General features: G+C 60.1%; 48 protein-coding genes and 3 pseudogenes. 8 read left to right on the top strand and 43 right to left on the bottom strand.

What is annotated here, in order from left to right:
* Window positions 1-68 precede the first annotated feature (68 nt).
* Window positions 69-401, top strand: a pseudogene (locus ACFQEY_RS18135) (RNA polymerase subunit sigma-70); the annotation flags it as partial.
* A gap of 114 nt (window positions 402-515) precedes the next feature.
* Here ACFQEY_RS18135 and ACFQEY_RS18130 read toward each other — a convergent pair.
* Window positions 516-947, bottom strand: a complete 432-nt coding sequence (locus tag ACFQEY_RS18130) for a TRAM domain-containing protein (RefSeq protein ID WP_144928015.1) — start codon at window positions 945-947, stop codon at window positions 516-518.
* Between the two features lie 302 nt (window positions 948-1,249).
* Window positions 1,250-1,642, bottom strand: coding sequence for a winged helix-turn-helix domain-containing protein (locus ACFQEY_RS18125; RefSeq protein WP_144928018.1), 393 nt, complete (start codon window positions 1,640-1,642; stop codon window positions 1,250-1,252).
* Window positions 1,643-1,754: 112 nt separating this feature from the next.
* On the opposite strand from ACFQEY_RS18125, the gene ACFQEY_RS18120 reads away from it, so the two are divergent.
* Window positions 1,755-2,423 carry a DUF7509 family protein gene (locus tag ACFQEY_RS18120; RefSeq protein WP_144928021.1) on the top strand — a complete coding sequence of 223 codons (669 nt, stop codon included), beginning with the start codon at window positions 1,755-1,757 and terminating at the stop codon, window positions 2,421-2,423.
* 427 nt (window positions 2,424-2,850) lie between these two features.
* On the opposite strand, the gene ACFQEY_RS18115 is transcribed toward ACFQEY_RS18120, so the two are convergent.
* Window positions 2,851-4,176 (bottom strand): orc1/cdc6 family replication initiation protein, encoded by a 1,326-nt coding sequence (locus ACFQEY_RS18115; protein ID WP_144928023.1) that lies wholly within the window; start codon window positions 4,174-4,176, stop codon window positions 2,851-2,853.
* Between the two features lie 1,031 nt (window positions 4,177-5,207).
* Here ACFQEY_RS18115 and ACFQEY_RS18110 point away from each other — a divergent pair.
* Window positions 5,208-5,588, top strand: a pseudogene (locus tag ACFQEY_RS18110) (helix-turn-helix domain-containing protein).
* Window positions 5,589-5,691: 103 nt separating this feature from the next.
* On the opposite strand, the gene ACFQEY_RS18105 reads toward ACFQEY_RS18110, so the two are convergent.
* The 6 genes from ACFQEY_RS18105 to ACFQEY_RS18080 all read right to left on the bottom strand — a co-directional run bounded on the left by ACFQEY_RS18105 (window position 5,692) and on the right by ACFQEY_RS18080 (window position 10,206).
* Window positions 5,692-6,015 carry a DUF6788 family protein gene (locus ACFQEY_RS18105; RefSeq protein WP_144928029.1) on the bottom strand — a complete coding sequence of 108 codons (324 nt, stop codon included), beginning with the start codon at window positions 6,013-6,015 and terminating at the stop codon, window positions 5,692-5,694.
* Window positions 6,016-6,184: 169 nt separating this feature from the next.
* Window positions 6,185-7,003 (bottom strand): hypothetical protein, encoded by an 819-nt coding sequence (locus ACFQEY_RS18100; RefSeq protein ID WP_144928033.1) that lies wholly within the window; start codon window positions 7,001-7,003, stop codon window positions 6,185-6,187.
* Between the two features lie 112 nt (window positions 7,004-7,115).
* Window positions 7,116-8,045: a M78 family metallopeptidase domain-containing protein gene (locus tag ACFQEY_RS18095; protein ID WP_144928036.1), complete on the bottom strand. Its 930-nt coding sequence runs from the start codon at window positions 8,043-8,045 to the stop codon at window positions 7,116-7,118.
* A 400-nt stretch (window positions 8,046-8,445) separates the two neighbouring features.
* Window positions 8,446-8,793, bottom strand: coding sequence for a DUF8013 domain-containing protein (locus tag ACFQEY_RS18090; protein ID WP_144928041.1), 348 nt, complete (start codon window positions 8,791-8,793; stop codon window positions 8,446-8,448).
* 75 nt (window positions 8,794-8,868) lie between these two features.
* Entirely contained in the window at window positions 8,869-9,867 is a 999-nt protein-coding gene (locus ACFQEY_RS18085; protein ID WP_144928044.1) for a DUF6610 family protein, read from the bottom strand.
* 123 nt (window positions 9,868-9,990) lie between these two features.
* Window positions 9,991-10,206 (bottom strand): DUF8129 domain-containing protein, encoded by a 216-nt coding sequence (locus ACFQEY_RS18080; RefSeq protein ID WP_144928047.1) that lies wholly within the window; start codon window positions 10,204-10,206, stop codon window positions 9,991-9,993.
* A gap of 132 nt (window positions 10,207-10,338) precedes the next feature.
* On the opposite strand from ACFQEY_RS18080, the gene ACFQEY_RS18075 reads away from it, so the two are divergent.
* The gene (locus ACFQEY_RS18075; protein WP_137783042.1) at window positions 10,339-10,545 is read left to right on the top strand and encodes a heavy-metal-associated domain-containing protein; all 207 of its coding nucleotides are present in this window, start codon (window positions 10,339-10,341) and stop codon (window positions 10,543-10,545) included.
* Here ACFQEY_RS18075 and ACFQEY_RS18070 read toward each other — a convergent pair.
* Window positions 10,542-12,818 (bottom strand): heavy metal translocating P-type ATPase, encoded by a 2,277-nt coding sequence (locus ACFQEY_RS18070; protein ID WP_144928051.1) that lies wholly within the window; start codon window positions 12,816-12,818, stop codon window positions 10,542-10,544. The genes ACFQEY_RS18075 and ACFQEY_RS18070 overlap by 4 nt on opposite strands.
* 131 nt (window positions 12,819-12,949) lie before the next feature.
* Here ACFQEY_RS18070 and ACFQEY_RS18065 point away from each other — a divergent pair, with 131 nt between their 5' ends.
* The gene (locus tag ACFQEY_RS18065; RefSeq protein WP_123115218.1) at window positions 12,950-13,504 is read left to right on the top strand and encodes an ArsR/SmtB family transcription factor; all 555 of its coding nucleotides are present in this window, start codon (window positions 12,950-12,952) and stop codon (window positions 13,502-13,504) included.
* A 3-nt stretch (window positions 13,505-13,507) separates the two neighbouring features.
* Here the strand turns inward: ACFQEY_RS18065 and merA are convergent, their stop codons facing one another.
* Window positions 13,508-14,962: a mercury(II) reductase gene (merA, locus tag ACFQEY_RS18060; RefSeq protein WP_123115065.1), complete on the bottom strand. Its 1,455-nt coding sequence runs from the start codon at window positions 14,960-14,962 to the stop codon at window positions 13,508-13,510.
* A gap of 78 nt (window positions 14,963-15,040) precedes the next feature.
* Here merA and ACFQEY_RS18055 point away from each other — a divergent pair, with 78 nt between their 5' ends.
* Together ACFQEY_RS18055 and ACFQEY_RS18050 are read left to right on the top strand one after the other, a co-directional pair.
* On the top strand, window positions 15,041-15,385 hold the full coding sequence (locus tag ACFQEY_RS18055; RefSeq protein WP_128904656.1) for a winged helix-turn-helix transcriptional regulator: 345 nt from the start codon (window positions 15,041-15,043) through the stop codon (window positions 15,383-15,385).
* Window positions 15,386-15,486: 101 nt separating this feature from the next.
* Window positions 15,487-16,041, top strand: a complete 555-nt coding sequence (locus tag ACFQEY_RS18050) for a peroxiredoxin (protein ID WP_128904655.1) — start codon at window positions 15,487-15,489, stop codon at window positions 16,039-16,041.
* Between the two features lie 42 nt (window positions 16,042-16,083).
* Here ACFQEY_RS18050 and ACFQEY_RS18045 read toward each other — a convergent pair whose 3' ends face one another.
* The 9 genes from ACFQEY_RS18045 to ACFQEY_RS18005 all read right to left on the bottom strand — a co-directional run bounded on the left by ACFQEY_RS18045 (window position 16,084) and on the right by ACFQEY_RS18005 (window position 21,007).
* Entirely contained in the window at window positions 16,084-17,244 is a 1,161-nt protein-coding gene (locus ACFQEY_RS18045; RefSeq protein WP_128904654.1) for a hypothetical protein, read from the bottom strand.
* Window positions 17,245-17,415: 171 nt separating this feature from the next.
* Window positions 17,416-17,952: a hypothetical protein gene (locus tag ACFQEY_RS18040; protein ID WP_128904653.1), complete on the bottom strand. Its 537-nt coding sequence runs from the start codon at window positions 17,950-17,952 to the stop codon at window positions 17,416-17,418.
* Entirely contained in the window at window positions 17,949-18,104 is a 156-nt protein-coding gene (locus tag ACFQEY_RS18035) for a hypothetical protein (protein WP_164932745.1), read from the bottom strand. Before ACFQEY_RS18035 ends, ACFQEY_RS18040 begins: the two co-directional genes overlap by 4 nt.
* The gene (locus ACFQEY_RS18030) at window positions 18,104-18,790 is read right to left on the bottom strand and encodes a DUF6166 domain-containing protein (protein ID WP_128904728.1); all 687 of its coding nucleotides are present in this window, start codon (window positions 18,788-18,790) and stop codon (window positions 18,104-18,106) included. The genes ACFQEY_RS18035 and ACFQEY_RS18030 overlap by 1 nt, the downstream gene beginning before the upstream one ends.
* Window positions 18,791-18,945: 155 nt before the next feature.
* Window positions 18,946-19,245 carry a hypothetical protein gene (locus ACFQEY_RS18025; protein ID WP_128904652.1) on the bottom strand — a complete coding sequence of 100 codons (300 nt, stop codon included), beginning with the start codon at window positions 19,243-19,245 and terminating at the stop codon, window positions 18,946-18,948.
* A 53-nt stretch (window positions 19,246-19,298) separates the two neighbouring features.
* Window positions 19,299-19,520, bottom strand: a complete 222-nt coding sequence (locus tag ACFQEY_RS18020; protein ID WP_128904651.1) for a DUF8129 domain-containing protein — start codon at window positions 19,518-19,520, stop codon at window positions 19,299-19,301.
* A 73-nt stretch (window positions 19,521-19,593) separates the two neighbouring features.
* Complete coding sequence (locus ACFQEY_RS18015) at window positions 19,594-20,265, bottom strand: IclR family transcriptional regulator (protein WP_128904650.1); 672 nt, start codon at window positions 20,263-20,265, stop codon at window positions 19,594-19,596.
* Between the two features lie 39 nt (window positions 20,266-20,304).
* Window positions 20,305-20,583, bottom strand: coding sequence for a DUF7389 domain-containing protein (locus ACFQEY_RS18010; protein WP_128904649.1), 279 nt, complete (start codon window positions 20,581-20,583; stop codon window positions 20,305-20,307).
* A 19-nt stretch (window positions 20,584-20,602) separates the two neighbouring features.
* The gene (locus tag ACFQEY_RS18005; RefSeq protein WP_128904648.1) at window positions 20,603-21,007 is read right to left on the bottom strand and encodes a DUF6166 domain-containing protein; all 405 of its coding nucleotides are present in this window, start codon (window positions 21,005-21,007) and stop codon (window positions 20,603-20,605) included.
* Between the two features lie 122 nt (window positions 21,008-21,129).
* On the opposite strand from ACFQEY_RS18005, the gene ACFQEY_RS18000 reads away from it, so the two are divergent.
* Window positions 21,130-22,494 (top strand): restriction endonuclease, encoded by a 1,365-nt coding sequence (locus ACFQEY_RS18000; protein WP_128904647.1) that lies wholly within the window; start codon window positions 21,130-21,132, stop codon window positions 22,492-22,494.
* Between the two features lie 13 nt (window positions 22,495-22,507).
* On the opposite strand, the gene ACFQEY_RS17995 is transcribed toward ACFQEY_RS18000, so the two are convergent.
* From ACFQEY_RS17995 to ACFQEY_RS18835, 23 genes and pseudogenes are all read right to left on the bottom strand, one after another.
* Window positions 22,508-23,083, bottom strand: a complete 576-nt coding sequence (locus ACFQEY_RS17995; protein WP_128904646.1) for a hypothetical protein — start codon at window positions 23,081-23,083, stop codon at window positions 22,508-22,510.
* Between the two features lie 82 nt (window positions 23,084-23,165).
* Window positions 23,166-23,561 (bottom strand): DUF7567 family protein, encoded by a 396-nt coding sequence (locus ACFQEY_RS17990; protein WP_011222455.1) that lies wholly within the window; start codon window positions 23,559-23,561, stop codon window positions 23,166-23,168.
* A gap of 72 nt (window positions 23,562-23,633) precedes the next feature.
* Window positions 23,634-23,999, bottom strand: coding sequence for a DUF7568 family protein (locus tag ACFQEY_RS17985; RefSeq protein ID WP_011222454.1), 366 nt, complete (start codon window positions 23,997-23,999; stop codon window positions 23,634-23,636).
* Window positions 24,000-24,005: 6 nt separating this feature from the next.
* The gene (locus ACFQEY_RS17980; RefSeq protein ID WP_011222453.1) at window positions 24,006-24,506 is read right to left on the bottom strand and encodes a PX domain-containing protein; all 501 of its coding nucleotides are present in this window, start codon (window positions 24,504-24,506) and stop codon (window positions 24,006-24,008) included.
* A gap of 108 nt (window positions 24,507-24,614) precedes the next feature.
* Window positions 24,615-25,037, bottom strand: coding sequence for a hypothetical protein (locus ACFQEY_RS17975; RefSeq protein WP_011222452.1), 423 nt, complete (start codon window positions 25,035-25,037; stop codon window positions 24,615-24,617).
* A 120-nt stretch (window positions 25,038-25,157) separates the two neighbouring features.
* Window positions 25,158-27,521: a heavy metal translocating P-type ATPase gene (locus tag ACFQEY_RS17970; RefSeq protein ID WP_011222451.1), complete on the bottom strand. Its 2,364-nt coding sequence runs from the start codon at window positions 27,519-27,521 to the stop codon at window positions 25,158-25,160.
* A gap of 59 nt (window positions 27,522-27,580) precedes the next feature.
* Window positions 27,581-28,330 (bottom strand): helix-turn-helix domain-containing protein, encoded by a 750-nt coding sequence (locus ACFQEY_RS17965; RefSeq protein WP_004594502.1) that lies wholly within the window; start codon window positions 28,328-28,330, stop codon window positions 27,581-27,583.
* Between the two features lie 61 nt (window positions 28,331-28,391).
* Window positions 28,392-28,676, bottom strand: coding sequence for a DUF7967 family protein (locus ACFQEY_RS17960; RefSeq protein WP_004594503.1), 285 nt, complete (start codon window positions 28,674-28,676; stop codon window positions 28,392-28,394).
* A 37-nt stretch (window positions 28,677-28,713) separates the two neighbouring features.
* Window positions 28,714-29,376 carry a DUF6735 family protein gene (locus ACFQEY_RS17955; RefSeq protein ID WP_210113832.1) on the bottom strand — a complete coding sequence of 221 codons (663 nt, stop codon included), beginning with the start codon at window positions 29,374-29,376 and terminating at the stop codon, window positions 28,714-28,716.
* Window positions 29,377-29,444: 68 nt separating this feature from the next.
* Window positions 29,445-29,825, bottom strand: a complete 381-nt coding sequence (locus ACFQEY_RS17950) for a hypothetical protein (RefSeq protein ID WP_210113833.1) — start codon at window positions 29,823-29,825, stop codon at window positions 29,445-29,447.
* A 107-nt stretch (window positions 29,826-29,932) separates the two neighbouring features.
* On the bottom strand, window positions 29,933-30,121 hold the full coding sequence (locus tag ACFQEY_RS17945) for a hypothetical protein (RefSeq protein WP_233340876.1): 189 nt from the start codon (window positions 30,119-30,121) through the stop codon (window positions 29,933-29,935).
* 142 nt (window positions 30,122-30,263) lie between these two features.
* Complete coding sequence (locus tag ACFQEY_RS17940) at window positions 30,264-31,151, bottom strand: biosurfactant protein 1 (protein ID WP_210113834.1); 888 nt, start codon at window positions 31,149-31,151, stop codon at window positions 30,264-30,266.
* Window positions 31,152-31,251: 100 nt separating this feature from the next.
* On the bottom strand, window positions 31,252-32,175 hold the full coding sequence (locus ACFQEY_RS17935) for a transcription initiation factor IIB (protein WP_379771283.1): 924 nt from the start codon (window positions 32,173-32,175) through the stop codon (window positions 31,252-31,254).
* Between the two features lie 292 nt (window positions 32,176-32,467).
* On the bottom strand, window positions 32,468-33,745 hold the full coding sequence (locus ACFQEY_RS17930; protein WP_379771281.1) for a hypothetical protein: 1,278 nt from the start codon (window positions 33,743-33,745) through the stop codon (window positions 32,468-32,470).
* Between the two features lie 97 nt (window positions 33,746-33,842).
* Window positions 33,843-35,915 (bottom strand): hypothetical protein, encoded by a 2,073-nt coding sequence (locus ACFQEY_RS17925; RefSeq protein ID WP_379771279.1) that lies wholly within the window; start codon window positions 35,913-35,915, stop codon window positions 33,843-33,845.
* A 257-nt stretch (window positions 35,916-36,172) separates the two neighbouring features.
* Window positions 36,173-37,039: a DNA-binding protein gene (locus ACFQEY_RS17920; RefSeq protein ID WP_379771276.1), complete on the bottom strand. Its 867-nt coding sequence runs from the start codon at window positions 37,037-37,039 to the stop codon at window positions 36,173-36,175.
* A gap of 663 nt (window positions 37,040-37,702) precedes the next feature.
* The gene (locus tag ACFQEY_RS17915) at window positions 37,703-38,032 is read right to left on the bottom strand and encodes a hypothetical protein (RefSeq protein WP_233340858.1); all 330 of its coding nucleotides are present in this window, start codon (window positions 38,030-38,032) and stop codon (window positions 37,703-37,705) included.
* Window positions 38,033-38,063: 31 nt separating this feature from the next.
* Window positions 38,064-38,576, bottom strand: coding sequence for a PIN domain-containing protein (locus ACFQEY_RS17910; protein ID WP_233340857.1), 513 nt, complete (start codon window positions 38,574-38,576; stop codon window positions 38,064-38,066).
* Entirely contained in the window at window positions 38,577-38,879 is a 303-nt protein-coding gene (locus ACFQEY_RS17905) for a hypothetical protein (RefSeq protein WP_092893815.1), read from the bottom strand.
* Between the two features lie 71 nt (window positions 38,880-38,950).
* A complete protein-coding gene (locus tag ACFQEY_RS17900; RefSeq protein WP_379771274.1) occupies window positions 38,951-39,277 on the bottom strand; it encodes a DUF7558 family protein in 327 nt (108 codons plus the stop codon).
* Complete coding sequence (locus ACFQEY_RS17895; RefSeq protein ID WP_122106709.1) at window positions 39,277-39,561, bottom strand: hypothetical protein; 285 nt, start codon at window positions 39,559-39,561, stop codon at window positions 39,277-39,279. Before ACFQEY_RS17895 ends, ACFQEY_RS17900 begins: the two co-directional genes overlap by 1 nt.
* A 231-nt stretch (window positions 39,562-39,792) precedes the next feature.
* On the bottom strand, window positions 39,793-40,137 hold the full coding sequence (locus ACFQEY_RS17890) for a hypothetical protein (RefSeq protein WP_006184783.1): 345 nt from the start codon (window positions 40,135-40,137) through the stop codon (window positions 39,793-39,795).
* A gap of 272 nt (window positions 40,138-40,409) precedes the next feature.
* Window positions 40,410-40,513, bottom strand: a pseudogene (locus tag ACFQEY_RS18835) (hypothetical protein); the annotation flags it as partial.

Below are 40,513 nucleotides of genomic sequence, written 5' to 3'. Positions count from 1 at the left end.
ACCAACTACGAGCGAGGAAACGAACCGGGCTGTGAGATGCTATGAGTTGGATTCTATGACACGCTCTACAGGGCGGCTACCAGGTCAGCCGCGATCCCGACGACTACCCGCATTTCATCGCTGTTCGCGAGCAAGACGTCGACGCCTGGGAGACGTTTTTCGAATCGTTCGGGCTACCAACCACCTTCGAGCGCCAGCCCAGCGACGAGATCGATGGACCACTGCAGATCGTCCTCGATCCACAGACGTCACTCGAAATCGAGGACGTCGAAGGCTACCCGGTTATACCGCGCGAGGACACGATCGAGTACATGCGCGAGCACTACGCGCAGTTCCAGTCGGCGCTCGCGATGCTTGACCGCATGTACGACGACCTCGATCTCGGTGTCACTAGAGGCGAGGATCTCAAGCATGGCTCTCGGAGTGATTTCGGGGCATCGGCTGTCTCTGTTGAGACAGTCACGGCACTCCAGCAGTATCTGTCTGATCAGGTCGAACAGCTGCGGTGAAACAGCTTAGAGAGCCCGCGGATCAATATCAACGACGCTGGCAAAGGCAACGTTCTCCTGAACCTGCTCGATTTCGACGGTCGGCTCATCACCGGGTTGGCCACCAGGAACGATCACAACGTATCCACGGTCAACTTTCGCGATTCCATCACCCTGGTCGCCGGTTGTCTCAATTGTCACGTCCCGAATTTCGCCCTCCTCAACCGGCGGCCCAGAAGATCCACGCTGTCGGTCAGATTGGGCACGATCTGCGGACGCGGGCTCGTGCTCGTCCTGCGCCGTCGTGGGTGAGTCGAAGACAGCGATCCGATACGTTTCGCCGAGGGAGACAGCGTCATGATTGAGCTCCCCGGACGGAACCTCGACAACGTATGTCCCGTCCCGTTCGTGAACAGTCGCGCTGAAAACAGAGCGAAGCGAGTCCGGAATTTTGACCATTCGATGGTCCAATACTCGGCTGGTAGAGAACTTAACTCCATGGAAACGGCACGAGACAGCGACCTCCTGTATTGACGGGTAGTGCGGTGAAGCCACCGTTCTACCGCGATTGAACGTGAGAAGATGTGTTCTTGTTCGTACGGCCACATGGGATCTGCAAACGTCACGTCGAAAGAGGGTTAACCAACATCTCGACTCAACAAACCGTAGTTGTTGGTTAATACTATGAGGTACGGTAATCGCAGCGAAGATATCGAAGGGTAACAGGATCGCTGACAGGGGGCAAAGAACCCTACGACAGCTTACGAATAGGCGTCGTTGAACTCACGTTCACGCCGCATCAACTCCTCGACACCATGCTCGAGGATCCCGCGTCCCATTGCTGTCGGCCGATAGTACGTGTAAAAGCCCTGGCTGTCGGCGGTCCGTCGCTGGCGCTTGTCGACGAGGCCGACATCAACCAGTTCGTCGAGGTGGTAGTGGAAATTGTGCGGCTCGACGTCGACCACAGCCTTGAGGTCAGCGGCACTCAGTTCGTCGTTTGCGACGAGCGTTCGCAGGATGCGAAACCGCGTCGGGTGGCCGATCGCCTGTTGCATCGTGAGATACTCCTCGAGCGTCAGCCCGCTCTCCTCAGGGAGCGGCGGCTCCGGCTGGCGAACGTCCTCTGTTGGCTGGCGATCGGTTTCGGACATTGAGGGATGCCTCGGTTCGAGAGTTGGGACGCCACATACTTAGTCGTTCTCTACTAGAATATTCCTGAGAACACCGATATTTATATACTACTGTTCCGAATCGACGACTCGAATGCGGCAACGGATTATCGACAATCTCTCCCGGGCCACTGAAGATTCGGATGCCCTCACTCCAGCCCGGCGCGAACAGTTTCTCGTCTATCTGATGGGGCCGTACCGGACGTTCGACGTCGACGCGCTGCTACCGGCGGACGCGGATGTCGAAACCGACGTCCCGTCGTTCGCGACGTGGGACGAGGCCAGCGGCGAGTACGCTGAAGATGAGGTCTTGCGCCTCCTCCAAGAGACACGAGACTGTCTTCGCGACCGTGGCTTCAATGCCTTCCTCGCGATTGACGTCGGGATCTCGCTCAATGAGATGGATGCCGCCACACAAAGTATTGCCTTCGCGCAAGCCAGCAATGCGACGATTTTCATCGCCCCACAGGTCGGCGATAATCTCGGCGTCGGGATCGAGATCGGGAGCGTCCTCGAGGATTTACTGTCGACAGACGGGATGCAGGGGCCGGCGACTGACGCGACCCCACCAGAGCGCACGCGACGGGTGATGGTCGCGACCGAACCATCGGTTCGAAGCGCCATGCTCGGGGCAGTCCACGCGCGCTGGGACGCCAGCGTCCGGACGTTCACCGATGCCGCAGATTGCTGCCGACTGTGCGCGCAGTTCTGTACCCACATTCAGAACGAAGAGCTCTATGGCTCGCTTGAGCGTTTGGAATGATTCCGTCCCGTGCAGGCGGAACAGGCATCTATGAACTACACCGGCTAGGGAGCAGCACTTGACAAGAGAGATGAGCGGTCCCCGCTGATCGTCGATTCCTGAATCGAACGGAGGCTGCCGAGCCGATGTTGCCGCTCCTGTGTATATTTCGCGATGTCCTTCCATCAGAAGCCTCGAAAGACATAGACGTGGCAGGAGGGTCTCCACTCAGGAAAAACGGTGTGTAGGGTCCGCAAGATCCGATGGCGGCATCACTGAACCCTCCAGAAAATCGGTGACGCGATCTCCTGGGCGGTCGCCTCTATCGATTTGTTGTGTGAGCAACCACCATGATCTGTAGACCCACCCTTATCGACTTGTTACTGTCACCGATGGATCTGAATCATCGATAACACCCTCACCCCTATCGATTTGTTCGAGGAACAACCTACTGATTGAGCTGTGCGTTCACGACGGTACGGAGTTCGTCATCGTGGACGTCGTCTAGCCGCGAATCTTCTCGGAGCGTTTCGATGATGGTTTCCGGGTTCTCACCAAACGTGAACTCGAGGTAGCTGCCCGAGTGTGGCCCCTGACTCTTCCGTTCTGTCTCAACTAGCGAATACGTCGTTAGTTCCTTCATCTTGTTCACGTACGTTTCCTGGTGGTACTGATCCGAATCCAAGGTGCCCGTCAGGTATTGATATACTCGGTATCCAATCGGGCTTATCGCTGCACCAGTGCCGGTTTCACATGCCACAGCTGCAGTTGCGAAAAGACAGAGCTTCTTCTGCGTACTAATTCCACGAGTTACCTCTAACACGCGGTTTTTCTCGACCTTATCTTGAGCCTCTCGAACGTGCTCCTCACGGACTTTGTCTGCACCTGTTTTTTCTGCGATCGATCCCGCTGTTCGCATCAAGTCTATCGCCTTTCGGGCGTCCCCGTTGGTTTGCGCGGCGAATGCTGCTGCGAGCGGGATGACGTCGTCACTGAGCGCATCCTCATGGAAAGCGTCTTCTCGGGCCCAGAGGATTTCCCGGAGTTGGTTGGCGTCGTAGTCACTGAAGTGAACGTCTTCGGGGGTAAACGAACTGAGAGCGCGACTCCCCACACTCTCCATCATCTTCGTGTCATTAGTAATGGCGGTCACGGAGACCTGGGCGGTGATATCATCGGTGCTTCCAGCACGAGAGAGTTGATAGAGAAGACGGGAGAAGGCTGGCTCATCCTTATCGCGACGACCGACGAGCATGTCGAGTTCATCGAGGATGAACACGACTGTATCGTAGTGTTCGTTGATGAGACGATAGAGTTCACGCCATTTTTTCTTGTTTGGGACGCCGTGTTCTGGGACATCGACAGTCGTTCCAATGTCGCTCGCCACCTTTCGCGCAAGTTCGTAGACCGCTGCACCGAGGGTTCCCACATTCTGGCAGTTCATCTGGATGACGCCGAACCGGATATCACGACTTTCGCAGAGTTCGACGATGTTCTGGCAGACAGCGTTGATGATGAGAGATTTCCCGGTCCCGGAGGGGCCATAGAGGAGAAGGTTCGGCGGCCGCTCGTTACTAATTGCGACGCGAAGGTGCTGAGTGATATCGGTGAGCTGGGTGTCACGACCGACGATGCGTTCTTCATCGACGATTTCGTTCGGTTCAAGGAGATAACGGTTCTTGATGAGACTCGCGGCTTCTTCCTGCTCGAGAATGAGATCTTTGATAGAACCCGTGGACTCGGGGGTTTCCTCGGGACCACGATCCGTTGGCATACCGGACCTCACTCTACCACGATACTAAAAGATTCCCCTGTCGATTTCTTTTCTACCGGTACGACGGTCAGGTCCGGTGTATTAGAGGGGTACACCGGAGTATCCCACGACCTCCGACGATTTGTTAGGAGCTCTTCGCCTCAACCAATCCAAGAGGACTCTCTAACACCCTCTCACCTCTATCGATTTGTTCCAACCACAAAGGAGGGGTGGGGTGAGAGAATTCCCGAACGGACTAATGCTCCATCTACGTCACGATGAGCACGGAATCGAGAGCTGCTTTCATCTTCTCTTTCTCTTCTTTCTAGTTCTAGTTACTAGCTAGCTAGTAGAACGCACCTCTATCGACTTGTTCTCACTACACGCCACCCCCTTCATTTCCCTCCTGGTTTAGTATATGAATATGGATTGAGAAATCAGGAGATAAAGAGCGGATTTGGACATCTTATAGGTACTATGGCGGGACGTCTTGTCATTCCCTCTGTTTCCCGGCAAACTACTCTACACTCTCCCCTATCGATTTGTCTAATACCCATCCCATCTACCGAATACAGTGAGAATCGAGCTAATAAAGACCGATCCCGTCGAAGGACCTCATCCTGATGTGCCATCTTCTCGTGAGTTTCTCGTGATCAACTCTCCCCTCCCCACCCTTACTCGTCAGAACAAATCGATAGGGGTGGGTGTGTGGTCCTGTCGACACGGTCGCGATAGATGAAGCCGATCACGTATAGAGCCGACTTCGTGCTCAATTTTGGAATGTTCTCTCTATTGGTTCGATACTGGTCTTCCGTGGATGACTTCCCGCTGAACAAATCGATAGAGGTGACCCTCCGCATGCAGGTGGTTTCGTTGAACAAGTCGATAGGGGTGCGTCTCCCTAGATACTCAATCGGGTTCAGAGATCTCGATATCTGGTCCCCTGTATTAGCAATGCTACCGTACACAGCCAGTCGATTCAGTCAATTCGCTTCAAACCGATGCGTATTTGAGCCAAACGCTTTTTTATACATTATTCGAATTCTGTGGTAATGAGTACTTCCGACCACACGCCAGGCGACCTGGAGTCAGTGCGGGAGCGGCTCAACGTCGTCGCCCAAGAGACGCGGTTCTCGCTCCTCTAGGATATCCTCGGGCATCCATCGGAACTGCCGACGCTGAAGGAACTCGACTACGTCAACTCGAGTAAGAGCCAGACGACGATTCGCCAGCACCTCCAGCAGCTCGTCGACGCCGGCATCGTTGAGGAAGTGCTTCTGCCCGAGGACCGTCGGCAGAACGACCTGCCGTTCAAGTTCTACGGGATCAGCGAGAGTGGTCGGCAGTTCCTCGCAGAGCACAAGCTCCTCCGGGCACAAGACACGCTCCGAGAGATCTACGACCGAGTGGAGAAGACCGACGACATCAACTGATACGAGACCGCTCCGCGACCCGAGCGCTAACAGCTTCCGTCTTTCACTTCGCAGACGGGGTGTCCTCCGAACAACTGGCCATCCGACTGGGGTACTAGTTCGTCTACTCGTCTGGATTCACTGGGGATTTGTACTTTGATTTGATGCGATCTCCTTCTCTCCACTGCCAGTAGTAGTAGCGGTTGTCGTTGATCTCCTTGATCGTGATCGTCGCTTTCGAGGGGACGTCATCGGGAAGATCGTCGGGGCGCTCGTCGCTCTCGTCTTCCTCGTCCGCTTCGACAAGGCGGGCCTCGCGCTCGCGATACTCGGCGAGGTCCTCGGCATAGCGGGCCACGTCTCGGAGCAGCTTGGGCGAGTAGTCGTTGAGTGTGTCGATGACGTCGGTGGGGAGGTCCGCTGGGGGCGTCGGTGGCTCGTAGGACATGGCCGATCTCTGTTAACCAACACAAACGCAAAGAGCATAGTTTTGTTGGTTAAATCCGTAACCAACCGCTTACAACGGTCCTTCAGCAGCTGTAACACTATTCGAAACTCTCCATCAAGGAGTTTCGTCTGATGTTACAGCCCTCCGGATCCTCGAACGCTGGGTGATCCTACGAGTTCGAGGGGAGTCGACCATCAGGTCGTGGGACCTGCCCCTGTTTGATTTCGTGATCGACTCGCCGGAGGTGTTTACAGCCGCCCTCGGGCGTTCGTTTCCGCCAATCTGGGCAGGTACACGACTCGCTGATCACATCCACTTCGTATCGGTTCCCCGATGCTGATCGGACCTCGTACCGGCCGCCTTTTTCGAGCAGCGAGACGGCCATCTCTTCGTCGACGGCGCGTCTGGTTCGCGGCTCGAGGCCGTCGGTCTGGGTCGACTGCTCCGTGACGACCATCCGATCGCGCACGTCGCCGGTGCGGCCGCCGTCTGGGGCAACCGCAGCCTCGGGACCGTGGAGCCGATTCTGTAGGAGGTCTTCGACCGGATGACCCTCTGGCCACAGGTACTGGATTTCGCGACGTTCGCGATGGTCGTAGGAACCATAGGCGGCAGCACTGCCGGTCCAGACGCGCCACGCGCCGAGTGCGGCCATCACGTCGACGATGATCCGCGGAACGGTCTCGTACTCGTCGGGGTAGAATATTCGAAAGCGGGTACACTCCTCCTGCAGCGGAACGGTCTCCCACCACTCGACGTCGTCGCCCCAGCTGTCGAACATCGCGTTGTCCTCTCCGTATCCGACAGTCACGCCGTCAATCTGTGGCATGTCCACCGACAGCTCGTTAGCCTCACCTTCGAGCAGCCGGAGAACGGCGTACCGGAGATACTCGTGTTCCGGATGGTCGGTAGACTGGGCGACCTGGTCGTGGTGTTCTGCGACTCGTTCCGCCTCCTCGAGAACGGTAGTTAGGTACTGGTCGGTCATGGGTCGATGGAGACGGGACTGCGCCTCCGCCCCTCGGCGGGCGCTGATAAACTTAACCAACGAAGACCCGTATTGGCGTCCGACTGTTGGTTAATCGGCACGGACCACGAGTTCAGCTCTCGGCGACCGTCCCGATAATCTCCTGGGCGGTCGAACTGATTCGACCGAGCCGATCCTGGATCACCTCCGCATCGTCGTTCTCCCATGCGGCGAGGTAGAACGCTGACCCGCTCGTGTCTAGTCCGAGAAACCGACCAACGATGTACGCGACGGCTTCCGCTTCGACTTCGCGTTTCGCTCGCTCGGTGTCGTCGTCGACGTCGAAATGCAGTAGCGCGTGAGCGTACTCGTGAATCAGGGTGACCGCGAGATCGGCCTGATTCTCGCGAGCTTTCGCCTTGACGACCGGCTGGAGGTCATGCAGGCTCCGGGACTCACAGACGCCCATCGCATTGCCATGCTCCCAGTCGTCGGCCTCGACGATACGAACCGTCACGCCGAGGTCCGACGCTGCGTCGGTCAGTGTCGGAACCAAGTCCTCGGCATCCCCGGTTGCCTCCGTCTCCAGTTCGGGAAGCGGCTCGCCGTCGGTCTGCGAGACGTCGAAGACAGCAGTCGGCTTGAACCCGACGAGTCCTTTCGACCACTCGTCGGGTACCGTCTCGTCGTATTCACACTCACTGTCCTCGTGGTAGCTGGGCGAGTTCTCGCACTCCGGGCACTGCTTCGTGATGATCGGTGCCCAGATCCAGATCGCCTGTTCGCCTTCCTGGACGTACCGGTCGAAGTCGTTCCGCCAGGTGTTGTAGCCGGCGACCTTCGTCGCCTCGGGGCACTGCAGCTTGATGAGCAGCGTGTTGCGATGGGAGTAGTCGTGGAAGCGACTCTGGACGTCGAGCCACTCTTGGAACTCTTCGCTGGCCTGCGCGTCGTCGACGCCGGCGACGAGGTCGTCGATCCACTGTTCGATGGTACTGTGCATCTCGTCGTGTCGGGTGTCGGTCTCTTCGAACGAGACCGACGGATCACTGGCTGTAACCATTGTATTCACCGAATCGAGTTCACGGCGAGTGCGTCAGTTCAGACGCGCCGCACCCCTCGGGGGCGCACAACAAACGACGGTGCTCCTGAGAGGGATATCGGGGCCGCTATCGGAGGCTGGGATTAACAATCGGTGCGAGAATACCATCGAGAGCATGGGGCTCGTCGATGTGCTTCGCGGGGTCATCAGACCCAGCACGGCCGACACGGCCACGCTGTATGAGTGCCGCCACTGTGGCACGACCCTCTCGGCAGATACTGAGACGTGTCCGACCTGCGGAGGGGAGGATGTCGCTTGCTACCAGTTCTAAGTGGATTTCGCTCGGGTTGCTGCACTCGGTGTCGGCACTGCTTGTGTGGTCGTGTCCGTTCGCCCCCCTCGGTGTGAATGGGGGATCTGGTTATCGGAGCGCTGCTTTCTCGTCAGCGAAGCCGACCGCAACGAGATACGCGAGGAACGCGTCGAACCGTTCGACGTCGCTGGGTGTGTCCGTCGCGAGGTGTCGCACCCACTCGATGGCCCACTGGAACGCGGGATCGGTTCCGCCTTTGCCGTGGATATACCACCACCGAGCTGCTTTCAGGACGACGAGCGGATTCGTTGGTGGCTGCTCACCGGCGAGGCCACGAGTGATCGACTCGATCTCCTCGGGGACCCCAGCGGGATCGACCTCGCCTGATTGCGTGTTCGTTACATCGACTGGAATTGCATCGACCGAGATGTCGGTCGGACTTTGTTGTTGACTCACGGAAAATCACCAGCAAGGAGGACTCGATAGGGAGCCCTCGCCCTCTCTGGAGGGCGCGACAAACCACTCGTAGCGTCACGCCGTCGGAAAGTAGACGCTCTGCTTGCCGACGATCTCCTCGAGGTTGTTCCGATGGCGATGGGAGAAGTAACACTCGTAGCTGCAGTATCCACAGATTGCGCCGGTATCGTATTCGGCGACGAAGGGACCGCGCCGGGTCGTCCAGACGTTCGCTCCGCAGTCGGTACACGCAGCACTATCGAGATCGGTTGGTGACGGGCCCTCGTACTCGATTTCGAGGATGTCGCTATGTGGCGTTGAGTCGGGCCAGACGCCGTGAGACTGCCAGAACGCCTTGAGGCGGGCGAGACTGTGACGAACCGTCTTGCGAACCGTGACGTGATCGGCGTCGCGACCGCTATCATCCCACCCATCAGCTGTCCAGAATTCCCCGAACTGCGCGCCACGATGCAGCCCGTTCCAGTCGACGCCCACAATGTCGGCTGGTGGCTCGTCGGTGAGTGTCGGCCGGGTCAGCTGTCGGATGGCTTCGAGTTGTTTTGGTGGACTCCCGCCGAGGATATGGACGCGCCGACCGCGCCAGTCGGCCGGATCAGAGAACTCGTGGGCCAACCGGTCGGCGTACCCACGCGAATAGCCAAGAACGAGATCCTTGGGAATTGCGTCGATCACCGCTTGGGACTTTGGGACGATGATGAGCTCGGCCTCGGGGTAGCTGGCCTGAATCTCACGAGCAGCAGCGACGTGGTCATCGACGTCGCCGCGTTCGTAGATGTCGCCGATGACGCCGACCTGTGGTTCGTGCTCGAAGAACCGATCGACGAACCGATCCAGATCGGGGTTCCGAAAGTCGTTGTCAAGCATCCCGACGGGGAGGGTGAGATTCTGATATTGGTTCTCCTGATACCCGCAGTCCTCCCGAAAGCCGGGAAGGAAACCGAGCTTATAGGCATCCAGAGTGAACGGGGCTCGATGGAGGAACGCCACGATGTCGGCTTGTCTGGCGGCAGCGATGTCGCTAGCCGTTCTGGAGTCTGTACTCACGAGGGACATAATTGGAGTCACGAGGCCGCTGTTGGCCGCCCCGCGCCCCTTCAGGGGCCTGAAAAACCGAGGTGCAGTCTGTTAACCAACAATGGGGAAACCCACGCGGAGCTTGTTGGTTAATAACAGAGCTTACTCTTCGTCCTCACGCAGCTCTTCAGCCTTCCACTTGAGCCGGCGCAGAATCTGCGTCCGATTCTGATGGGCGTTCTCGTAGGCAACGCACTCCTGGAGGGTTTCCATATCCGGGATCGTCGCGATACCGGCCTTGATCAGGCGTGTGTTCGGTGCTTCCAGACGCTTCTCTGGAGGGAATTCGTTACTCTCTTCGTCGTCAGTAGTCTCCATCTCGAAGAGCCTCCACCCCTTTGGGGCCGACACAAACAACTCTCCGGACGATAACGCTCTACCTCTAATAGAGATAAAACCGATACAACAGTTACCGTAATGGTCATCCCCCGCGAGTGTTTACAGGCCCGTATGGAGCGAAAGACGATCTCCGTCACCGGGATGTCGTGCAACGGGTGCGAACAGAACGTGGAGACCGCCCTGCGAAACCTCGACGGTGTGAGTCGGGTCGAGGCCGACCACGAAGCTGACACGGTCGACGTGGTTCTCGAGGATGGAGTCGCAGACGACGACGTGAACGCGGCAATCGAACAGGCTGGCTACGACGTCAAGGCCTAATCGGCCGCCGCTCGGCCGTCTTCCCGCTCGCCGTCGGTGCGTTCGTCGAGGGCGAATTCGGTGTTGACACCCTCGCCCGAGAGGAGCTGACCAGCGAAGCTGTTGGCGAGGACGGCCGAGACAGACAACACCATCGCAAGCATCGCGAACACGGGGTGAACGAGCCCCGTGGTCGCGGCGGCGACGCCGACGCCGTTGAACGCGAAGGCCGTCACGAGATTCTGGCGGGTCTTCCGGTAGCTCTCTTTCCCGATCTCGTAGGCGTCCATCACGCCACCAAGCCGGTCGCCCATCAGGACGATGTCCGCCGATTCGATGGCGATGTCGGTCCCGGCGCCGATGGCGATGCCGATGTCCGCCTGTGTGAGTGCCGGCGCGTCGTTGATGCCGTCGCCGACCATCGCCACACGGTGGCCAGCTTCCTGCAGGCGACCGATCTCTTCGCGTTTCTCGTCGGGCAGGACATCAGCCATAACGCGGTCGATACCGACCTCCTCGGCGACCGCCTGCGCGGTGCGCTCGTTGTCGCCAGTGATCATCACGGGCGTAATATCGTATTCCTTCATCCGCTGGACAGTCGCAGCGGCGTCGCTCTTGACCTCGTCGCCGATGCCGATCAGGCCAAAGAGGTCACCGCCACGAACAACTCCAGCAACGGTGAGGCCGCGGCCTTGGAGTCGCTCAATATCGGCGTCTCCCTTCGACAGGTCGATCCCCTCGTCGCTGAGCCATCCCGGTTTCCCGACCAGCACGTCGTCGCTGGCCACGGTTGCCCGAACGCCCTTGCCGGTCACGGAGTCGAAATCATCGGGGTCCACGTATTCGACGTCTTGCTCGTCGGCGAACTCGAGGATCGCATCAGCGAGAGGATGCTCGGAGAACGCCTCTGCACTGGCCGCAGTCGTGAGTACATCCACCTCGTCGGCACCGAACGCGACGACCTCACTGACAGCGGGTTCGCCGACGGTGATGGTGCCGGTCTTGTCCAACACGATGTGGTCGATATCGGGGAAGATCTGGAACGCGTCACCCGACCGCATCAGGATGCCGCGGTTCGCCGCCTTTCCGCCGCCCCGGATGAGGGCGAGCGGTGTCGCCATCCCGAGCGCACACGGATAGCCGAGCACGAGGACCGCCAGCGCTGCGAACGCCCCGCGCTGGACGTCGGGGGCTGCCCCCCACGCGAGCGGTGCAACCACCCAGAAGAGGAACGAGAAAGCAGCAATCGTCAAGACGCCTGGGACGAAGTACTTGAGGACGCGGTCGGCGAGCTGGATGATGCCGGGCTTCATCGCCCGCGCTTCCTCAATTTCGCGTGCCACCTGGTTCAGGAACGCGTCCTCGCCGGTTGCAGTTACCTCGATGAGCAGCGTCCCGGTCTCGTTGACGCTGCCGCCGATCACCGCGTCGCCTTCGGACTTCTCCTCGGGGATGGACTCGCCGGTAGCGACCGACTCGTCGACCGTCGATTCGCCCTCGACGACGGTGCCGTCGACGGGGATGTTCTCGCCGGGCTTGACGCGGACGCGATGGCCAACGTTGAGGTCCTCGACCGGGACTTCCTCGACATCGTCGTCGTCGGTGACTCGGCGTGCTGTGTCGGGTTGGAGATCGAGGAGGCTCTGGACGGCCTGCGAGGCCCGAGTGCGGACGATGAGGCTGGTGTACTCCGAGAGGATGTGGTAGGTGGTGATGAACACGGAGACGGCGAAGAAGTGGACGGTCGGGAAGCTCGGGAAGACGAACAGACCGAGCAACCCACCGAGGAGCCCTGCGAACGCGCCTGCCTCCAGGAGGACGTGCTGGTTGAGGATACCCCGACGGAGGCTCTGGAACGCCTTCTGTTTGATGTAGCGGCCAGGCCCGAACATCGTCCCGAGCGCCAGCCCCAGCGTCACCAGATCCACTACGAGAGATGCCGACTCGAAGCGTCCCATCACTAGGATCATCCAGCCCATCAGCACAGCAACGACGATGGATGCGCCGCCGGCGAGCAGGAGGCGGCGCTTGCCGTCGGCGAGCTCGGCCTGCTGTTGCTCGTATCGCTTCGCCTTGTCCGGGTCGCGGATGGTGTACCCGAGATCCCGGAGCGTGTCCTTCACCTCGACCTCGCTCAGGCACTCATCGTCGTATTCGACGAGAACTTCCTCGTGAGCGAGACTCACGTCGACGTCCTCGACGCCGTCGGTCCGGCTGTAGGCCTTCTTGATGCTCTCGGCACAGAACGAGCAGGACATCCCCCCGACGTTGAATTGTTCGTGTGTCGTTCCCATCTTGCCTGTTGGTTATCGTGCGACGCGGATAACCATTACGACAAACGTTATAGCGGTTTCGAGATACTAATACTGCTGTCGGGAGAGTGGCGTTACTCTTACTATTGTCGTCCGCTTATGTCGTCACAAGAATGGCGCTCCTCGAATCCGACGTGCCGATCCGTGAAGTCGTGACGACGGATCCGGAGAAAGCGAAGGCACTGGAGAACGACGTTCGGGCGAAGATCCTCGATATGCTCGCGACCGATGAAATGACGATCGAGGAGATCCACGACGAGTTGCACCGTCGCGGCGAGGAGAAGGCCGAGACGACAGTGCGTCACCATGTGAACGTCCTGAAGGATGCGGGGATGGTGGAAATCGCTCGTCTGGAAGAGGCTGGTGGAGGGACACGGAAGTACTACAAGTCGAACACGCGAGTCTTCTCCTACGATCTTCCGGAAGGCGCCGACAATAACCTCGCGCAGGCGCAGTCTACCGCGTCCGAAGAATTGACTGCCCTCATCGAGACGTTGTATGCGGACCACGGTACCGAGATTGAGGCGGTTGCCCGCGAAATGAAGCCTTGCGAGTACTGCGACACCCAGCATTACGAGGAGTTCATGGTTCGCGAACTCCTGAACCGTGCCCTCATCGAATTAGGCGAGAGCGGCACGCTCGACGATGTGTTCTCGACCGAGGACTGACGCTCACTCGATACAGCAGCTCATTTTGGACGTATTCCGACGGAACGCCTGACAGGCGTGTTTGAACGCCTCGGAGAACGTTGGGAACGGGTGGACAGTATTGATGATGTCGTCAACGGTGAGACCGAAATTCACCGCCAGCGTGGCTTCCATGATCATGTCGGCGGCGCGGGGGCCGACCATGTGGACGCCAACAATCCCGTCGGTCTCGTGGTGCTTCACCACCTGGACGAGTCCATCCGTGTTCTTGACGGCCTTTGCCCGAGGGACATCTTCCATCTGAACCGTCCGGCAGGAACAGGTACCGTGTTCGTCCATATATTCACGTTCAGTTGTCCCAACGACTGCTACCTCGGGACTGGTGAACACGACTGCGGGGACTGCATCGTAGTCGATGCTGACGCCCTCGTTGCCGAAGGCGTTCTTGACGGCGTGATTGCCCTCCTTGGCGGCGACCGTCTCCAGTTCGGGCTCGCCGATCACGTCCCCCGCCGCGTAGATGTCGGAATTGGTCGTCTGGAAATGCTCGTCGACGCGAATCGCGCCATCGGATTCGGTCTCGACGCCGACTGCTTCCAAGCCGATGTTCTCACTGTTGGGCTGGACGCCGGTTGCGACGAATAACGTCTCTGCGGTGAACGCTTGCTCCTCGCCCTCGATGACAGTCTCCACAGCGACGCCCTTCTGACCAGGGTCAGCACCACTGTCGGTAGCCACATCCTGAACCTGCTGGAAGTCGTTACTGGTCACGACATCGATTCCCTCCTCATTGAAGGCTCGTTGCATCTCCCGGCCGAGCTGACCTTCCATATCTGAGAGCACGTGACCGGAGCGCTGGAGGATGGTTACGTCGACGCCGACACGGTGGAGGATCTGGCCCCACTCCAGCGCGATGTATCCGCCACCAAGGATCACGATGTTCTCGGGGAGGTCGCGCTCCTCGAGGATGGTCTCGCTCGTGTAGTAGTCGACGTCGTCGAGGCCGTCGATGGGCGGCGCCCACGGTGAACTGCCCGTCGCGACGAGCACCTTCTTCCCAGTAATGTGCGCGCCCTCGTCGGCGCCGTCGACGACCTCAATGGTCGTGTCGTCCACCAGCTGGCCGTAGCCCTCGTAGATGTCGGTCTCGAAGTGCTCGGCGACGTCGACGTAGTTCTCCTGCCGGAACCGCTCGACGAGTTCGTTGGTGCCGTCGAGTGCGTCGGCCCAGTCGACAGTCGGCTCTTCGGGATATGTGACGGCGTCGAAGGGATTCTCCGACGCTGCAGCGCCGCTCTCGGCGACGGCAAGCAGATGCTTACTCGGGACACAGCCGACGTTCACGCAGGTTCCGCCGATGGGCAAGCCGGTGTTCACCATCGCCGTCGAGAGGTCCCGTCGGCTCGCTTCAGTGATCGCGGCGAAAGCTGCGGCGCCACCGCCGAGAATCACGAGATCATAGTCGGATGTGTGAGTCATCTATACCGAAACTTTACGACGGGAAGTTCTTATACTCCAGAGTCCGAAGCTATAGAGTAGGTTGGAGGCCACGAAGCTATGGCAGATACTACTTCACCGGCGCCAACGTGCGATGTTGAGGGGACGTGCTATTGTCCGCTCACAGGAGTTATCGACACGTTGAGCCGAAAATACGCGATGCAACTCGTCAGTATCATCGGCGCACACGATTCGCTGCGGTTCGCGGAGATCGAGGCGCACCTCCCTACAGCGAGCACGTCGACAATCTCGAAACGCCTCGACGAATTCGAGGAGGCAGGGATCGTCTCACGGACGCAGTACAACGAAATTCCGCCACGCGTCGAATACGCGCTAACTGACGAAGGGGATGAGATTCGTTCGAGATTAGAACCCCTTCTTGAGTGGGCGACGGCGAACTCCTGACGTACGGATTCCAGTGAATTTCATCCCACATTTGAGGCTACTCCATTCAGGTGGGGGTGTTAGCCCCAAGACTATCCTTTCTTCGTGTGCTACTGTGACGCATGATAAACGAGGGAGCGTCTGCACCGTCATTCACTCTTCCAGGTCTCCGTGACGGAGAACAAACCGAGTACAGCTTGGATGAGACAACTGCGGATGATCGGGCTGCGTTGCTAGTTTTTTACCCATTTGATTTCAGTCCTGTTTGTACAAACGAACTGTGTGCGATCCGCGATGCAGAGTGGTTTCAGCTGACGCCGGCGCTCGATGTCTGGGCAATTTCTGGGGACAGCGTCTACGCCCACCGAGCATTCGCCGAGGAATACGGCATCAATTTCCCGTTACTTAGTGATAGTTCCGGGCGGGTTGCCGAGTCATATGATGTCTGTTATGACGAATGGGAGAACCACGAGCGCGTTCCACAGCGTGCCGTGTTCCTCATCGATTCGGAGCAAACGATTCGATACGCTTGGGCCACAGAAGATGCACTCGAGAAGCCGGATTTCTTCCCGGTTAAAGACGCTCTTGATACGCTGGAAGCGGAACGCGATGAATTCGGTCCTGATGATGTCGAATTAGTCGTCGAATATAACGAGGAACCGGAACCGCTCACGTAAACGGCTGTTTGAGGACAGTTTCAGTGAACGCCGCTCCGACAATCAGCCCATCGCCTCTTGGAACCGCTCACGCAGCGCATCTTCACGCTCCTCGAACTGGTCGACCTTCTCCTGTAGATCATCGCTGACGCGCTCGATGCTCGCGAGCGCACGCTCGCCGGCGAGCGACGCCTGCGACCCGTCGTCGCCGTCCGCCTCGAGCTGCTCCTCGTAGGCTCGCTCGACGCGCTCGATGGTACCCTCGGGGTTGAACAGGATGTCGTTGGCCGTGCGGACGTAGCCGTCCAGCGACGCACCCTCCTTGCCCTGGAAGAAGTGAGTGAGCGCGTACGTCGCGCCGGAGTGCAGCGTCCACATATCGATCTCGAACGGCGACGCAGCGTTCGCCTCGGCATCCTCGGCAGCACGCTCTGCGAGATAGTCCGGGAATCCCAGCAGGCTGTAAAACTCGGTGACGGTGAACGGGAGCTCGGAGAACTCGAGATCGATCTCCTGCGCATCTCGGATGAATTCGAAGAGGTCGTCGGCGACGAGTTCGACCTGGGCGAGAATCTCCTCCCACCAGGTCCGGAAGTCCCGAACGTCCCCGACGTGCTTGATGACTTCCTTGTCGGTGAGCGAGCGCATCGAATTCGAGCAGTACCCGTCCTGAGCGAATCCCTCGACGTAGACGGCGTGCTCACCGAAGAAGTCGTAGCCGGAGGTCACGCCCATCGTGATCGGGTCTGACCGCCCGGGCAGCCGGACTTCGAGGCCGTCGAACATCACGTCCATATGGACCTCGCCGCCGCCCCGGTAGCGCCGGATCTCGCCGAACATCACGTTCCCGAGCGGCGACCCGTCGATGGTCTCCTCGCGAAGGACCTCTTCCAAGGGCCTGTACACATCCACCGGGTTGATGATCGCGTAACTGTCCGTGGGGACGTGAAATAGTGGGTCTGCGTCGGGCTCGCCGTCTGTCGCGTGGTCGCGCGCTCTTGTCGGCTCGACCAGGGCGTTGAAGCGCTCCGTTTCGACCCACTCGTCGGAGTAGGGATTCCGGTATGCGACTGTCGTCTCGACGGCCTGCGGGAGGTCACGAATCGTCTCGGCGAAGGACTTCGGTTCGTCGACCGTTTTCTTCCGGCGGTACCAGTCGGGTAGTTCTGTATCGGTTCGTCCGTCGACGCCAGCGAACACGGTTCTGGATTCTGGGTCTTTCATTGCAGTCACCTCGAAATCGAATTCGTCGCTCGCGACGGCGCTCTCATCACGCGCCCTGCGCCCCTCTCACGGGCGCAAAAACAACCACTCTTAACCAACGCCCCGCCCACGAATCCAGTACTGTTGGTTAAACATCTGGACGGTCTCGACACCTGGCTTCGGCTCTTCAATTCACTCGTCGGCGTGGCGTCGACGGCGCACCTGTTCAGGATTCGGCACCCACGGATGTGCGTCCCAGCAGTGCAGGGCGTGCTCTTGTGCCGTGTCGAACAGCGCCTCACACGACCCACACTCGTAGGCGGTGTCGGACCACGGTTCCGTGACGAACATCGCCGTCACCGTCGATCTGACTGGATCTGGTGCGGCCGACCGCTGAACGTAATCATAGCCGATCACTGTCCGTCGACGAAGCGCCGACTGTGCCAGCCGTTCGGGCCGGTCTGCTGGGAGATACACCCAGCGGACGAACGCCTCTTCTGAGTCCTTCGCCGAGGGTTGAAGGATGAACCATCGGTTGTGCTCGTCGCGGAACAGATACCGCTCAGTGCCCCGGTTCTGGAGATAGAGCGGATCACCACGACCGGGAATCAGCCGAAGTCCCACTGACGGCGAGATCGGGGTGAGGAGTCGCTCTTCCAGTGAGAGCGAGCCGGACTCTCCGGATGATGTCTCGCTCTCGAAGTCATCAAGCGTCGCTTCGCCAGTCATGATTCGCCGGGATTCGTCTCGTCTGTGTCTTTCCCAGCTATTCGCTCGTGCCGGTCGTTGTATCGCTTGAGTTCTCGGCCGATGCACTCCAGCGCCGTGACAGCGCGTTCGATGAGCTGGTACGTTGCTCGCGAAAGTCGGAATTTCTCCATCAGTTGGCCTCCTCTGGCTCGACGAGGTCGTTACTCTCAGCGACGAGTGCCTGAACGGCAGAGACAGGGTCGTTCTCGACCGGAAGTGTTCGATGGTCAAGCGGGGCGGGATACGCCCGGTCCCCCTGCGCACAAAGTATGATCAACCACTCTTCGCTCCCTTTGGCGCGGACGACGTAGTGGTCGATATCTCGACGTTGGAAGACTGTCCGATCTGTCCGGCTCACCGCACTCCAATTCGCCGGCAGTGACGATGACGGCGCCCCACCATCTGGCGTGAGTGCTCGGTACTCTTCGAATTCGGCGAGTGCCGCCTCGATATCCTCCCCGGTGAGGTGCCAGCAGTCGGCCGGGCCATCACACACCAGCTGACTGACCACGTCGTTGCGGAACTGGATGTAGTGTTGCTGGGCGACAGTTTCGTTGTCGGTGTAATCGAGGAGGAGCACACAGGCGAGCTGTGCCGGTCCGCTTCCCGTATAGCCCCAGTCGAATTCCGCCGGGCTATGCCGCACGAGACCGAGACTTCGATTTGGGGAGAGGCGTTCGTGTGCGGTGAGGTTCAGGACCACTGGCGTTCCGTCGACACGCATTCCGACGTACTCAACGCAGTCTGCACTCGCCTGCCATCGCTCACTCGCATCCTGTACGACTGCTCGTGGGTCGGTAGTCGAATTCATCTCCATCGGTTGCATGCGGGCGTTCGGATTCCCCGCACCCTGCTGGGGGTCGAAAAACTACCACCGGCTATTAACCCCTCAGCGTCGCTTCAAAGTTAGAACTCAGACTATTATAGTTCAAACTATAACATTTCTACAGATAACTAATCAATAGGGACTGTTTATTCTTCGAATAGACAGCGAGCGGCTGCATCGTCGCCAGCGAGGGTCTGCTGATCCTCGTCCGTATCAGCGAAGAGTGTTGACTGATCTCCTTCGGTTGATTGCTCAACTGCGGGTCGATCGTCGACGCCGAACACACTGGCCTCGGGCCGATCAAGACGTGAATCCCGGTCGCGATGATCCACGTCAGCACCGAAGTCCTCGAGTGAGGTCTCGACGCTCGTTTCAGTTACTTCGAGTTGGCCATCGTCGCCGAATGCGGTCTGTCGTTGAATTTCGATCTCGGCTTGATCGCTCATCTCATTCGAGCCTCCACCCACCGAGGCTCCGACAGACATCCCCGAGTGCTGCGTCAATTGTCTTCTGCGCGAATTTCGCTGGCCCGATCTTTGAGCCGGCGAAGAATCGGGATCCGTTGCTGATTCGCATTCTCGTAGGCGACGCAGGCTCGCAGCGTCTCCATGTCATGAATCGTCGCGATACCAGCATTGATGAGACGGGTATTTGGCGGTTCGAGACGCTGTTTCGGTGTGAGAGCGTCTGATTCGACGGATAGATCTGACGAATCGCTCATTTTTGTTCGCCTCCGCTCTCTCAAGGCGGCAACAAACAGCGGCCAGGCCCCTCCCAGTCGAAGAAATCTCCTGTCAGAACTCCACGTCAGTTTGGCGGTAGTTCGCGTCAGTGTCGACGCTGTCGTACATACGGCCGAGCATGTCGAGCGCTGACTGGAAGTGCGCGTAGTGCTCGTTTGCGAACGCCACAGTTTCTTCGAGTGGGATGACAGGCCGTCCGTCGACCATCTCGGCCTCGATCTGTGGCCGCGGCTTGAGTACCACCTGTATCGAACCATCGAGGTCGGCAGCAGGCAGGCGTTCTTCCGCAGTCGGGATTTCGAACCGATCGAAGAACGCCGTCCAGGCATCGAGGTCAGACTCGTGGACGGCGATGAACAGCGGATAGTCCTCTGGGTCGCGAGCGACCTGGTAGCCACCGCGAGTCCAGACGTAGACCGCATCGATGCCAGTGTATGCATACTCCATCCCCGTGAACTGCGGGAGGACATAGGCTTCTGAGATTGACGGCGGCGAGATGTCCGCTGACGCTGTCAGGAACTCGAGACCGGCGTCTCGGAGCGTCTGATCGATGAGATGAAGCCCATCGTCGTACGCGACGTATCCCGCCTCCTCGAGGCTATTCACGACGCGACGGATCGTCTCCCGGTTCTCGTCGATCTTCCGCGCGACGCCTGAGATGGAATCGCCTGGATCAAGCGCGAGGATAACCTTGAGTTCCTTCTCACCGCACACTTCGTACATCCTGCGGCTACACAATTCTGTGCAATAGTCAAAAAAGTACTATTCGTGTGGGTCGGCTGGCTGGATCTGGCGAGTGTCCTCAGCGAGGTCGTGGATATACTCGCGGAGGGTTTCCATATCCTCGCGGGCGTCTTCGAGCGTCTTACCCTTCACTTTGGCCGTGATCTTGTCTTGATCGCGGGTGCCAGTACCGCGAGTGAGTTTGACGGTGAGTGAGACGCCGACATCGCTTCGCTCGACGTACTCGGTTGGCACCTGACGCTCACGGTTCTGTTGCGATTCTGAGTCCACACGAGGCTGCTGAGTGTGTTCTGACATTGATTGCGCTCTGTGATCGTTAGTTGACGGACGGTGCAACTGGGTCGTCGACTATCTCATGAAGGGTAGCATCTATCTCGCGTCCGGTGAGTCGCCAGCAGCCGTCGGGTCCTGTACACTCTAGCTGGCTCACTACTTCGGTCTTGAACGCCTTGTACTCCGAAAGCGCTACCTCCTCATCGTCGGTGTAATCGAGCAGGAGGGCGAGTGCGAGTTGGGCCGGCCCGCTGCCACCATATCCCCATTCGAAGCCCGAAGGACTGTGATTTGCCAGCTCGAGACTCCGCTCTGGCGTGAGCTGTTGTTGGTCTGATTGCTTCTCGACGATGGCGCGGCCTCGACGACGGTAACCGACGTAAATGACGTCGGGATCAGCCGTGGTCCGTGACTGTACGTGTGAGCGTGGGTCGCTGATTCCACTCATAGGTTGGTTCGCGGGAGGCTCGTTTGATCACCCCCGCACCCCTCTCGGGGGTTCATAAACAGGACGGCGAAGCGTTCGGCAACGTATTTGACAGTTGCAACGTACTGTCCAGGTATATCGGAATGGCTGTACTGGACGACCTCTCAGGGTTCGAGTTCGAGGACGTAATAGAGGATGTCTTCCGCAATCTCGGCTACGAGAACGTCCGTCAGGCCGACCGAACCGCCGACGAGGGTCGCGACGTTATTATGGAGGAGGTCGTCGACGGCACCCGGCGCGCGATCATCGTGGAGTGCAAGCACACGGGGACGGTCGGACGGCCGGTCGTCCAGAAGCTCCACTCAGCAATCGCGACCTTCGACTTCGACGGCCCCAAACGCGGGATGGTCGTCACGACCGGCCGGTTCACGAACCCGGCTCAGGAGTACGCCGACCGCCTCCAGCAGAACGACGACCCCCATCCAATCGAGCTGCTCGATGGCGAGGACCTCCGGGAGATCGCCGACGAGATCGGCCTCGACCTCTACAACGGTCGCATCGAGATTCTCTGCGACGAAACGCTACGTCCCTACGACCCGGCCGCCGACGTCGACGCGGCCGTCGAAGAGGCGTTCCGCGACGTCGAGAACATCGAGGCCGCCGACCTCCCAGACCCACACTCATCGGTGACGTTCCGGCCGGTGGTGGCGGTCACCGCGGACACGAACGTCGTCTTCGAGACGTCGGTGGGCGTCATCCACCGGATTAACGATCGGACGCGATTCGTTGCCCACGCCGAACGCGGGCAGCCGCAGGTCGTCGACGAGGACGTCGCGACGCTGGTCACCGAGAACCTCCACGCGACGGTCGATCTCGACGCCGAGCAGTTCGGAGAGGTGTTCGACGACGTCGAGGAGCGGCGGTTCGGCCAGACTCAGACGGAGTACAAGGAGTGGGCCGTCGAGCGGCTCCAGCAGCACCACACGAAAACGGTCACCTACACCGGCGACAACAACGTCACCTACAACAAGACCTGCGAGCCGAACCGCTCGGACATCTCCGTCCAGTCGATCGAGCCGGTGTACCTTCCCGAGGTTCGGCACACCACCGACCACCAGAAGTACACCTATCCCTATGAGTACTACGCGGCGGGCCCCTCACGAATGACCGCCGAGGACGGCATCCATCGGTGCGTCCACTGTGACACGAGCGGCATCGACGAAACGTACACGTACTGTCCGAACTGCGGGGCGATCGCCTGCACCAGCCACACGAAAACGGAGCGGCTGGAAGGTGAGTCGATCTGTACGGGCTGTGCGGTGACGGAACGGTTCGCGCTGAAGACGAAGTACTTCTACGACGAGGAGAATCTCGAGGCGTTCCGCGAGGAGTACGCCGAAATGCCGCTTCACGAAAAGGCGATGGAGAACAAGTGGCTGGCCGGGGGGAGCGTGGTCGCGACGCTGCTGCTCATCGTCGGACTACTCGTCATCGGCGGCATCATCTAAGCGGCCTCGGTGTTCACGCCGGCTCAGCGACCAGCTCTTCGAGCGCGTGCTCAAGCGGGCCGTGGAACTGCCAGCTAGCCCGCTCGAAGGCTTCCTCGGTCGGCCCATCCCAGCGCGGGAATGCGGAATGACCGCTCACTTTGACTGTCCACTCGGTCGGCTCGTCGAACGGGTTCTCCGTCGGGAGTTCGACGACGTAGAGGTACTCCTCGTCGCCGTGGATGCCGTCGGCCGGATTCTCGACGCCGTGGCCCAGCAGGAACAGCGGCTGGTCCAGGTGCTCCATATTGGACGGCTCGAGGAGATCCGCTGGCTGAGCCGCGTCGATCGTTCGCTCTGGGTCGCCATCCAGGTAGAGGTCGACCGTCGAGAGCTTGTCGAGGAACACGAAGGTCGCCGCCGTGTAGCCCGGTCCCCGCTCTGCGCGGGTCGCATCGAGAAGCTCTTTCAGTTGTGCGAGATCCCGGAGGACGCTCCCGGGATACCCGTCCGAATGCCGGTACACCTGCGCGACGCGGTCGGCGCTGCCATCTGTCTCACCGGTCTGTTCGACTCGTTGGACGAATCGGAGTTGGCTCCGTGTCGACATCGGTACTCGCCGGCGCGTGTGCGCCGGCACCCATCGCCGGCGCTGAAACAACACCACACAGTCGTAGCGGGATTGCAATCCGCTACGCGAGATGTGACACCTCGTCTGGTTCCTCCACGTCGTCGAATTCACCACGCTCGACCGGCTCCCAATCCTCCCCAGGTGCTGGACTCCACCAGTCGATCTCATAGGCACCCGGTGCACCGAGGATTTTTGCCCGTGCCGAGCCGTCAGGCAGGTCGCGGCGGAGCTTCTCGTCGACGTGAAGGTTCCACGTTGAGTCGGTGTCGAAGCACGCGAGCACAGCCTCCTCGTAGCCACGGTCTTCTCGAGACTCTTGGAGGACGACCTGCGTGTTACAGTTCTTGCAGAACACTCCCTCGAAGGGAATGTGGGTGAACACTTCCTGCCCGCAGACGGGACACCAGAGGAACTCGAACAGTGCCTCGCTGTGTCGGTCGAGTACTTCGAGACTCATTGTTGGACCGACCCGGTTCGACCGGGTCACTCTCTCCGCCCCGGCCGAAAAACACCCTGCGTGTGTACGTCCTCAGCGTTCAGGGCCGTAGACGATGCGCGAGGGGGCTTCGTACCCACAGTCCGGACAGTCGTACCAGCGCTGTACCGTCGCTCCATCAGCTGTCTTCTCACCGACGAGGACGTCGTCGTTTGGACACTCCGGACAGTTCAGTTCGGGCGCTGGCCGCTCCCGAAGCGCATCCCGGAACGTTGTCGCCTCCTTCGTCTCGAAGCCTCGCGACCAGATCGGGTAGCCGTCGACGAGGATCGCTCCGCGCCACTTGTACCGGTATGAATCCGGCGCCCGGTGTAGAACAGCTCGCGCTCCAGTCTCGGTGTTTCGATACGCGAGTGTTGGTGAGCGACTCTCTCGTGACCAGTTGGTGATTCGTGGCATCGTTGGTCAGAAATGAACGTCTGCGGGGACGATCCAGAGCGTCTGGCTGTCCTCGTCTTCCTCGAGGACTCGGTCGAGCTGGCCTCGATGCCGAATCCCCTGGGCGTGCTGGTCGTACATCGGGATTGAGGGCCCTTCGTACGCGCCGACCTGGTGGAACGCGTGGCGGGCGAGGTCCTCGTCGCGCATGATCGCCTCGTCGCTGAGCTCGTCGAGCGCCTCCTTCACGCGGTCGAGATTCCGCTGAAACTCCTCTTTCGTGGCCTTCCAAGCCCGGTCGAGCAGTTCACCGCCCTCCTCTGAGTTGATGGGGGCCGCCGTCGGCAGGTCACCCCAGCGGGCCTTCCCGGCGACCGTCGTGTCGTCTTCATCGAACGTGACGTAGTAATCAAACACGGCGCAGCCGTGGGGATTCGCGCCGACGAGACGGTCGAAGACTGCTTTCCCCTCGACCAGGGCGTCGTGCTGTGTCGGTGCTTCCACCAGCGCGTAGATGACCATATGCATCTGGTTCACCTCGGAGTGCCGACTCACCGGGCGCCGCTCGGCGCTGTCTGCTCGGTGCGCCGGCACCCATCGCCGGCGCTCGAAAAACCTCGCTTCGGGAGACCGCGTTCAGGAATCGGCAGTCTGCTCGACGGTGATCGTCAGGTCGCCCGACTCGTAGTCGGCCTCGAAGTCGGTGCTGAACGCGTCGGAGTCGTAGGCGGCGTGGTAGGCACGGTGCAGTTCGAGCGACCCGGTCGCCTTGAAGTGGAAGAACGCGGCCGCCGTGTAGGGTTGGCTCTGGGTTTCGATCTGCGTCTCGACAGAGGCCGGGAGCGCGATTTGTGGTGTGTCCGTATCGATACTCGTAGCGAACGCCTTCGCTTCCTCGACGGTCGCCTGCGAATGTGCGGGTGTCTCGCCGGTGAGCACGTTTACCGGCGTCTCGGTATCGTCAGTGAACAGGACATCGTGGAAGGTGCGCGTCCCGAGGACTGCGTCGGGACTTAACTCGCAATCGTGGAGTGGATCGTCGTCTGGATTCTCGGGCATCAAATCAGAGCCTGCGGTGGGGCTCAGTCTCTACTGCCCCAGACAAACTGCAAATTGTCTCGATAGAGCGCAGGAAAGTCGCGAAAGAGGAGCGTCCTGCCCGCACTTCCCGCCGCAGAGTCAGGTGTCGGAGAACCGATCGGGCTCGATTCGCGACAACCGCATCGCGTTCCCGGTGACACCGAGGCTCATCCCCATATCACCGACAACGACCGCCAACGCAACGCTGACCAGCCCCAGTGGCACGCCCAGCGCGAGCAGGAACTTCACGCCGAGACTCGCCCAGATGTTCTGCCGGATCACCCCGTTGGCCGTATGCGACAGGTCGTACAGGTACGGGAGTTTCCCGACGTCGTCGCCCATCAACGCAATATCGGCCGTCTCGAGAGCGGTGTCGGTGCCGGCCGCGCCCATCGCGATGCCGACCTCCGCGGTGGCGAGCGCGGGCGCGTCGTTGATGCCGTCACCGACCATCGCGACATCACCGTACTCTGCCTGTAACTCCTCGACAGCGTCGACCTTCTCGTCGGGCAGGAGTTCTGCGCGATACTCGTCGACCCCGACCTGCTCGGCGATTGCGCGGGCGGTGCCCTCGTTGTCGCCGGTGAGCATCACCACGCGCTCGACGCCCAGCTCGTGCAGGCGTTCGACGGCCCGCTTCGAGGCCGGGCGAACCTCGTCGGCGATGGCGATCGCACCCAGCAGTTTCGACTCCGTCCCGACGATAACGACAGTCTTGCCCTCCCGCTCCAGCGCGGAGAGGGCATCCTCGGCGAACGCCCCGTTCTCGCCCTCGGTCGCCTCTTCCGTCATAACGCCGCCGTCCGTCTCGCGGCGTGCCCGAGCGAGGTCGAAGCCCAGTTCCTCGAAGAGCGCGGGCTTGCCCGCATAGTACGTCTCGCCGCCGATCTCGCCGCGGATGCCCTTCCCAGTGAGGCTCTCGAAACCCGTCGGGTCGGGCAGGTTGCCCACGCCCGCCTCCTCAGCACGGGCGAGAATCGCCGTAGCAATGGGATGCTCACTGCGCTGCTCCAGCCCAGCGGCGCGACGGAGCAGATCGTCCTCCGTAGTGTCACCCACCGGAACGACGTCGGTGACGGCGAGTTCGCCCTTGGTGAGCGTCCCGGTCTTGTCGACGGCGACGGCGTCGACCTCGCCCATCGCTTCCAGGTAATTTCCGCCCTTGATCAGGACGCCGTTCTTCGCGGCGCTCGTGATGCCCGACACCACCGAGACGGGTGTGGAGATGACGAACGCACACGGGCAGGCGATCACCAGCAGCGTGAGCCCACGGATGAACCACGTCTGCCAGTCGCCCGCGAAGGTGAACCCGTAACCGGCTAGGTCCACCGCCACCGGATCAGCGATAACCAGCGGCGGGATAGCGGCGGTCAGGATTGCCAGCACGACGACGAGGGGTGTGTAGTAGCCGGAGAAGCTGTCGACGAACTGCTCAGACTCGGTCTTCTTCGCCTGTGCGCCCTGTACCATTTCGATAATACGCGAGAGCGTCGAATCGCCAGCGGTCGAGGTGACCTCTACCTCGAGGTACCCCTCTTCGTTGATCGCGCCGGCGTACACCTCGTCGCCGGTGGTCTTGTCGACGGGGACGCTCTCGCCCGTGATCGGCGACTGGTCGACTGCACTCTCGCCTTCGATGACCGTCCCGTCGAGCGGAATCTTGTCGCCAGGGCGGACGACGACGGTCTCGCCAACGTCGACCTCCTCGACGGAAACGGTCACTTCCTCACCATCGCGACGGACGGTCGCCTCGTCGGGCGAGAGTTCCATCAGCTCGCGCAGAGAATCCCGTGCCCTGTCCATCGCATAGTCCTCGAGCAGTTCGGCGATGCTGAACAGGACGGCCAGCGTCGCGGCCTCGACGAAGTAGCCGATGCCGGTTGCGGCGATGATCGCTGTCCCCATCAGGAGGTCGATGTCGAGGCTTCGGTTCTTCGCGGAGTAGTACCCGCTGCGGACGACCGGGATGCCACTGGCCGCGACGGCACCGAGGAACAGGACATCTGCGATGTGTAGCGGGTAGTCGAGGATGCTCGCTATCGCGACGTTCTGGCCGGTGAGAAGGAACTCGAAGACTAGACCAAGGATGACGAACGCTGCGCCGAGCCACGTCTTCTTCGCGCGAGAACTCGTCCAGACCTCCGAAGGTGGCGCGATATCGACGCCGTCGGCAGACTCGTCGGTTTCGTCGTCTGCTCCGCCGATCACGTCATAGCCGGCGGCTTCGATCGCCGCGACGACGTCGGCTTTGGTAGTCCGGTCCGGATCGTACTTGATGGTAGCTGTCCCGGTGGTCGGCTGGAGCGTGGCCTCAACGACGCCGTCGACGCGCTGGAGGCTCTTGTCGACTTTTTGCGCACACGACGGACAGTCCATCTCGGGGACCGTGAGACGGGCAGTCAACTCCCGCTGCCCGCCGCCGTTCGGTGGTCCCGCTGTATCCACATCGGAATTCTCTGTCATCACCTCACGGTAGGAGCGGGAGTTCGATATGTCTTTGTTGGAATATTCCAACCGCGGTGTCAGTGCGATGCCAGCCGTTCTTCCGCTACCCGCTCGCCGGCGACGTGTTGCTTCGCCAAATGTTCTTCCGCCCGACGGAGCCGGTAGGTAAGTGTTGACCGAGGCACGTCGAGATGCTCGGCCAACTCGCCGACATCGACCTCGCGGGGCGACTCGTAGTAGCCGTGTTCGACGGCGGCTTGGAGGGCGGCTTCCTGCGCCGGGGGTAATCCGCTCGGTGTTTCGTCGCTTCCTCCAGCTGCTGTCGTCGTGTCCGCGGTGCGGAGCATCTCCATCTGAGCGCATTCTTCGACGGCAACCTCGAGGGAGTCGAAGAATGCCGCCACGTCGCCGTCGCCCGAGTGGATGAGTCGCCACGTGTAGTGGCGGCCCTCATGACGGGTCTCGAACAGCACGCCGTCCCCGAGATGGTCGCGGGCGATGTGGGGAACCGAGGCGCAGGTGGGGGTTCGCTCCCAGTCGGAGTAGAGGACGAGCGTGTCGTCCGTGCGGTCAAGGACGCGGGTGGTCTGGGTGGCGCCGCAGTCCTCGGTGGCGAGACAGTCGGCGTAGTAGTCGCTGTTTCGAAACGCGTCCTCGATGGCGTCGAGTGCGTCCGGAGTGCCGGTGGCATGGTCGACTCGCCAAAGTTGGTCGGCAGTCGCGTGCAACGAAAGCGAGCGGACACGGGCGTCGGGGTAGTCGGCAAGGGCATCCGCCACCCTATTGCACCCCGGCTCGTATTCGAGGGCGAAGACGAGTTCGCGCATACCCCGTCTACGGCCTCCTCCGACATAACCAATGGCACGGGACTACGTCTACTGGTGAGCATCAGATCACGTCGTTCGGGTCGTGGACCTCCTGCATTCGCTGCGCTTCGGCCGCGTATTGGTCCTGGAGATCGGGGTCATCAACCGTGCCGAGATTGCCGGGCCCCGCATCGACTGCCGCTGTCGTATCTCGAATATCGGTGAAGGACGTGAGTGCCCGCTCTTTCCGATAATACTGTTTGCCGTCGGGTGTCGCGTAGGTGAGGATGATTAGGTTCTGTTCATCATCGGAGTAGGTACGTTCGACGAGCCATACTCGCACCTCGTCATCAGCCCGATCTGACATATCCAGACGTTCGTGGGGACTCAGAAAGGGATTGGCGTTATAATCGGTCGACTGACGCAGTTTTCGACGGTGATTCACCACCAGGGATGCGCAGTTCCTGGCGCTCGCCGACCCACTCGCCGAGCTTCTGTGTGAGGTACTGGCGAGCGGTCGACTGGGTGAACACACCCTTGTCGAGCATATCGCCGACGACGTCTTTGAGGGCCGCGAACTGTCCCTGCAGGTGGCCGTCGCCGACCGGCTCGCCGTCGTACCAGCGCACCGTCGCGAGCGCGCCGTTCCCGACCGTCTCTCCCTGTTCGACTGTCTCCGAGTCGTACTGGAGGCCGAACCATAGTGTCCGGTAGGCGGCTACCTCGAATGTCGTCGACACCACGAAGAACGCCTCGTGGTGGAGATAGTCGAGATGGTCCGCGACGATCTCGTCGAGGGTAAGCCCGGTGGCGCAGGGCTTCGGCTCGACGACCGTCGACGGGCGATCTTCACCGGCGAGGTAGCCATCGACGGCATCTACCTCGAGGCCATCGGCCAGTTCCGCCAGCAGCTGTTTCGCCCACTTCGAGTCGGTGTCGTCGCCACCGAACGGTGTTTCAGCCGATATTCGGTGCTTGAGCTTGAGATTCGCTGCACCCCAATGAGAGTAGTGGAGCGTGTACTGTCCGTCAGTTCGTTCGTACGCAACGAGTGCGCGGTGGCCCATTGAACAATCACCTCGGAGGACGACCAACGACTGGATCGCCCCGCACCCCTCCCGGGGGACGAACAACGCTACTCGTCGATCGGGTCGGGGAAACTGAGGTCCGCGTACAGGACCTCACCGTCGCGGATGATGTACCGTTTGGCCAGCACGGGAAAGCGGCACTTAGTAAATCCGGCTGTCTGGATGTCGAATTCTTCGTCCGGTTCGAGATATTCTGCGAGCGACCGGAGGAACTCGTGGGTGACGATGCCACCGTCGTAGTCAGGAAGCCCGTTCTCACGAGCCTCGTACACGTCGAAGCTGTCGTAGCCCCAGATGATCAGTTCGCCGTCGTCGTCCACCTCCCAGTTGAGCGTCCCGAAGCAGTGGTTCTCACAGAGTTCGCGGACTGCCTGTGGATCCGATACGAGCGCGCCGGTCGATGTCGTTGCGGCTTGGAGTGTTGCCATGGGTTGTTCTCGGGAGCGGTCTCGCGCCCCCGCACCCCTTCAAGGGGGCGAACAACCGCTCACGCTGTGACGGCCACAGGATACTGCGTTGCCGACGCGTCGTGCTGTCAGGATTCTTCTTTAGCGTCACCGTCCCTCGTCGTATTCGGTTGGGTGAGAACATCCACCTGCTCGAGGAGCGTCGTCGCGGTGCTAATTCGCTCTCGATCAGCGGGCCCCAATTGGTCGGCGTCGATACTGGAGAGGCTGCTAAGCGCGCGGTGGAGTCGATAGCCTGGGGTGTCTCGTGGGTCCATGTGTGCGCCTCCGCCAATTTACGGCGCGAAAAAACACCGGCGGGCAGTCAGCGGGGCGGTCCGGGAGTGATCTCGAACTAGCCTCCAATTAACCAACAGGACGAATCGATATCGGGATTAGTTGGTTAAACTGTCACCGTCTCTATTGACCGGCTTCGGGTTCGGGCCCATAGCGAGGTGTCCCGCACCGCTGACACTCCCACATGGGCTGCCCGGTCCACTCGTCGTCGGGGATAGCCTCGAATTCGCGAAATCGATGCTTAGTCTCCCGATCACACTCCCGACACTCGAGGTGAGTTCTGTTTGGGCGCTCGCGTCGTGGCTGTTCGGTATCGGTCTTGCCAACGGATTCCTGGAGCGCAATCGCCGGCACCAGCCAGAGGTCGTCGTCTGCGTCCTCACGTAGGCTTGCAAGACGATCTTCGGAGTGAACCCCACTCCCGGTTTCCTCGTAGAGGAACGTCGTGTGCTCGCCGTCGTGACAGGACTGCGTCGTCTCTGTCCACGCCGTCCGCTCACGAGCAGCCGCGAGCAGCTGATTACCACATTCAGACGTGACCCGTGTCGCCGAGGGGAGCGAGGGCCACTGATCGACAAGCTGTGGGGCCGGTTCTTCGTCGAGATCATAGATTAGCTTGCAGTCATCGACTACTGGGTCATCATCTGCCCTCGCGAGGAGGGTGGCCGCAGCAGATCCCTTCGCGACGGCGCCGTAGAACGTCGACGCCTCAACGAGCAGCTGGATGACGTGGAGGAGAGTCCGTTCGGCATTCGACGTGCCCTGCTCGTCGGCTGCTTCGAGATGGTTCGTGAGACAGAACCGGCACTTCGACTGGCCAGCGGGGATCGACGCTCCACAGGAATCGCACTCGGTCGCAGCTGCTGTCGGGTCGTCTGGATAGCCTGCGTCGACGCCACCAGAGCGTTGCCGCCGGAGCTCACCACTACTACTGGCGAGTTGGTCGTCGGGAACGTGGGTCGCTTCGCCGAGCGGTCGGAGGGCTTCGTAGTCGGCGTACTGGTCGGTCATAGAGTGATCTGGCCGTATCATGCTTCGTCTTCGGGTTTAAATAATGGCTCTCACATCAATCAGCCTACAGACATACAACCGAAAATCAGCAGTGTGGGCGTTAGACAGCCAGTTCGTCCAGCGCATCGCGGTGGGTCCGCACGGTGACCACCGAGACGTTCGCAACGTCAGCGACGTCTGACTGGGTGAGCCACATTCCGTCTTCGCGTCCGGCCTTGTACAGACAGGCTGCAGCGAATCCGGATGGCCGAACCCCCGTTGTTGCTCCGGTCGATTCGGATGCTTCCGCCAACTGCCGAGCCCGCTGCCGGATCTGATCGGAGACGTCGAGCTCCGAGGCCAACTGCGGAACGAACGCACTCGGCGTCACGGGCTGGGCTGGCAGGCCGAGTTCCGTATTCAGCGTCGTGTATGCGTTCGTCACCCGCGATTGCTCGACGCGCGCCGACTCGGTGATGTCGTCGAGCGTTCGCGGCCGCCCGTTGCACCGACACGCTCCGTAGACACTCGCGGCGGCCATCGCCTCGATTGAGCGGCCCTGCAGGAGATCCTCGTTCTGAGCGCTGCGGAATAGCTGGCAGGCCTGGTCACGGATCGTCTCGGATAGTTCGAGCGCACTACTGATCCGGCGGACTTCACTAAGCCCGTGTGCGAGGTTGCGTTCAGCTTTCGACTGAAACCGCCCACGGGTCTGTTCACGCCGCATCCGGAACAGTCGGCGTCGCTTCTGCTCGGAGAGGCTGTTCCCGTTCGCATCGGTCCCGCGGCCGATCTCCGTCGACAACCCTCGATCGTGTCGTGCCGCCGTCAACGGAGCGCCCGTGCGCTCCCGTTCGTCGTCGAACGCCCGCCACTCTGGCCCGTGGTCGATCCGCTGCTCGTCGATGACAAGGCCACAGTCCTCGCAGACGGTTTCGACTGTGTTGGTGGTGACCCGGCCGTCGCACTCGGGACATTGGTTAGGGTTCGACTCCGTCTGGACGTCCTCGTCGAAGTCAGTTTCGTAGATGTCTCTGATTGCCATCGTTCTCACCGTGTTCAGGATACTCGCCAGTACAGCGAGCCCCTCACCCATTGAGGGGATAATAGACTCTCACAAGGCCGAAGGATCTACGCCGAGAGTTGAGCTGATTGAATCGCACCGCCTTGTCTCTCTACAATCAATTGCACGTACTATATACGACATTTTTTGGACAGTATAGAACGACTCAGGGTGAATCCGAGATCATCCAAAAAATAGCCATTTAGCCATTCGATTCCTCAGGTGCTGTGACACCCCCCACGTCTACTAGCTCCGAATATCCTAGTTGAGACTGTTACTCGAACCTATTATCACGCGGTTCGAGGTTGTTCAACTCAGTGTAACGGTCACGTTCACCTGGCGGTGTGAATTCGTGGAAAATGAGGCGCCGAAACATCGTGAGCGCTGCCTCGAAATCAGTGAACAGGTCGTCGAACGGGACGTTCACGCGGTCATTATGCACAACAGCGTTCCGTGTTCCGACGTAAAAATACGCGTTATTCCACTCCGTTGACTCATCGAATCCGGTTGAGAATGATGCGAGGTCATCCACCGGGACACCGAGCTCGTCTGCTAGATTCGCAATCACCGCATCAGTGTCACCCTCAACATCTTCGTCGAAGGCAGCGTACCGCCGGGCGAGCGTTTCGATAGCAGACGCGATTGATGCGGTCTTCGCATTTACTGTCCGTTCCTGGAGTAACGCATCGAAGTACCACGACAGGCACTCACGGTACTTGTACTCTTCTACGCGGCCTACGAACCGGTCATATCCGTGGTCGAGGAACACGAACGGATCGTTCGCCCGTACAATATTCCGCCCAGTGAATGCCGAGCCCATGTCAGCCCGCCACGTTGAGAACCATTTCTCGAATTGCCATGCTGGTTCCTCGCCGTCGATAGCTGTAATAGTTGCTCGGATTGGGGCTGGCATGGTACCTTGCGTGAATCCGAGTAACCACGCAATCGGTTCGATTGTACAGGCCGCGTGATTGACTTGGTGTACTGGCGAACCGTTGACTTCCTGCGTGATCGTCAACGTCCCAGTGCGGAGCTGTCGATGCCATTCTTTAATTTTCCCGATCCGGTCTTCAGTATCCGGGAGTTCAGCTCCGTATACTTCGAACCTATCACGTTCGAGTAGCGGAGTGTCGTTACTACGCGGCAAATATGCACTCGGCGGATCGAAATTTAGCATATCGAACCGGATTGTCACGGAACTTCCAACGATCGCTTCGTCGTCCGGTGCGGTCGTCGTCGTAACAGTCCCGGCTCGGAATCCTATCTCATCATCCTGCTCGTGGTGCTGGTCGGGGATATTTGGTGTGATGAACCCATCCGTGATTTCGATTCGGCCACCGGTCTGTTGGTCGGTTCCGGTTGCATCATGCATTTCCAAGTCTGTCCCGTCTGCTCGGTGCTGTAGGAACAACTCCATCCCACGCTCTCCCCCGGCTGTGTCCGTGACTGCACCGGTTATACGCCCGTCTTCCGTGAGGACAACGCGCACCGTGTCGAAATAGTCGTGCTCGGCGATGTCAATCGTTCGCTCGTCGATTGCGTCGGTGAACATCCAACGTATCTACCGGATCTGAGGCCTGTATCGCTGTAAATATACGCGTCACCACTCTTGGAAGAACGTACCTGTCTTCGGACTCATACTGGCAGTGTTACCCGTTCTGTGGTTCGGTAAAGAACCCGACGTTAATCCCGTCGAACGCCCCCCACGGCTCTCGTTCTCCGAACTGAATTTTCACACCGATCCACGACGAAGCCTCACTCGAATCTAATTCCGGATCGCGGAGTTCGGTAACACCGTCAATCCCGTCGGATTCGATTGCTTCGATTGCTTCATCCACGGTAAACGTGGAGGGGGCTGGTGCGAACTCCCACGTTTCACCGTCATCACCTCGCCGTTGTTCGACTCCGTCCACATCAAGTTCGAGGCGTGCTCCGGAGAGCAGTAACCGTTCTTCTTGCTCCGGGTCTCGGTTAGCGTTTCCTCTGATGTTTTGTAACGGTGCTGCCCAGTTTCTCACGACAACTTGCATGTGCCCGGTTTCTTCACCGATACCGTGTAATTCGGCTAAGAATTCCTCGGCTGTGTTCCTGTCCAAATTCACGTCTTGGTACTCTTCGTAGAGGTGGTAATGCTCGTCTGTGTACAACGGGGGGAATGGGATACGAGTCTGCGTGGCTTTTTCGATTCTATGAATGTATTCGATGAACTCTCGGTCAGTCGGTTCAGGGACTTGGATCCCTTCGAACGGCGTGTCGACTGTTCCGGTTTCCACGTTGTCCGGCCCCGGTGGATCAACTTCGATTTCTGTGAACCCGTCAGATTCGCGGATTTCGAGTAAGTCAAGGTACTGCCCGACGCTCAGAAGTTCCGGTTCAACGCTGAAGTGGAAGTGACCGGTCCCGAGCTCACGGAATACGCGGTCGATTGTTTCCAATTCCCCGGTGACACGGATCGGGTGATCCTCGGTTGGTTCTGCAGCGAGAGCGAAATCGAATTTTACGGTGCCACTGGAGTGGGAAACTGAGCACACGAGTTCGACGGTCGCTCCGTCTTCTAATTCGAACTCTCGGATCGTGTCTGGGACCGCGTCGCTCGGAATAATGACGGTACTGTCCGGGTTCTGGATTAAGTAGTACTCGTCGTCGTTTGATCGTTGCTCGTCCGGATGCTTGTAAAACTCGGGTGGTGTTCCTTCACCAGTGCTGCTAGTTGTTGATTCGTACACGTGCTGGTAGAGTCGGTGGACACGATCGGCAATATCGAGTGACCAGCGTTCTAGAAATGATGCTGGGACGGTGAGGATGTACGGGTCACCGCCTTCATCGCCGGTGGTTTTGCAGAGAAATGAGATGTACGGGTCGTCAACGGAGACGTTTACTGGCGCAATCGCCGAATCATTCTCTCCGGGATCTTCCCTCTCACCGTCAGCGTCCCCGTCATGTTCTGAATTACTCGTTGGATCCGTGTCGACCGTACTGGCACTACCACACTCGGCATTGCCCTCATTATTTCCATCGTCACTGCCAGTGGCAGACCTCAGACTGGCTGTGTCGAACGTGGACGTGTCGCTGCCGTGCTCGGGCTGCATTGCGAAGACGGACGTGTCATTCACCATGACGCGGTTCCCGTGCTTCACAGCGTTATACGCTTCCCGGACGTTCAAATAGTACGTCGCTATCGCTTGAAGTTCAGATTCGATGAACGCTTCTGAATTCTGAATTAACGTGTTAAGGGTTTCATCGTCTAGAGTCTCCACATTCTTGGACTCTGCGTGGAGTGTCACGTCACCGGACTGGATCGGTTCATACCCGAACACCTCATCGATGAATGCAGCTGTATCTCCGTGGCCTTCCCCAGCGAGGTATGCGTCAAGTTCCCCGGCCCGGCAATTTTCGAAGAACGGTTCTAAATTCCCGGCGCTGGTTCGAATCAAGAGTTCTATGAAGTTCTCGTCGGATTTGATTTCTGAGTACATATACGTCCCGAACTCTTCGACGTACTGTACGGTCGCGCGGAATAGGTCAACCGTCGCATACGTGATTGCTTCGGCTTTTTTCTCATCCGGGATATTGTCCAGTCCGGCGTCGATTGAACCAGCGAGTTTCACGATGTGGTGATACGCGATTTCCGGGTTGTGGCGGTCACGAATTGCTTCTTCCGGTGACTGCCACTCACCGTCACTTCCGAACTCTGTCCGGTTGAAGTACCCTCTATCTGTCATTACTATGTTGATACGGGTTAACCTACAAAGACCTACGCCCGACCGCACCACTGTGTCTACTGCACGTGCAGTAGATAACACTGCCATTCACTCCAAATTCGACTGAAAGACAATCGACGGGGGATTGGCGATGAACCATCCATTTATGATCAAGGTCGTGGCTGCGCGCGCAGCGAAGCGAGCACGGAGCGGAGGGTGGGGCGGTGGGGTCCGGGTCGGTCCGGCACACACCAAAAAAAGAACGGCGCTACGCTCGCCTACTCTTCCCACCAGCGGCCGCGCTCTGGGAATTCAATCCGACTCCAGCCCGTGATGGCGAGACTGCACCGTCCCTGGTACCAGTTTTTCTTGACCGCTCTGAACCTGACTGTCTGCCCTTCTCGAACCACCGTCTTCTTGCTCTTCTCCCAGATCGTGAATTTCGTACGCCCGGTTTCGTCTTCGATGAGTCCGACTTGGGCGATTGCTGGGGAACTGGGATCCCAGAGTTCGCTCACTGTGCCTTCGACCGTCACCTCACCGACCGGGACGTCCGGCACGTCCGCGATGGGCACGATCGCCCCCGGCGCCGCCTTCAGTTCTTCGAGGGTTTCCAGCACCGCCTTCGTCACGTCCTGGCCGCGCTGCACCTTCTCGGCCAGCTGCTTCGCGACGACTGCTCTCGACCAGCCGCCCTGCACTTCGTCGCTGATCCGCATCGCCTGCTTGTTCACCGCCGCGAGTTCCTCTTGCGTCAGCTTCTCTCGGGGATCCGTGCGCTCCGCCGGCGCCGGCTCGTCACGGCCACACTGCTCGCTGACGACCTCCCGCGTGCGCTGCTCGCGACCGTCCTGCTGACTGAGTTCCGCCTGGGCACTGATGTGCTCCAGCTCGGCCTCCCGGGCCTCGATGCGCTCCTCCTGTTCGAGAGTCTTCCCGAACATGTGATCCGGGCCTTCCTCGACCCGCGCATCTGGGTGGTTGGAATCGACTTTCGCCTGCACTTCCATGTCGACCGTCGCCCGGAACTCCGGGGTCTCGTCGACGACTTCGAATCCGTCCTCGTCGACCTCGGCTTCATCGTGTTTCTCGAAAGCCTGTTCATCGACCGAAACTACTTCACTGGAGACGTTCTTACTTGACATTGGAACTCACTGGTTCCTGAAGGCGCTCACGCGCCCGACACCGCGATGCTCCAACATCGCGGATTCCTCGAGACAACGACCGACAGAACCATCTGCGCGCTCTCGCTCGCGCCTTCGCGAGCGCCCTGTGGGCGCGAGCGAGAGCGCGCCCGAGGCGGACGACCATCCAGCACCGCGCGCCGACCCGCCCGGAGCGAGCGGCCAGCGGGATATGCCCGCTCGTGTCCGGCCCGATGTGCGGGTTCGTGTCCAGAGCGACTGTCGCCGAGAACGCGCGCCGCGGTGTGGCGCGCGACAGCGCAGGCGGCACCAAGCGCTGGAACGCGAAAGCCCGCAAGGGGCGCAACCGACGGGGATACCCGCTGGCGCCGAGGGCACATGCATTTTAGCCCGGAACGGGCGCGGGCGGTGCGGAGAGCGCCCGCACGCCCGGAATGGTCGGTCGCGAGCGACGCGGAGGGCGGCAGCGGCGAGCGGGGCGGGCCGTCACGTACACACCTGTCCAGCTGGCCGCGACACTCGGCGATCCAGCTACCGTCCTGGCGGACTCAGAAAGGGCGAGGCCGTCTCGGTCGTCCCCCGACCCCGCAAGCACCACAGGCACGAGGAGCGCAGCGGTGGTCGCGGGATGCCGAGCGGCCGAGGGCTTTCAGAAACTGTATTTCAATCGTCGTGCTGCGCGTTCAATTCTGTAAGGAACTGGCCGGCTGCTGTCCCGATACGAACACCGTCGACGTTACGCATCTCGAGGTCATGCGTGGCAGTCCGAAAGGGGTAGTGGTCGACGAGGATGCGATGGATAACGGTGCGGATGGGATCGGTGCCGTACCTGTCGACGACAGTAGCCATCATCTCGTCGAGATGCGCGTCCCGGTGCTCCGTCCGGGGATGCTGTGCGCGTTCGAGCACGAGTTCGACTACATCGTCAACTGATGCGTGCTCGGGATTCTTCGTTCGTTCACAAACGTCGTAGAGAGCGTCGTTATCGGGCATTCCAAATCACTTCGAAGTATCCTCCACGGTGTCAGGGCTCCTCGAGCAACGAGCGAGCTCGCTGCACGTAACTGTTCGCGCCCCAGCTACGGGCGTCACTGATCGCATCGAGGAGCAGCCGCGCATCGGCAGCCGATAGGTGTTCAGTTCGAACGAGAACCGAGAGCAGTGTCGGTGTCGTGACGAGTCGGGTATCAGCGAGTGAGGCGTGGATCAAGCCAAGTTGGTTGAACTCGTCACAGAGGAAGAGCGCAGCATCGAGATCGTTCGCGAGCGTGACCGCCGCGTTCTCACCGTCATCGAGCGGAAACTCGGCGTCGAGATCGACTGACTGTGTCGTGAATGACTCTGCTTGGTCGAGTACGGCGGACGCGGCGTGTCCATGGACGTCATCGTAGGATGCAATCTCTTGGAGTTCATCGATGACCGCCGTTGGGACGACGACCTCGTACCGGGAGAGACAGAGTGCGAGTGGATCGGGGTCGTCGTCAGTAACGATCCCGAGACTCACGAGGGCGGAGGCGTCTGCGATAAGCCGCGACATCTATGCGTCGGCGACCTCGTCGATGAAGTCCTCGTCCAACTGCTGTTTCAACACTCGGAGGTTTGCCGCCTCCTCGGCGCCGACGAGTGCCTTGAGTTGCTCGAAGGTGATCTCGTCGTCGTAATAGGCGGCGGCGATCTCTTGGGTGAGTGCGTCGTCGTGAGCGGCGTCTTGGAGGTACTCTCGAAGCGCGGTCACGAGGACGTCTGTTCGGTCTTCCCCGAGGACTGCGGCCAGTGCGTCGGCCCGGTCGATGAGCCGATCGGGGGCCCGAAACTGCACGCGCTTCTTATCGGTGCTCATAATGTGTACATTGTGAGCCAACGCACTTAGCCGTTTTCGTGTGTACGATGTGAGCGTCACTCGGTCGAGCGTCACTCGGCTACGAGATGCTCCTCGAGATCACGCGTCCAGTACGTTGCGAGCCCCCCTGGACTACAGTGCTCGCACAGTTGCAACGGACCTTCGAGGTGCCCCAGTTCCACACGGAACCGGGTGAGCGCTGCGAGCGTGTCAACGACGAGCCCACACCCGTCGCAGGCGTGGTGATCGTGCTCCTCGGGATCCGGCCGTTCTTGGATGGCACAGTCGACACAGATTGGGTGGGTGACCCGTTCGTCCTGCCCCCACGTATGCGCCTCGCCCATTTCTGACCCTGGCAGCGTCTCGCAGAACGCACACCCGGAAAGCGTCTGTTGCATCAGTTGTCCTCCGCGTCTCTGGCGGCTCTCCATCCGCGATGGAACACGGCGAGCTGGGTGATCGAGTCGAAGGCCTCGCCACTCGGCCCGTGAACGAGGACCCGCTGGTCGGGGACCGGCGTCACCACATCGTCTTCAATGAGATCACCCACGAGACGGCGGGCACTCCGTTCGTCGACGTCCGCCGTCGAGACCCGGGCCCCATCCCGGTCCTGGGCAACGAGTTCGGTTTCGAGTCGTTCGTAGTCGTCTGTCGTATCGTCGAGGATATCAGGTCCAGTCATGGAAGCTCTCACTGGACGCGCTTCGAGCGCGCCTCGCCCCTTTGCGGGCGCGAACGACGATCACGTGCGGCCAGCTCGCCCGGCCGTTTGCGCCCTGCTCTTGCCGGGCACGTACGCCGAACCCGTTCCTCTCCTGCTGCTGATGGGCTAGCTCTCCACCGTCGATGGCACACTGCGTATTTCGGCGGATTGCAAGAGTCGATAGCGGGGAGGCTCTCTTCTTTCGGACTGTTAGAGTGCGATCACGAGGCCGGTCACGAGTATTACGAGTCCGAGTGCCAGCCACGTCGTTCGCGCTGCGAGACGCCGCCAGCACCGCTGCCCCAGCTGGCGGAGTTGATCACGGAGGGCTGCCCGCCGTTCTGTTTCGAGGACCGCGACTTCGTCGTAGTAATCGCGGCGATCTGCGGGAAGCGTCCGGAGTGTCGTCTGGCACTCGCTGCAGGTGTATTCGAACTCTGCCCGGACGTGCTGGCGGCGGAACTCTTGCTCGCCGCCCTCGTCGTAGCCTGTGATCTCGTACACGAGGAGTTTTGAGACGAAGCGACGGTTCCCACACTCCGGACATTGGTCCATCCTGAGCGTTGGTGTTCCATCCTCGCTGCTCGTATCGTCTGGCCAGGATCTCTGTGGCTCTGTGTCCTCGGTCTCTCGGGGTGGGCTCGTGTGGTTTGCTGACGGCGATGCACTCGCTGTCTCGGAGTTACTAAACGTAGACATGGATTCACCTGTGACTGCACTCAGCTGACTCCAGGCTGGACACCACGACGACTCTCCTGGTGGTGCCCATCGCGCTGAGCGCCGTCACCCTTGGTCGGCGCGATAAACGCCACTGCGGGGGCAGTCGCTTATTCGTTCCACAGTACTGCGATCCGGTCTTCAATCTCGTCGAGGACGAGTCGCAGGACATCACGATGATCGGTCGGCCAGGAGTCATCGTCACCGGGCGTCG

It is taken from the genome of Halorubrum trueperi (assembly GCF_042662525.1).
GTDB classification, from domain to species: domain Archaea; phylum Halobacteriota; class Halobacteria; order Halobacteriales; family Haloferacaceae; genus Halorubrum; species Halorubrum trueperi.
The sequence above is the reverse complement of the archived record's forward strand: the minus strand, read 5'-3'. Positions and strand labels throughout refer to the sequence as shown.

What these genes read in the sequence shown, in the direction of transcription:
- ACFQEY_RS18020 (WP_128904651.1), bottom strand. Translation starts at nt 19,520, where the DNA reads ATGAGCGATTCGTCAGATCTATCCGTCGAATCAGACGCTCTCACACCG.
- ACFQEY_RS17930 (WP_379771281.1), bottom strand. Translation starts at nt 33,745, where the DNA reads ATGTTCACCGACGCAATCGACGAGCGAACGATTGACATCGCCGAGCAC.
- ACFQEY_RS18035 (WP_164932745.1), bottom strand. Translation starts at nt 18,104, where the DNA reads ATGGAGAAATTCCGACTTTCGCGAGCAACGTACCAGCTCATCGAACGC.
- ACFQEY_RS17990 (WP_011222455.1), bottom strand. Translation starts at nt 23,561, where the DNA reads ATGAGTCTCGAAGTACTCGACCGACACAGCGAGGCACTGTTCGAGTTC.
- ACFQEY_RS17950 (WP_210113833.1), bottom strand. Translation starts at nt 29,825, where the DNA reads ATGGCAACACTCCAAGCCGCAACGACATCGACCGGCGCGCTCGTATCG.
- ACFQEY_RS17900 (WP_379771274.1), bottom strand. Translation starts at nt 39,277, where the DNA reads ATGCAACAGACGCTTTCCGGGTGTGCGTTCTGCGAGACGCTGCCAGGG.
- ACFQEY_RS18080 (WP_144928047.1), bottom strand. Translation starts at nt 10,206, where the DNA reads ATGGAGACTACTGACGACGAAGAGAGTAACGAATTCCCTCCAGAGAAG.
- ACFQEY_RS18000 (WP_128904647.1), top strand. Translation starts at nt 21,130, where the DNA reads ATGGCTGTACTGGACGACCTCTCAGGGTTCGAGTTCGAGGACGTAATA.
- ACFQEY_RS18120 (WP_144928021.1), top strand. Translation starts at nt 1,755, where the DNA reads ATGCGGCAACGGATTATCGACAATCTCTCCCGGGCCACTGAAGATTCG.
- ACFQEY_RS18130 (WP_144928015.1), bottom strand. Translation starts at nt 947, where the DNA reads ATGGTCAAAATTCCGGACTCGCTTCGCTCTGTTTTCAGCGCGACTGTT.
- ACFQEY_RS18065 (WP_123115218.1), top strand. Translation starts at nt 12,950, where the DNA reads ATGGCGCTCCTCGAATCCGACGTGCCGATCCGTGAAGTCGTGACGACG.
- ACFQEY_RS17970 (WP_011222451.1), bottom strand. Translation starts at nt 27,521, where the DNA reads ATGACAGAGAATTCCGATGTGGATACAGCGGGACCACCGAACGGCGGC.
- ACFQEY_RS18005 (WP_128904648.1), bottom strand. Translation starts at nt 21,007, where the DNA reads ATGAGTGGAATCAGCGACCCACGCTCACACGTACAGTCACGGACCACG.
- ACFQEY_RS17960 (WP_004594503.1), bottom strand. Translation starts at nt 28,676, where the DNA reads ATGTCAGATCGGGCTGATGACGAGGTGCGAGTATGGCTCGTCGAACGT.
- ACFQEY_RS18075 (WP_137783042.1), top strand. Translation starts at nt 10,339, where the DNA reads ATGGAGCGAAAGACGATCTCCGTCACCGGGATGTCGTGCAACGGGTGC.
- ACFQEY_RS17895 (WP_122106709.1), bottom strand. Translation starts at nt 39,561, where the DNA reads ATGACTGGACCTGATATCCTCGACGATACGACAGACGACTACGAACGA.
- ACFQEY_RS17910 (WP_233340857.1), bottom strand. Translation starts at nt 38,576, where the DNA reads ATGTCGCGGCTTATCGCAGACGCCTCCGCCCTCGTGAGTCTCGGGATC.
- ACFQEY_RS17915 (WP_233340858.1), bottom strand. Translation starts at nt 38,032, where the DNA reads ATGCCCGATAACGACGCTCTCTACGACGTTTGTGAACGAACGAAGAAT.
- ACFQEY_RS18105 (WP_144928029.1), bottom strand. Translation starts at nt 6,015, where the DNA reads ATGTCCTACGAGCCACCGACGCCCCCAGCGGACCTCCCCACCGACGTC.
- ACFQEY_RS17985 (WP_011222454.1), bottom strand. Translation starts at nt 23,999, where the DNA reads ATGCCACGAATCACCAACTGGTCACGAGAGAGTCGCTCACCAACACTC.
- ACFQEY_RS18125 (WP_144928018.1), bottom strand. Translation starts at nt 1,642, where the DNA reads ATGTCCGAAACCGATCGCCAGCCAACAGAGGACGTTCGCCAGCCGGAG.
- ACFQEY_RS17955 (WP_210113832.1), bottom strand. Translation starts at nt 29,376, where the DNA reads ATGGGCCACCGCGCACTCGTTGCGTACGAACGAACTGACGGACAGTAC.
- ACFQEY_RS17945 (WP_233340876.1), bottom strand. Translation starts at nt 30,121, where the DNA reads ATGGACCCACGAGACACCCCAGGCTATCGACTCCACCGCGCGCTTAGC.
- ACFQEY_RS18040 (WP_128904653.1), bottom strand. Translation starts at nt 17,952, where the DNA reads ATGACTGGCGAAGCGACGCTTGATGACTTCGAGAGCGAGACATCATCC.
- ACFQEY_RS18045 (WP_128904654.1), bottom strand. Translation starts at nt 17,244, where the DNA reads ATGAAAGACCCAGAATCCAGAACCGTGTTCGCTGGCGTCGACGGACGA.
- ACFQEY_RS18085 (WP_144928044.1), bottom strand. Translation starts at nt 9,867, where the DNA reads ATGTCCCTCGTGAGTACAGACTCCAGAACGGCTAGCGACATCGCTGCC.
- merA (WP_123115065.1), bottom strand. Translation starts at nt 14,962, where the DNA reads ATGACTCACACATCCGACTATGATCTCGTGATTCTCGGCGGTGGCGCC.
- ACFQEY_RS17890 (WP_006184783.1), bottom strand. Translation starts at nt 40,137, where the DNA reads ATGGACCAATGTCCGGAGTGTGGGAACCGTCGCTTCGTCTCAAAACTC.
- ACFQEY_RS18115 (WP_144928023.1), bottom strand. Translation starts at nt 4,176, where the DNA reads ATGCCAACGGATCGTGGTCCCGAGGAAACCCCCGAGTCCACGGGTTCT.
- ACFQEY_RS17975 (WP_011222452.1), bottom strand. Translation starts at nt 25,037, where the DNA reads ATGCCCGAGAATCCAGACGACGATCCACTCCACGATTGCGAGTTAAGT.
- ACFQEY_RS17905 (WP_092893815.1), bottom strand. Translation starts at nt 38,879, where the DNA reads ATGAGCACCGATAAGAAGCGCGTGCAGTTTCGGGCCCCCGATCGGCTC.
- ACFQEY_RS18095 (WP_144928036.1), bottom strand. Translation starts at nt 8,045, where the DNA reads ATGGTTACAGCCAGTGATCCGTCGGTCTCGTTCGAAGAGACCGACACC.
- ACFQEY_RS18015 (WP_128904650.1), bottom strand. Translation starts at nt 20,265, where the DNA reads ATGTACGAAGTGTGCGGTGAGAAGGAACTCAAGGTTATCCTCGCGCTT.
- ACFQEY_RS18070 (WP_144928051.1), bottom strand. Translation starts at nt 12,818, where the DNA reads ATGGGAACGACACACGAACAATTCAACGTCGGGGGGATGTCCTGCTCG.
- ACFQEY_RS18030 (WP_128904728.1), bottom strand. Translation starts at nt 18,790, where the DNA reads ATGGAGATGAATTCGACTACCGACCCACGAGCAGTCGTACAGGATGCG.
- ACFQEY_RS17920 (WP_379771276.1), bottom strand. Translation starts at nt 37,039, where the DNA reads ATGTCAAGTAAGAACGTCTCCAGTGAAGTAGTTTCGGTCGATGAACAG.
- ACFQEY_RS18055 (WP_128904656.1), top strand. Translation starts at nt 15,041, where the DNA reads ATGGCAGATACTACTTCACCGGCGCCAACGTGCGATGTTGAGGGGACG.
- ACFQEY_RS18100 (WP_144928033.1), bottom strand. Translation starts at nt 7,003, where the DNA reads ATGACCGACCAGTACCTAACTACCGTTCTCGAGGAGGCGGAACGAGTC.
- ACFQEY_RS17935 (WP_379771283.1), bottom strand. Translation starts at nt 32,175, where the DNA reads ATGGCAATCAGAGACATCTACGAAACTGACTTCGACGAGGACGTCCAG.
- ACFQEY_RS17995 (WP_128904646.1), bottom strand. Translation starts at nt 23,083, where the DNA reads ATGTCGACACGGAGCCAACTCCGATTCGTCCAACGAGTCGAACAGACC.
- ACFQEY_RS18050 (WP_128904655.1), top strand. Translation starts at nt 15,487, where the DNA reads ATGATAAACGAGGGAGCGTCTGCACCGTCATTCACTCTTCCAGGTCTC.
- ACFQEY_RS17925 (WP_379771279.1), bottom strand. Translation starts at nt 35,915, where the DNA reads ATGACAGATAGAGGGTACTTCAACCGGACAGAGTTCGGAAGTGACGGT.
- ACFQEY_RS17980 (WP_011222453.1), bottom strand. Translation starts at nt 24,506, where the DNA reads ATGCATATGGTCATCTACGCGCTGGTGGAAGCACCGACACAGCACGAC.
- ACFQEY_RS18010 (WP_128904649.1), bottom strand. Translation starts at nt 20,583, where the DNA reads ATGTCAGAACACACTCAGCAGCCTCGTGTGGACTCAGAATCGCAACAG.
- ACFQEY_RS17965 (WP_004594502.1), bottom strand. Translation starts at nt 28,330, where the DNA reads ATGCGCGAACTCGTCTTCGCCCTCGAATACGAGCCGGGGTGCAATAGG.
- ACFQEY_RS17940 (WP_210113834.1), bottom strand. Translation starts at nt 31,151, where the DNA reads ATGACCGACCAGTACGCCGACTACGAAGCCCTCCGACCGCTCGGCGAA.
- ACFQEY_RS18025 (WP_128904652.1), bottom strand. Translation starts at nt 19,245, where the DNA reads ATGAGCGATCAAGCCGAGATCGAAATTCAACGACAGACCGCATTCGGC.